The sequence below is a fragment of the Bacteroides muris (ex Fokt et al. 2023) genome, from assembly GCF_024704895.1.
GTDB classification, from domain to species: Bacteria; Bacteroidota; Bacteroidia; order Bacteroidales; family Bacteroidaceae; genus Bacteroides; species Bacteroides muris.
Map to the genome: position 1 here is coordinate 1 of NZ_JAMZEE010000030.1, position 51,351 is coordinate 51,351.

30 protein-coding genes and 3 pseudogenes are annotated in these 51,351 nt (G+C 47.4%); 26 read left to right on the plus strand and 7 right to left on the minus strand.

The features are described from left to right. From M1B78_RS12280 to M1B78_RS12330, 11 genes and pseudogenes are all read left to right on the plus strand, one after another. Positions 1-537 (plus strand): annotated as a pseudogene (locus tag M1B78_RS12280) (transglutaminase domain-containing protein); the annotation flags it as partial. A gap of 8 nt (positions 538-545) precedes the next feature. Then, the gene (lepB, locus tag M1B78_RS12285) at positions 546-1,439 is read left to right on the plus strand and encodes a signal peptidase I (protein ID WP_257940819.1); all 894 of its coding nucleotides are present in this window, start codon (positions 546-548) and stop codon (positions 1,437-1,439) included. A 299-nt stretch (positions 1,440-1,738) separates the two neighbouring features. After that, a complete protein-coding gene (locus tag M1B78_RS12290; protein WP_176468663.1) occupies positions 1,739-1,978 on the plus strand; it encodes an NVEALA domain-containing protein in 240 nt (79 codons plus the stop codon). Positions 1,979-2,184: 206 nt separating this feature from the next. Beyond that, the gene (locus tag M1B78_RS12295) at positions 2,185-3,252 is read left to right on the plus strand and encodes a TolB-like 6-bladed beta-propeller domain-containing protein (protein ID WP_257930604.1); all 1,068 of its coding nucleotides are present in this window, start codon (positions 2,185-2,187) and stop codon (positions 3,250-3,252) included. Between the two features lie 157 nt (positions 3,253-3,409). Then, the gene (locus M1B78_RS12300) at positions 3,410-5,035 is read left to right on the plus strand and encodes an O-antigen ligase family protein (protein ID WP_257930603.1); all 1,626 of its coding nucleotides are present in this window, start codon (positions 3,410-3,412) and stop codon (positions 5,033-5,035) included. 99 nt (positions 5,036-5,134) lie between these two features. Next, positions 5,135-6,214, plus strand: coding sequence for an efflux RND transporter periplasmic adaptor subunit (locus tag M1B78_RS12305; RefSeq protein WP_257930602.1), 1,080 nt, complete (start codon positions 5,135-5,137; stop codon positions 6,212-6,214). 48 nt (positions 6,215-6,262) lie between these two features. After that, on the plus strand, positions 6,263-9,391 hold the full coding sequence (locus tag M1B78_RS12310) for an efflux RND transporter permease subunit (protein WP_257940820.1): 3,129 nt from the start codon (positions 6,263-6,265) through the stop codon (positions 9,389-9,391). 2 nt (positions 9,392-9,393) lie between these two features. Next, a complete protein-coding gene (locus M1B78_RS12315) occupies positions 9,394-10,869 on the plus strand; it encodes a TolC family protein (protein ID WP_176468659.1) in 1,476 nt (491 codons plus the stop codon). Positions 10,870-10,894: 25 nt separating this feature from the next. After that, entirely contained in the window at positions 10,895-14,095 is a 3,201-nt protein-coding gene (locus M1B78_RS12320) for an efflux RND transporter permease subunit (protein ID WP_176468658.1), read from the plus strand. 752 nt (positions 14,096-14,847) lie between these two features. Then, positions 14,848-15,567 (plus strand): hypothetical protein, encoded by a 720-nt coding sequence (locus M1B78_RS12325; RefSeq protein WP_257930598.1) that lies wholly within the window; start codon positions 14,848-14,850, stop codon positions 15,565-15,567. A 206-nt stretch (positions 15,568-15,773) separates the two neighbouring features. Next, a pseudogene (locus M1B78_RS12330) lies at positions 15,774-16,172 on the plus strand (HlyD family secretion protein); the annotation flags it as partial. 5 nt (positions 16,173-16,177) lie between these two features. Here M1B78_RS12330 and M1B78_RS12335 read toward each other — a convergent pair. The 4 genes from M1B78_RS12335 to M1B78_RS12350 all read right to left on the minus strand — a co-directional run bounded on the left by M1B78_RS12335 (position 16,178) and on the right by M1B78_RS12350 (position 20,524). Then, entirely contained in the window at positions 16,178-17,200 is a 1,023-nt protein-coding gene (locus tag M1B78_RS12335; protein WP_136010079.1) for an AI-2E family transporter, read from the minus strand. A 77-nt stretch (positions 17,201-17,277) separates the two neighbouring features. Next, positions 17,278-17,892, minus strand: a complete 615-nt coding sequence (locus M1B78_RS12340; protein WP_136010080.1) for an L-threonylcarbamoyladenylate synthase — start codon at positions 17,890-17,892, stop codon at positions 17,278-17,280. Positions 17,893-17,955: 63 nt separating this feature from the next. After that, a complete protein-coding gene (locus tag M1B78_RS12345) occupies positions 17,956-19,698 on the minus strand; it encodes an ATP-dependent DNA helicase (RefSeq protein ID WP_257940821.1) in 1,743 nt (580 codons plus the stop codon). A 37-nt stretch (positions 19,699-19,735) separates the two neighbouring features. Further along, the gene (locus M1B78_RS12350) at positions 19,736-20,524 is read right to left on the minus strand and encodes a Cof-type HAD-IIB family hydrolase (RefSeq protein WP_136010082.1); all 789 of its coding nucleotides are present in this window, start codon (positions 20,522-20,524) and stop codon (positions 19,736-19,738) included. 94 nt (positions 20,525-20,618) lie between these two features. Between M1B78_RS12350 and M1B78_RS12355 the strand changes: the two genes are divergently transcribed. From M1B78_RS12355 to M1B78_RS12375, 5 genes are all read left to right on the plus strand, one after another. Then, the gene (locus tag M1B78_RS12355; RefSeq protein WP_136010083.1) at positions 20,619-21,512 is read left to right on the plus strand and encodes a prenyltransferase; all 894 of its coding nucleotides are present in this window, start codon (positions 20,619-20,621) and stop codon (positions 21,510-21,512) included. Next, positions 21,509-22,123 (plus strand): CPBP family intramembrane glutamic endopeptidase, encoded by a 615-nt coding sequence (locus M1B78_RS12360; RefSeq protein ID WP_257940822.1) that lies wholly within the window; start codon positions 21,509-21,511, stop codon positions 22,121-22,123. The genes M1B78_RS12355 and M1B78_RS12360 overlap by 4 nt, the downstream gene beginning before the upstream one ends. Before the next feature lie 208 nt (positions 22,124-22,331). After that, positions 22,332-23,501 carry a MalY/PatB family protein gene (locus tag M1B78_RS12365; protein WP_257930595.1) on the plus strand — a complete coding sequence of 390 codons (1,170 nt, stop codon included), beginning with the start codon at positions 22,332-22,334 and terminating at the stop codon, positions 23,499-23,501. A 114-nt stretch (positions 23,502-23,615) separates the two neighbouring features. After that, the gene (locus M1B78_RS12370) at positions 23,616-25,271 is read left to right on the plus strand and encodes a hypothetical protein (RefSeq protein WP_257940823.1); all 1,656 of its coding nucleotides are present in this window, start codon (positions 23,616-23,618) and stop codon (positions 25,269-25,271) included. A gap of 151 nt (positions 25,272-25,422) precedes the next feature. Further along, positions 25,423-27,828, plus strand: coding sequence for a TonB-dependent receptor domain-containing protein (locus M1B78_RS12375; RefSeq protein ID WP_257940824.1), 2,406 nt, complete (start codon positions 25,423-25,425; stop codon positions 27,826-27,828). 56 nt (positions 27,829-27,884) lie between these two features. Here the strand turns inward: M1B78_RS12375 and M1B78_RS12380 are convergent, their stop codons facing one another. Together M1B78_RS12380 and M1B78_RS12385 are read right to left on the minus strand one after the other, a co-directional pair. After that, on the minus strand, positions 27,885-29,438 hold the full coding sequence (locus tag M1B78_RS12380; RefSeq protein ID WP_257940825.1) for a cellulase family glycosylhydrolase: 1,554 nt from the start codon (positions 29,436-29,438) through the stop codon (positions 27,885-27,887). A gap of 95 nt (positions 29,439-29,533) precedes the next feature. Further along, on the minus strand, positions 29,534-33,478 hold the full coding sequence (locus M1B78_RS12385) for a hybrid sensor histidine kinase/response regulator transcription factor (RefSeq protein WP_257940826.1): 3,945 nt from the start codon (positions 33,476-33,478) through the stop codon (positions 29,534-29,536). 234 nt (positions 33,479-33,712) lie between these two features. Between M1B78_RS12385 and M1B78_RS12390 the strand changes: the two genes are divergently transcribed. From M1B78_RS12390 to ccsA, 10 genes and pseudogenes are all read left to right on the plus strand, one after another. Next, positions 33,713-36,898, plus strand: a complete 3,186-nt coding sequence (locus M1B78_RS12390) for a SusC/RagA family TonB-linked outer membrane protein (RefSeq protein ID WP_257940827.1) — start codon at positions 33,713-33,715, stop codon at positions 36,896-36,898. 49 nt (positions 36,899-36,947) lie between these two features. After that, positions 36,948-38,627 (plus strand): SusD/RagB family nutrient-binding outer membrane lipoprotein, encoded by a 1,680-nt coding sequence (locus M1B78_RS12395; protein WP_257940828.1) that lies wholly within the window; start codon positions 36,948-36,950, stop codon positions 38,625-38,627. A 30-nt stretch (positions 38,628-38,657) separates the two neighbouring features. Beyond that, the gene (locus M1B78_RS12400; protein WP_257940829.1) at positions 38,658-39,908 is read left to right on the plus strand and encodes a hypothetical protein; all 1,251 of its coding nucleotides are present in this window, start codon (positions 38,658-38,660) and stop codon (positions 39,906-39,908) included. Between the two features lie 21 nt (positions 39,909-39,929). Beyond that, positions 39,930-42,185, plus strand: coding sequence for a glycoside hydrolase family 3 C-terminal domain-containing protein (locus tag M1B78_RS12405; protein ID WP_346015117.1), 2,256 nt, complete (start codon positions 39,930-39,932; stop codon positions 42,183-42,185). Positions 42,186-42,342: 157 nt separating this feature from the next. Further along, complete coding sequence (gene xyl3A / locus M1B78_RS12410; protein ID WP_257940834.1) at positions 42,343-44,937, plus strand: xylan 1,4-beta-xylosidase; 2,595 nt, start codon at positions 42,343-42,345, stop codon at positions 44,935-44,937. A 198-nt stretch (positions 44,938-45,135) separates the two neighbouring features. Then, the gene (locus M1B78_RS12415) at positions 45,136-46,092 is read left to right on the plus strand and encodes an SPFH domain-containing protein (RefSeq protein ID WP_257940831.1); all 957 of its coding nucleotides are present in this window, start codon (positions 45,136-45,138) and stop codon (positions 46,090-46,092) included. Positions 46,093-46,104: 12 nt separating this feature from the next. Beyond that, positions 46,105-47,463 carry an alpha/beta hydrolase gene (locus M1B78_RS12420; RefSeq protein ID WP_257940832.1) on the plus strand — a complete coding sequence of 453 codons (1,359 nt, stop codon included), beginning with the start codon at positions 46,105-46,107 and terminating at the stop codon, positions 47,461-47,463. A gap of 66 nt (positions 47,464-47,529) precedes the next feature. Next, a complete protein-coding gene (locus M1B78_RS12425) occupies positions 47,530-47,739 on the plus strand; it encodes a hypothetical protein (protein WP_005835322.1) in 210 nt (69 codons plus the stop codon). 71 nt (positions 47,740-47,810) lie between these two features. Next, positions 47,811-48,074, plus strand: a pseudogene (locus M1B78_RS12430) (Rid family hydrolase); the annotation flags it as partial. Positions 48,075-48,103: 29 nt separating this feature from the next. Continuing rightward, entirely contained in the window at positions 48,104-50,152 is a 2,049-nt protein-coding gene (gene ccsA / locus M1B78_RS12435; protein WP_257940833.1) for a cytochrome c biogenesis protein CcsA, read from the plus strand. Between the two features lie 311 nt (positions 50,153-50,463). On the opposite strand, the gene M1B78_RS12440 is transcribed toward ccsA, so the two are convergent. Continuing rightward, a complete protein-coding gene (locus M1B78_RS12440; protein ID WP_257940835.1) occupies positions 50,464-51,288 on the minus strand; it encodes a DUF4373 domain-containing protein in 825 nt (274 codons plus the stop codon). Positions 51,289-51,351: the final 63 nt, after the last annotated feature.

Below are 51,351 nucleotides of genomic sequence, written 5' to 3' on the forward strand. Positions count from 1 at the left end.
AGTATGGAGTACCTTGACCGCCCCGTCGACGTCCGTGTGTCGACCGACCGCATCCGTGAGTTCGCGCATGCCTCGGGACAGGTGTATCTCTGCGCCTACAACTATTATAAATGGGAGCCTGTCGCCGTGGGGTGCCGCACCGATACGGCCTGCCTGTTCCGGCAGGTGGGAGGCGACAACATCTTCATCGTGGCGGATTCTCCTGCGGCAGGGCAGCTCCGCTTCCTCACCGCCCCGTTCCATGCGGATGCACACGGGCATGTGCGCAAGTTCATCCCCCGGCCGGAACGGACGCAGGCATTTACGTTCCCGAAACGGAAGAGGCTGCTCAAACGGCCCTATACGCTGCACTACTGGGATGTGGAGAAAGCCGCGTTCTCACTGTTGGAATACAGCAGCACTGCCGACTCTACCCAAAGCTATACAAACATACCGGAGAATGCACTGCTGTGGTTCACCGTGCCCGACCGCATCGTCAACCAGCGGGTGTTCTTTCTGGAAAACGACAGTGTGATAACCATGAACCTGATAAGATAGGAGGAGAGATGGAGGAAGGGAAGAAGCAGGGATCCATGAGGACGTGGCTGGAGAGGCTGACGAACATCGCTTTCGGGGTTTGTGTGCTTGTGGTGGTCTATTGTGTGCTGCAAGTGTTTGTGGTGACCTCCTTCAAGATTCCCAGCGACTCGATGTCTCCCACCTTGCTGCCGGGCGATTATGTGCTGGTTGACAAGTGTTCGGCAGGCGCACGCCTGTTCGACGTGCTCGACGCGGTGGAAGGGAAAGAGGTGGACATACACCGTCTGCCGGGCTGGAGGAAGTTCCGCAGGGACGATGTGCTGGTGTTCAACTTCCCCTATCAGCCGGGACGTTGGGACAGCATCGCTTTCGATGTGATGCGCTATTATGTGAAACGTTGCGTGGCCGTTCCGGGCGACACCTTGGCAATCAGGAAAGGCTATTACCGGATTGCGGGCCATGGGGGGAATATCGGCTTTCTGCCTGCCCAGAAAAGCATCGCCATGCTGCCCGACAGCGGGGCTACGGGGGTACAGATGGAAACCTTTCCCTGGGACAAGCGTTTGGGGTGGACGGTGAAGGAGTTCGGTCCTTTTCCTGTTCCGGCCCGTGGGCAGACGGTCGGGATGGATTCCACTTCGTGGCGGCTTTACAGGCAATTGGTGGGCTGGGAACAGAAAAAGAGGTTGCGTATAGATGCGGAAGGTCATGTCTTTCTGGGTGACAGCCTGATACATGAATACCGCTTTCGGGAAAACTATTACTTCGTGGCGGGCGACAAGGCGGAGAATTCGCAGGACTCCCGTTACTGGGGGCTGCTGCCCGAACCGTTTATCGTGGGGCGTGCAGTGAGGATATGGAAATCGGTCGAACCGGATGAAGATACAAGATGGGATAGGATATGGAAAAAGATAGAATGAACAAGGTGAAGTAATGAACCGGAAGGAATCGTTTATGACACAGATATAAACAAAGATGAATCGATTATACGCTATCGAATAAAATAAAAGAGGAAAATATAAATGGGACTGGAGAGGAATGGACGGATAACGTTTTGTTGGCACACTACGACCCGCTCGTTCCATAACCCACCCAAGAAAGGAGGTACAGGCAAAGATACAAAATTAGTTTAAACAAGCAATGTGTTTGCTTTTTCCGTTGAAAGGATAGATGCGGAAATTGGTAAAAATCAAAATTTTTAAATTTAAAAGAAAGAATAATGAATGCGAAAATTATGAAAGCTGCATTTGTTGCAGCGATTGCAGTAGTTGCCAGTTATGGAGTTTATGCAAATTTGAAAGCAGATAATATGTCAGATTTGATGTTGGCTAATGTGGAAGCGTTGGCAAGTGGCGAAAGTGGTCAAAATGTATATTGCTGCGGTAATTATGGTGATTGTATGCTGATTCTAGGAGGGGGAGTGGTTAAAGGCATTAAATTCTTTAGTCCATGTCCTTAACTAGCATGATTCTTTTATAATCATTTCCTTTTATAAGCAAGTAAGAAATTCCTATTCTCTTTGGGAATAATAAGAATTAGTTCTGAATAAAACTAAAAATAGAGTGTATAGCTATTGTGAATGGTTACTTGCTAATATAAAACTTGTAATAAGCATGTTCGATAAGGCATGCTTATTACTCTGTAACTTTAAAATATTAATAATGTATGATGAAAAAAAACTTTTTATTTATGCTTTTGCTAATATGTATGTTAGGAGGGTGTAAAGATGAAAAACATGATTCAGTATTAAATCTGTTTTCTGAATCTCAACAATTATTTCAAGAGAAAGAGAATCTAATCAAAGATGAGTTTTTGGCTGTAATAGAGGGGATGACTTGTAATGAAGAATATTTGATTGTTTACGATCTTCATTCTGGTGATAGCTATACTCTTTTTGATAGAAAAACAGGTGCATATATTACTCGTTTTGGAACTATAGGACAAGGGCCGGGTGAAATACCTGCAGGCTGTTATGGCTATATGTTGAACAAATGCTTTTCTGTGTTTGATAATCAAACACGGGTAGTAATGAAGTATAAACTTGATGCTTTGCGCAGTGACAAAACGGATGGGGAAAATCCGGTTCGTTTAACGAAATATGACATTCCGGATAGTCAAATATCAAGACTTATTGCAATTGATGACAGTACTTTTTTGGGCGCTGGCACATACCAATCTCGTTATCAATACTTGTTGTTTAATAAAAATAGTGACGTATTAGATTATGGAGTAGACATTTATAATGCTTCTGATGAGTCCTTTAATCAATATACTAAATATTTATCTAATCAAGGGGATTTGGTTATGCAACCGGAGAAGAAGTTTTTTGCTTATTCTCTTAATTTCTCATCCAATTTGGATATTATAGAGAATATTAATGGAAAAATTAAGTTGAAAAAGTCATTAAGATTTGGTAATCCGATATACAAACCCGGGGCGGAAGCAGATGGCTTGTACCAAAGTGTGGATATGACAGAAGATACCCAAGTGGGGTATATCAATCTCTGTGCTACAACCAAGTATTTATATGCTTTATACTCTGATAAGAAAATATATGAAAATGGTCGTAAATCCAACCTTGTGTTGGTCTTTGATTGGGAAGGTAATGCTATAAGAAAATATCTATTGGATGCTGATGCTCATTATATTGCTGTTGATGAAATAGGGCAAAAAATTTTTGCTGCAGTGAAAAATACAGAAGGAGGTTGGAGTATAGCATCTTATGTGCTATGAATTAATGATTTGTTCTCTTTATATTCCTGCACAGGAAGGTGTTGAAACAAGTCTGCTGCCCGAACGGTTTATCGTGGGCGTGCAGTGAGGATACGGAGATTGGTCGACAGCCGAGGGAAGATACGCTGGGAAAGAGTATGGAAACAAGTGGAGTGAAATGGCGATAAGAAAATATGTAATAGGGTATGCGGGAGATGGTCTGCGCGTAGCAGCTGTGATAGCCGTGCTTTCTATGGTTTGCAGCGTTAGCACCGGACTGCCTGCGGATGAAACGATAGGGCAATGGGTGTGGTTCGACCGTGCCTCGTTAGGGGTGCTGCCTTGCATCTTGCTTTCGTTTCTTTGGAGACGTGGCGAAAAAGGCATGTCGTTTGGTACGGCCGTGGTATGGGCTTTGATGCTCTTGGGCGGTGTAGAGGCGGTGTGGGGGCTGTGTCAGCTCTATGGCTCAGTGGCTTCCAGGCACTCCTTGTATGCTTTGACCGGAAGTTTCTTCAATCCGGGTCCCTATTCGGGTTATTTGGCTATGACGCTTCCGGTATGTTTGCACCAATGGCTTGCAAGAAGCGGACCTGCAAAGAATGTAGCAGGAGGAGTGGCATTGCTTATCCTTTGTGTGCTTCCGGCGGGTATGAGCCGTTCGGCATGGTTGGCTGCGGGCTTCTCCTGCTTGTGGGTGTATGGCGGCGTGAAAGGGTGGAAAGAGCAAATGGCTGTTTGGTGGCGGCAGCACCGGAAGCATATACCGGTGGCTGTAGCTATCGGTCTGTGCTTGCTGTTGGTGGCGGGCTGGTGCCTGTTTTCCTTGAAGCCCGATTCGGCACGCGGACGCCTGTTTATGTGGAAAATGGCTTGTCGTGCTATTGCAGAAAAACCTTTTGCCGGATATGGAATCGGCGGCTTCTCTTCGGCTTACGCTGATGCGCAGGAGGCCTATTTCGCCACGGGGGATTATGCCTTGTGGGAGGAATATGTGGCGGGAAGCCCCGAATATGCCTTCAACGAGTATCTGCAGGCGGCTGTGGAATTGGGAATTCCCTTGACGGCAGGATTATTGATTGTCGTTGCTTTCTGCCTCTGGATGGGTATGCGGAAAGGACGGTTGGGGCTTTGTGGCGCTTTGCTCTCGCTGATGATTTTCTCTTTCTCCTCCTATCCGTTGCAGCTTCCGGTGGGTATAGTAACGTTTCCGGTGTTGCTGTGGGCGTGTGTGGAGAGTGGAGGGCGTGGGGCATGGCTGTTGTTCGCCTTGTTGGCAGGAGGAACAGGGCTTTTCCGGTTGCAGGACGATAGGCAGATGGAACGGGCTTGTCGGGAATGGGCGAATGTGCGGGTGCTGTATCGTGCCGGTGCAAGCCGTCCGGTCACGGAAGGGTACGAAAAACTTTATCCTGTGCTGAAAGAGCGTGCTGCCTTCCTGTTTGAATACGGGCATGCGCTTCATAAGTCGAAGCAGTTTGAAGCGTCCAACCGCATCCTGCAAGAGGCGTTGCTGCATAGCAGCGACCCGATGATACTGAATATCATTGGCAAGAACCATCAGGAGATGGGGGATTACCCGTCTGCGGAAGCATGGCTTCTTCGCTCCACACACCGGCTTCCGGGACGCATCTATCCTTACTATCTGCTGGCAAAGCTCTATGCACTTCCAGCCTACCGACAGCCGGATAAGTTTGAAAAGATGAAACAGTTGGTGCTGACGAAAGAACCGAAGGTGCAATCTACGGCTATACGGCAGATGAGGGAGGAAGTGAAAAAGATACAGATGGTTACTCTTTTTTAGTAATTTAACGATGATTGTTAGTTTAAAAACTTAATATTTTAGTTTATTTGTGGAAATATCCTTTGAAACAATGAATTTGCTTTATAATCGAATGTAAATATGAAAACACGGAACTATCGATACCTGCTATGTATAGCCGTTGCCCTGCTTGCTGCCTGCTCCGATGCCGGAAAGGAGAGAGAGTCTGATGAAGGAGTAGCAACCGTATTGCCGAGTGAAAACAATGAAGTGACCGTGAAGGTGCTGAAACGGGAAATCTTTGACCATGAATTGGTGAGTAACGGGAAAGTGACAGCTGGGGCCATGGCGGATTTGCGGTTTGAGACAGCGGGCGTGGTGGCTCATATTTATGTGAAGAACGGCGACCGCGTGGTTAAAGGACAGAAGCTGGCCGAGCTGGATAAATTTCGTTTGAAGAACAAGACGGCACAGGCGGAAGATGCCCTTGAAAAGGCCAAACTGGAGTTGCAGGATGTGCTGATAGGACAGGGCTATCCGGCAGATGACCATTCGAAAGTGCCCGAGGACATCATGAAGTTGGCACGGGTGAAGAGTGGTTACGACCAAAGCCTTTCGCAATACGAACTGGCGTGTTATGAGGAGGAGCATGCCACGCTGACCGCACCGTTTGACGGGACTGTGGCGAATCTCTTCTCCAAACCTTTCAATGAACCGAGCGCCGCGGAACCATTCTGCACCATAGTAGGCTCGCAAGGCATGGAGGTGGACTTTACGGTACTGGAAAGTGAACTGCCGTTGATAAAGAGCGGTGACAAGGTAATCGTTACCCCTTATTCGGATGCCGGTTCCAAGCAGGAAGGGCGTATCACTCAAATCAATCCGCTGGTGGATGACAAGGGGATGGTGAAGGTAAAGGCATCCGTCAACGGTAAAGGACGGTTGTTCAGCGGGATGAATGTGCGGGTGAACGTACACCGCTCTCTGGGCGAGCGATTGGTAATCCCGAAGAGTGCCGTGGTGCTACGTTCGGGCAAGCAGGTGGTCTTCACTTTGAAAAAAGGAAAAGCACAGTGGAACTATGTGCAGACCGGACTGGAGAATGCAGAGAACTACAGTATGGCCGATGATGCCTTGAAAGAAGGCGATACGGTCATCGTGACGGGAAATGTGAACCTGGCTCATGAGGCACCGGTGAAGGTCGTTGGAAATGGAGAATAATAAGTGTTTCCTCACTTATAAATCATAAATCTTAAATCTGAAAATTTTGTGATAAAGTTCTTAATACATCGTCCCATTGCCGTATTGATGGCGTTTACGGCATGTTTCATTGTCGGGTTGGTGACTTATTTCACCCTGCCGGTGTCTTTGTTGCCCGATATTGCCATTCCGGAAATCACCGTGCAGGTGTCGGCGCAGAACACTTCGGCACGCGAATTGGAGAATACGGTGGTGAAGCCCCTTCGTCAGCAGCTTATCCAAGTGGCTAAACTGAAAGATATGAATAGCGAAACGCGCGACGGGGCAGGCATCATCCGCCTGAACTTTGACTATGGTACGAATACCGACCTTGCCTTCATAGAAGTGAACGAGAAGATTGACGCTGCCATGAACTATCTGCCCAAGGATACCGAACGGCCGAAGGTGATAAAAGCAAGTGCGACGGATATTCCGGTGTTCTATCTGAACCTGACTTTGAAGAATGATGCGGCGGGAATGCAACGTGAAGAAGTGGGAGGGGAGTATGAGGAGACTGGTGCGTTTCTTGATTTGTGCGAGTTTGCCGAGAGTGTGATAAAGCGCCGCATCGAGCAGCTGCCGGAGGTGGCAATGGTGGATGTTACCGGTCTGGTGGAGCGACAGTTGCAGATTGTTCCCGACCCCGATAAACTGGCTGTATTGGGGCTTTCCATAGAAGACATAGAAAGAGTGTTGGCGCAGAACAATGTGGAACCGGGCAGCATGACCGTGCGCGATGGTTACTATGAATACAATATCAAGTTTTCCACCCTTCTGCGCACCGAAGAGGACGTGAGGGATATACTTCTGCGCAAAGAAGGACGTATCATCCGTTTGGGTGACTTTTGCGAGGTGGATGTTGTGCCGGCCAAGGAGAAAGGCGTTTCTGTGGCAGGCGGCAAGCGTGCCGTTACGTTGGCCGTCATCAAGCAGGCGGATGAAAACATGGATGATATGAAATCTGCCCTTAATCATACGATGGATTATTTCAAGGAGGTATATCCCGATATTGATTTCAGCATCAGCCGTAACCAGACGGAATTGCTGGACTATACTATCTCTAATTTGCAGCAGAACCTTTCGTTGGGTTTTCTCTTCATCTGCATCGTAGCGGTGCTTTTCTTGGGGGATGTCAAGTCGCCGTTTATCATCGGACTGAGCATGGTGGTGTCTATTGTGATTTGCTTCTTGTTTTTTTATCTGTTCAAGATGTCGCTCAATATCATTTCTTTGTCGGGGTTGATTCTGGCATTGGGTATGATGATTGACAGCAGCATCATTGTGACGGAGAATATCTCGCAGTATCGTGAACGGGGCTATTCGCTGAAGCGGGCTTGTGTGGCAGGCACGAGTGAGGTGGTGACACCGATGCTCAGCTCGTCGCTAACTACGGTTGCTGTATTTGTGCCGCTGATATTCATGAGCGGCATTGCAGGGGCCCTTTTCTACGACCAGGCATTTGCCGTCACGGTGGGGTTGCTGGTATCTTATTTTACAGGCATCATGCTGCTGCCGGTTCTTTATATGCTGGTCTATCGCATGGGGTTGCGCGGTAAGTTGCGCTTTTTCCGTATTCGCATCAACAATCCGTTGAAGGAGCATACGCTCGACCGTTTCTATGATGCCGGTGTCGACTGGATATTCGCTCATAAGACGATTAGTATGGTTTTCTGTGTGGTTTCCGTTCCATTGTGTGTCTTTCTATTTTATTTCATCGGCAAGGAACGTATGCCCGAGATAGACCAGAATGAACTGATAGCCCGTGTGGAGTGGAATGAAAACATTCATGTGGATGAAAACCGTCATCGGGTAGATGCACTGTTCGGGCAGTTGGAGGATGAAACGGTGGAACAGACGGCGTCCATCGGGCAGCAGGACTATTTGTTGAATCGTGAACAGGCGCTCTCGTCTTCGGAAGCGGAATTGTATTTCAAGACTGCCTTGTCGGCGGAGATTGCTCCTTTGCAGGAGAAAATCTACCGTTGGCTGAAACAGGCATATCCGTTGGCGGTGGTCTCTTTCTCTCCGCCCGAAACGGTATTCGAGAAGCTTTTCGTGACAGGAGAAGCGGATGTGGTGGCTGAACTTTATGCACGCAACAAGGAGAAGACTCCGGTGGCCGACGAACTGCGCGGTCTGGAACAGCGGTTTGCCGACCTGACCGGTGTGGCTCCTACTGGCATTGCGTTTGAAAATCAGTTGGATATAAGTGTCTTGCAGGAGAAATTGTTGCTCTACAATGTTTCCTATGAGGAACTTTACCGCACATTGAAGGCTGCGTTCAAGGAAAACAGCGTGGCAATGCTTCATTCCTACCAGCAGTATCTGCCTATCAGTATTGTAGGAGAGGAACAGACGGTGAATGATGTCTTGCAGCAGACATTGATACAAATCCGTCCGGACGATAAAGGGAGAATAGAGTATGTTCCGTTGCGCGAGCTGATAAGGATTCGCCCCGCCGAAGACTTGAAGACCATTACGGCAGGGCGCAACGGTGAATATATCCCGTTCCGTTTCTATGATGTGGCCGATGCTCCGGAGTTGATGGAGAATGTGAAGCAGGAAGCGGACGCTACGCAAGACTGGGATACCACCTTTTCCGGAAGCTTCTTCTCCAACCGGAAGATGTTGGATGAGCTGGTGGTAATTCTTTTTGTTTCCATCCTGCTGATGTACTTTATCCTTGCAGCCCAGTTCGAGAGTTTTGTACAGCCGCTTATCGTGTTGCTGGAAATCCCGATAGATGTGGCGTTTGCCTTGTTGCTGTTGTGGGTATGCGGACATACGTTGAACCTGATGTCTGCCATCGGAATGATTGTAACGTGTGGTATCATCATCAATGATTCTATTCTGAAGCTGGATGCCATCAACGAATTGCGGAAAGGGGGAATGCCGCTGCTCGAGGCAATTCATGAGGCAGGACGAAGGAGGCTTCGTCCCATCATCATGACATCGCTTACCACTATATTTGCCATGGTTCCGTTGCTGTTCTCGTTCGACATGGGGTCGGAATTGCAGAAACCGCTTTCCATAGCCATGATTGGAGCGATGTTCATGGGGACATTGGTCAGTTTATTCATTATCCCGTTGATATATTGGTTTATATACCGACGTGCTGCCGGAGAGAAAATTTCCTGCGGCATAAAAGAAAGTAAATGATTATGAAGAAAGGAATACTTGTATTACTCGTGAGCTTGGGCATCACGACTTGCTTGGCACAACAGCAGATAACCCTTGACTTGCAACAGACCATTGCATTGGCAAACGATAGTTCGCTGGAAGCTTTTCGTACCAAGAACATGTATCTGGCCGGTTATTGGGAGTACCGCACTTATAAGGCGAACCGGCTTCCCAGTCTGACCTTGAACATGACGCCGGCCCAATACAACCGCGATATCACCAAGCGCTACGACTCCGAGCAGAATCTTGACATCTACCGCAGCCAGCAGTCTTTCTATGCTTACGGGAACCTTGCCATCAGGCAGAATTTTGATTTGACGGGAGGTACGTTCTATCTGGATACAGAACTGGGATATATGCGGAGTTTCGGCAATAACAAGTCCACTCAGTTCACCAGTGTGCCGGTGCGTGTGGGCTATTCTCAGAGTCTGGTCGGTTATAATCCTTTCCGTTGGGAGCGCAAGATTGAACCGTTGAAGTACGAGAAGGCGAAGAAAGAGTACCTTTATAATGCCGAACAGGTGTCCGAGCAGGCCACCACCTACTTCTTTGCCCTTGCCATGGCGCAGGCCGAATATGACTTGGCAAAGGAAAATGCAGTGTCTACTGATACGCTTTATCGCATCGGCATGCAGCGCCTGAAGATAGCTGCCATCAGTAGGGCAGATTTGCTGACGCTGAAACTTGATGTGGTGAATGCACGCAATACGTTGCAAAACGCTATCAGTTCCTTGAAGCGTGCCATGTTCTCGCTGGCATCTTTCCTGAATATGGAGAAAAATGCAAGTATCCGGGTGACGCTTCCGGGACGCCCGCAGACTTTGGTTATACCCGTGGATGAGGCGTTGCAGGCTGCGCAAGCCAACAATCCGCAATTTCTGGGACTCCGTCAGGGAGTGTTGGAGGCCGAACGGAATGTAGACAAGACCAGGAAGGAATCGCGTTTCAATGCCAGCATCAATGCCAGTGTAGGTTTCAACCAGGTGGCGGAGAAGTTCGGTGAGGCATACAAGCACCCCATGCAGCAGGAAATGGTGTCGGTCAGCATATCTGTTCCGTTGGTGGATTGGGGTGTGCGTAAGGGAAAATACAACATGGCGAAGAATAATCTGAACGTAGTGAAGACCTCTGCCCGACAGAACGAAATCGGCATCGAGGAAGAGGTCATTATGACGGTGAACGATTTCAATGTGCAGCAGGACCTGGTGGCAAGTGCCGAAGAAGCGCTCGACCTTGCCGTGCTGGCATACAATGAAACCCGCCAGCGCTTCATCATCGGCAAGGCAGACATCAACAGCCTGACTCTGTCGCTGAACCGCCAGCAGGAAGCTCAACGCAACTACATCTCAGCCTTGAAGGACTACTGGCTGAACTATTACAAAATCAGGAAGTTGACCTTGCACGACTTTGCATCGGGATTCTCACTTTCGGAGAAATTTGATTATAACCAATATTAACCACCTGTTCTTCACTAGTTGCTTAATGAAATCAGCCTCTTCTTTTACCCTTATTGTGGCTTTCGTCTGCCTGGCTTTGGTGGGCGTGGCGTTGATACCTCTGCTCCCCGTCAAGTTGAATCCGTCACGCAGCTTGCCCGGATTCACAGTGGGATTCAGTATGCCGGGCACTTCGTCACGGGTGGTGGAGATGGAGGTCACCAGCAAGTTGGAGTCCATGCTGGCACGTATTCGCGGAGTGAAGAATCTGAACTCTATTTCCGGTAATGGATTCGGTCGTATTACGGTGGAGCTGGACAAGCATGCCGATGTAGATGCGGTCCGCTTTGAGGCATCTACCATTATCCGGCAGACGTGGTCGCAACTGCCCGATGGGGTAAGCTATCCTACCATTCGGATGAAAGTGCCCGATGAAAACGCTTCACGTCCGTTCTTGTCCTTTACGCTGAATGCCCCTTCCACTCCGATATTGATTCAGCAGTATGCCGAGGAGCATATCAAGCCGCGGTTGGCATCTCTGCCGGGCATTTATAAGGTAGAGCTCAGTGGAGCCACTCCGATGGAATGGAGGCTGGAATACGACAGCGAGCAACTGCGCATGCTGGGTGTCACCTTGGCAGACATCAGCGAGGCTGTGCGGCGGCACTACCGGAAAGAGTTTCTGGGGACACACAATGTGGATACCGGCAAGGGTTGTGAGCAGTGGATACGTCTGGTATTGATTCCCGAAGATGATTCCGATGGATTCGACGCGGCTTCGGTCACGGTGACTGCTGCCGGAGGAAAGTTGCTCCGTCTGGACGAGCTGGTGTCGGTGGTGCGCATGGAAGAGTCTCCGCAGAGTTATTTCCGCATCAATGGGCTGAACTCTATTTACCTTTCCATTACTGCGCAAGAGTCTGCCAACCAGTTGCAGCTGAGCAGGGCGGTCATGGACGAGATGGATGAGATTCGCCGGGTGCTTCCCGTCGGCTATGAAATACATACCGGTTATGATGCTACCGAATACATCCGGGAGGAGCTGGACAAGATTTATTTCCGTACCGGGTTGACGGTGCTGATTCTGCTTGTGTTTGTATGGCTCATTACGCGCAAGTTGAAATATCTCTTTCTGATTGTCACCAGTCTGGCGGTGAACATTGCGGTGGCGCTTATTTTCTATTATCTTTTCGGATTGGAGATGCAGTTGTATTCGCTGGCTGGAATCACTGTTTCGCTGAATCTGATGATAGATAGTACGATTGTGATGACCGACCATATCCTGCACAGGCGCAACCTGAAGGCTTTTATGTCGGTATTGGCGGCTACGCTTACCACAATGGGGGCGCTGGTCATCATTTTCTTTTTGGATGAGAAGATACGGCTCAATTTGCAGGATTTCGCGGCAGTGGTGATTATCAATCTGGCAGTATCCTTGATGGTGGCGCTGTTCTTTGTTCCGGCCATGATTGAGAAGGTCAAGCTGACAAGGAAGGGGAGGGGAAGCAGGCGAGGCCGTAAGCGTTCGTTCCCTCGTCCCCTCGTTCTTTTGTTTTCTTTTCAGAAACGTTTTCCGGTCTATTTCGCGCGTTTCTATTCCGTCCTTATCCGGTTTCTTTGCCGTTGGCGTTGGGCGGTGTGCTTGTTGCTGCTTCTCGGCTTCGGTCTGCCGGTTTTCTTGTTGCCCGATAAACTGGAAGGAAAGGGCAGATGGGAAACGCTTTATAATGAGGTTTTCGGTTCTTCGACTTATAAGGAGTCTGTGAAACCTGTTGTAGACAAGGCTTTGGGAGGCAGTTTGCGCCTCTTTGTGCAGAAGGTGTACGAGGGCAGCTATTTCACCCGCAACGAAGAAGTGGTGCTTTACGCCAATGCCAATCTGCCCAATGGCAGCACGCTTGAACAGATGAATACGCTGATGAAGCGCATGGAAACCTATCTGAGCGGCTTTAAGGAAATCAAACAGTTTCATACCTCCATCTATAATTCGCGGCGGGCAAGCATCGCAGTCTATTTTAAGAAAGAAGCCCAGAACAGCGGGTTTCCCTATACGTTGAAATCCAATATGATAAGTAAGGCGCTTGAATTGGGTGGCGGTAGCTGGGGCATCTACGGATTGCAGGACCAGGGATTCAGCAATGATGTCCGCGAAAATGCGGGCTCCTATCGCATTAAGATGTACGGTTACAATTACGATGAATTGTATGAATGGGCAGAGAGGCTGAAAGCCAAGTTGCTGACGCATCGCCGCATCAAGGAAGTGCTTATCAATTCGGAATTCTCATGGTGGAAAGACGACTATCAGGAATTCTACTTCAACCTGAACAAAGAGCGCATGGCGCAGGAAGGCATTGCCGCACTGGATGTCTTTGCCGCAGTGCGTCCTATCTTTGGCAGGAATGTGGAGGTCGGTTCGGTGACGACGGAGCAGGGGACGGAAAAAATCAGGCTCTCTTCCCGCCAGTCGCAAGAGCGTGATATCTGGGCGATGCAGTTCTTCCCCTATAATGCAAGTAGCGACAAACACTACAAGCTTTCCGAACTGGCTACGGTGGAAAAGGGGCAGATGCCGCAAGAAATTTCCAAGGAAAACCAGCAGTATCGTCTCTGCATTCAGTACGAATATATCGGTTCCAATGAGATGGGGAATAAAATGCAGAAGCGGGATTTGGAGGAGTTCAACAAACTGCTGCCGATGGGCTATACTGCCGAGTCGGACAGTAACAACTGGGCATGGGGCAAGAAGGACAATAAGCAATATTTGCTTCTGCTGGTGGTGATAGCTATCATTTTCTTTACTTCCAGTATCCTGTTCAACTCGCTGAAACAGCCGCTTGCCATCATCTTTGTAATTCCCGTTTCCTACATCGGCGTGTTCCTTACATTCTACTGGTTCCGGCTGAACTTCGACCAGGGCGGCTTTGCCTCGTTCGTCCTGCTGTGCGGCATCACGGTGAATGCCAGCATCTATATCCTGAACGAGTACAACAGCATCCGCCGCCGTTTTCCCCGTCTTTCCGCCCTACGTGCCTACGTCAAGGCGTGGAATGCGAAGGTCGTTCCTATTTTCCTCACGGTAGTTTCTACCATTCTGGGATTTATCCCTTTCATGATAGGTGAGGACAAGGAGGCTTTCTGGTTTCCATTGGCGGCGGGTACCATTGGCGGATTGGTGATGTCCGTCATCGGTATCTTCTTTTTCCTGCCGGTGTTTGTGCTGAGGCGGCGTAATTTTCTTAGGAAATGATTACTTTTGCTCGATTTTGTTACCAGAATGGATTATTGCTTTTAAGGGAAAATAATCTCTGCCTAGTTTTATCATTTTTGCTTCCACAGCGGAAATACGCCGGAAGGTAAGTTAATATCTTGTTTGTTAGTGTATTAATAGAATGTACAGCATTTTGCAAATATCTTGTTTACACGATATGCGTTTCGTGTAAACACGGTATTAACTTCGTAAAAGACCGTTTACCGATAGACTGCAGCTGGGCTCATAATAGGAATAAGATAGGTGCACAGTATGGGGAAACCATGAGTATAATAGGTGTTCAACGGGCATGAAGCACCTTGTTGACGGTCGTTAGTCGAGTGGTTGACGGCCGTTGGCAGAGCGCATCACGGCTGATAGGCGCTGATAACTCCGTACAGAAAATGAAAAGGAAGCCTATGTAAGGGGAAACAAGCTCTGAGCTATTTGTTTTGTTTGTCACATTTATCTTGTTTCTGTACATTATTGAAGCGGTTTTTGTATCTTTGAAGGGGGGGCTGTAAAAAGCTTGTTCTCATCCAAAGTTTAATTATATATACATGAATTATGAAGCGATGTATAGTGCTGTTCATAACATTCTGCTGTACAGTTATTTTTAATGCACAGGCAAATGGCATTGTGACTGATGGGGAAAAAGGATTGCCATTGGCTGGTGTGAATATTTATCTCCAAAAGGATTCTGTGGGCATAGGAGTTATACGTAATGATAATCTGGTAAAGAACATGTTCATATGAAAAAACTGCTATATCTTGGACTTTTGTCCGTTTGCGTACTGTTAGGTTCTTGCGTAGAGAAGAACGTATCCAATGTTTTTGATAAGGTAGAGGGGTATATGGATGTATGTCCTGACAGTGCATTGCTGCTGTTGGAGCAAATCCCTCATTCGGAGGAGCTTCGTGGGAAGCAGCGGGCGGACTATGCACTGTTGCTGACGCAAGCGCGTGATAAGAACTATTTAGACAGCTTGCAGTCGGACTCGTTGATAAAAATTGCGGTAGATTATTATAAGAATGGGGGTGATAACGTGAAAGCGGGGAAGGCATTGTTTTATTATGGCAAAGTGATGGATTTGCAGGGGAATGATATGCTGGCTATGCAAGCCTATTTGAATGCTTTGGCTAAATTGGAGAAAACGGAAGAGTATAAGCTACAAGGCTTGGCATATGAGTATATCGGTATTTTGAATGCAGATAGAAAGCTACACAAAGATGCTCTTGATAATTATCAAAGTTCGGTATATTGTTTTCAAAAGGCAGCCGATACTTTAGGGGTTATATATGCTTATCGGGATATTGCTCGTATTTATTATGTAGAACAACAATATGACAGTGTTTATACATTTATACAGCGGAAAATAAAAATTTCTTTAGAGAGTATGTCTACTTGGATATGCAAGATATATTGGCTGCCCCTATTGATAGAAAAACGATATTTAGGCATCGGACTTTGAATGATAATTTTTTCGGTAAGTTAACAATTTATCCTTCGGGAGAAGTCTATGCTAATGTGAATTGCAGTGTATTAGGAAATATACAAGATTTATCTTTAAAGGAACTTCTCTATAAAGAAATAACAGAAGGAAATGCTTGGCTTAGAATTAGAGGCAATGAAAAACCTTGTAACCAATGTGTTAATAGGGATTTATGTCCCTCTGTCATGACGGTTTGGAGTCGTAACCAGAATGTGAAAGCCGGTGAAACGGTTTTCACGATTCAGCCATCCGACAGTTCAAGGGTATTAGGTAAGGCTCTACTTCCTTTGCAGGGTTCGGGTAAGGTACATGTGGGACAGCGGGTGCATATACGTCTGAATAATTATCCCGACCAGGAGTTTGGCTATGTAAAAGGGCAGGTCGCAAGTATCTCTCCTGCTCCAACGGAAGAGGGAATGTATATAGTGGAAATAACTTTGCCTGACGGCATGCAGACCAACTACGGCAAACAGCTGCCTGTTTCGCGTGAGTTGAAAGGTACGGCAGACATTATCCTTGCTGACAAGAATGTACTGGAAAGGTTGTTGGCTCCGTTGAGGAAAGTGGTGGAATATGAAAAATGAAGTACTTATTCCGTTGTCTTCCCCCTTGCATCCAAATACCCTCTTTTAAACATATCCACGAACAGAAAGAATAGTGACAAGAGCAGTGGCCCGAAGATGATACCCATGAATCCGAAGAGGGACAAGCCGATTACAACTCCGAAGACAGTGATAAGCGGATGAATGTCTGCCATTTTCTTCTGGATGATGAAGCGTATCAGGTTGTCGAGCTGTGAAATGACCGCACCCCCATATATAGCCAGGCCGATAGCTTGAACCCAGTTGCCTATCAATGCCATGTAGACAGCTATCGGAAACCATACCAGCGCTGTTCCTACCATTGGGATGATGCTGGCGAAGCAGGTCAGGAAACCGGCGAACAAGATGTTGGGAGCACCGAAAATCCAGTATCCTGTCATGGCCACACTGCCTTGTATGACGGCAAGTAATGGGATGCCGATGGCATTGGAACGGACAATCATGTTGATTTCGTGGATGACGTTTTGTGTATTGTCATCGTTGAACGGCAGTAGGTCGTTGACGTACTGTTCCATCTTTTTGCCCCCTATCAGCATGAAGTAGAGTACAAAGACCAGTACGAATATGTTGACGGCAAAACTACTGATACCTTCCATGATGGCTTGCCCGATACGGGGAAGAATTGAAATGACGTATGCCACCGTGTCTTTCCCCAAGATATAGTAGCCGGTTTTGGCTTTAATGATGTTGGCCGCTTCTTCGAAAGGGGTTATAATGGCTTGCGGGTCCAGATTGATGTTTTGCAGATTGATTACGGCCAGCCATACCACCAGTCCAAGCGGAACCAGAAAGCAGAGAACAGCCTCTGCTGTGATAAGGGTGGCGGCTATGCTGCGTTTCATTTTCCGTCTGTCCGACAGGTATATCATCTGTTTCCTTACCAGGATGTAGATGGTCAGTGCTCCCAGCAGGCCTCCCAGGAATGGAGCGATTTGCCGGAAAAGGATGATTCCCAGTCCGAGGATGATAGTTATTAGCGAATATTTCCAGTATAGTTCTTTTGTACTCATAATATTTATGCTTTGTCTGAGTAAGAAACAAAAGAAGCATCGGAAAGGTTGGAAAGCAGTAGTCGGAAAGCAGAACTTTATCCTTCGTCCAGCCAGCCTGTCCCCTGACGTATAATTTCAGCTTTTCCGTTGGTGCAGTCCACTACAGTGGAACCTTCCGTCCCGCCAATACCGCCGTCGATTACCAAATCGACGATATTGTTGAACTTTTCTTCAATCAGTTCCGGATCTGTGCAGTATTCAATGTCTTCATTGTCATCATGTGGCAATGTCGTTGTCATGATGGGGGCATCCAGCAGGCGGGCTATTTCTTGAATGATGGAATTGTCGGGCATGCGGATGCCGACTTCTTTACGGTTGCGGAATATTTTGGGTAGCCGGGTGGTGCCGTTCAGGATAAAGGTGAAGGCCCCGGGCAGATTACGTTTCATTAGTTTGAAGGTGCTGTTGTCTACTTTGGCATATTCGCTTATTTTGCTTAGGTCGTAGCAGATGATGGAAAGATTGTTCTTCTTGGGGTCGATATCCTTGAGACGGCAGATGCGCTCGATGGCTCGCTCTTTCAGTCCGTGGCAGCCGATAGCATACATGGTGTCGGTAGGGTAGATAATGATACCCCCGTCGTTCAGTAGATTGATTACTTGTTGCAAATCGGCGGGATTGTTGTTTTTCTCATAAAGTTTCAGAAGCATGGCGACAATGGATTTGAGTAATACATGCAAAAATACTAAATAATCGGCTTATAAACAAGAGAATCACCTTTTTAGCATCTCTTTTTCCAGTTTCTTTATTTTTTTCCAGGCCTCCTTGAATTTGGGACAGAGGGTGACGGCTTTTTCATAGTTTTTCATGGCCGCCTCCTTCATGTCATGTTTCAGGCATTCGTCACCCATAAGGATGTATTCGCGGGCATACTTCACGAGTGCTTTCTCTTTCTCCAATGCTGCTTGTTTCAGTGCACGGTTTTCCTCTCTCAGCCGGTTGATGATGTTCAGCTTCCGGCGGATGAGGCGCTGCACGTTGGGCTTCTCGATGTCGTAGCGGGAATGGATGGCTTTGAAAAATTCATCCAGGAAAGTGCCGAAGTCCCCTTTGTCGAAGGCTTTGGCGGCAGCAACGTATTGAACGTCTGCCTGTGCTTGCTTCAAGGCGCGGTCGATGGCGGTGCGGTTGTTGAAGCGTTCGGAGAAACTGACAATCTCCGGACGCACGAATACATCGGCACGGCTGATGGGCTTTTTCAGCTGGATGCCTTCCAGCGAGGTACAGCGGCTGAGGGCTACGTATGCCTGCCCACCGGCAAACACGCCACCGGTAAAGTCGATGACTACCCGGCTGAAGGTCAGCCCCTGGCTTTTGTGGACGGTGATGGCCCATGCCAGGCGCACGGGATATTGTGTAAAGGTACCCAGCTCTTCCTCTTCAATCTGTTTCTTCTCTTCGTTGTATTTGTAGCGGATGTTTCGCCACGACTCTCGTTTGACGTCACATTCCTTGCCGTCGTCGGTGATGACGTAGAGGGTCTCTTCAATAGGGTCGAAGCCGCTGATGACGCCGATGGTGCCGTTCACCCAGCGGCGGTCGAAGTCATTCTTGATGAAGATGATCTGTGCGCCCGGTTTCAGTACCAGCTCTTGCGAGGTGGGGAGGCTGCTTTCGGGAAAGTCTCCCATGATTTCGCCGTAGAAGGTGACCGGGTCACCGGGAAGTTCCGCCAGTTTCTTGTCGTTGATGTAGTCCACATTGTCGCGGCGGGTGGCGAGGGTGATGTACATGTCGGCTTCCGATTGTTCTATTGAGGTACCATAGCGGGTGTTGAGCAGTTGAAGTTCGGTAGAGCCGACGGTATTGTTGCGGATGTGGTCCAGCACATGGATGAATTTGCTGTCCGTTTGCCGGTATACTTTTTGCAATTCGATGGAGACAAGGTCTATCTGACCGAATACCCTGGCAGAGAAGAAATAAGGAGTAGGATAGAAGCGGTTCAGTATTTCCCGCTCATCTCCTTTCACAACGGGTTCCAGCTGGAACACATCGCCTACCAATAGTATCTGTTTGCCGCCGAAGGGTTCGCGCAGGTTGCGGGAATAGACTCGCAGGATGCGGTCTACGGCATCGATGATGTCGGCACGTACCATGGAAATCTCGTCGATGATGACCAATTCCAGCTCTTCCAGCAGTTTGCGGTGGGGCTTGGTGTATTTGAAGAATTCGTGGATGCGTCCCCGTTGCAGACTGAAGTTCGGGTCGTCGGGCAGCAGGGGGTAGAAGGGCAGTTTGAAGAAACTGTGCAACGTGCTGCCTCCGGCATTGATGGCAGCTATTCCGGTAGGGGCAAGCACTACATGCTTTTTCTTCGTATTCGCGCAGATGTACTTCAGGAAGGTCGATTTGCCCGTACCTGCCTTGCCTGTCAGGAAAACAGATTGACGGGTGTACTGGATAAGTTTCAAGGCATCTTGAAACTCTTTGTTCTGTGTGTCTGGGACGAAGTTCAAAATTCAATAGCTTAAAGAACCGACAACTCGGGAATTCTCAAATTATGTGGAAATGTTTCAGCGCGTTGGCTATTCCATTCTCGTCCACACTGGTAGTGACGTAGTCGGCAACGGCTTTCACGTCATCGTTGGCATTACCCATGGCTACGCCGATACCGGCATGGCGCAACATGCTGATGTCATTTCCTCCGTCGCCGAAGGCCATGGCTTCTTCCAGCTTGATGCCGAAGTGGCGGATAATCTGGTCGATACCGTTCTGTTTGGTGTTTCCTTTGGCTGTCACGTCTGCGAAGGCGGGATGCCAGCGGCCCATCTCGCAGTGGGGGACGGCGGGCAGGATGATTGCTTCTTCTTCGGCATTGATAAAGGGAGTCAGCTGGAAGAAGGCTTTGTCCGCATGGCTGTCGGTATAGGGTTTTGTCTCGATAGGGTCTACTTTCAGTTGGCGGTGGAAAATCTCCTCCACTGCTTCGTCGGGCTGGTTCACGCAGATGTCGTGCTCTCCCACCAGAATGCAGGGGATGCTGCGTTCGTGGCAGAAAGCTGTCAAGGCATCCACTTCCGCTGTCGGTATGGGGCTTTTGTAGATAACGGTATCTTCTACAAAGCAATAGGCGCCGTTCATCGTAATGTAGCCGTCTATCAGATTCCGTTCCTGCAAGGCGGACAAGTTGTTGATGATGACGCGCGGACGTCCGGTAGAAATGAAGATATGTATGCCTTTGGCCTTGGCGGCGGTCAGTGCTTCAATGGTGGAAACGGGAATTTCGTGGGTCTTGAAGCTGACCAAGGTTCCGTCGATGTCAAAAAACAGAGCTTTTATCATAAGAGTTTCTTTTATCTTGTATCTTGTGCGCGAAATTACTTAAAAAAGCGAAGATATTTCGTACTTTTGCGCGCAAATAAATGATAAATAACAAATGAAGAAACATTCTTTTAAAGATTGGATGATAGCGGTGCGTCCGTGGTCATTCCCCGCCTCCTCGATGCCGGTGGTGGTGACGTTGGCATATCTGTATTGGATGCGGCAGGACATAAACTGGGTGAACGGTCTCTGGGCATTGCTGAACATTATTGTGTTTCATGCTGCCGGGAATACCTGGAGTGATTACTTTGACTATAAACACAAGGTCGATGCAAAGGACACCTTCGGTGCCAAGACCCTGACCGACGAGATGTTTACGCCGCGCGAGATATACCGCTTGTCGATGGCATTGCTGGCAGTTGCCTTTGTTGCGGGTATCGGCCTGCTGTGGCGTACAGGGTTGCCGTTGCTGTACATCGGTATAGGCGGCGCGGCTTGCTCGTTGCTTTATCCGCCGCTCAAGTATCGTGCGTTGGGCGATGTCGTCATCTTTTTGGCGTATGCCTTGCTGCCGACGTTAGGCACCTGCTATGTGGCTACGGGAGCAGTTGACTGGAATGTCTTGTGGATAGCTCTGCCGGTGGGACTGATTACGGTGGCCATTCTGCATGCCAACAATACACGGGATATGCGTACCGATGCCCGTGCCAAGATTCAGACATTGGCGATGAAGCTGGGAGGAAAGGTGTCGATGTACGTTTATTGTGCCGAAGTCCTTTTCCCTTTCGGCTGGATAGCCGGATTGATAGCTGCGGGAATTCTTCCTCTATGGACACTGCTGGTGATGCTGGCACTGGTTCCTGCCATTGGCAATGTCAGGGTGGTATCCCGTTTTCCCGGAAAGGGGGAAGGTGCCATAGCCGGTCTGGATGAGATGACGGCAAAACTCCAGTTGCTGTTCGGTCTGCTCTTCACGTTGTCGTTCGTTGTGGCCGGTCTGCTGTCATGAAGAAACTGATTTTTGCCATTCTGCTGGCTGCCGTGCTGTGGACGGTCATGTTCTCGCCTTGGACGGCTCCTTTCGTGAATTTCTGGTGGATGATGACCGGTTCTGCGCTCACGCTGTCCGTGTTTGCTACTTTGTTCAATCCCGGCTGGTGGCGGGAGGTGAAATGGAGTTTGCCGAATGCCTTGTTGGGAGTTGGCATTGCTGTTGCTTTGTGGGGTGTTTTCTGGTTGGGCGACAAGGTGTCATCTTGGATGTTCGATTTTGCCCGTCAGCAGGTGGACTCTATTTATGGGATGAAGGAGGGAGAATCTCCCTGGCTGCTGGCGGCATTACTGCTGTTGCTGATAGGGCCGGCGGAAGAGATTTTCTGGCGAGGCTATGTGCAGCGTACACTTTCCGAACGCTGGAATCCGAATGTGGGTTTTGTGGTAGCTACTTTAATTTATGCACTGGTGCATGCCGGTTCCTGCAACTTCATGCTGGTCATGGCGGCTTTGGTGGTGGGAGCGGCATGGGGAGCGCTATACCGTTTTTTTCCGAATCGCTTTGCCGCTATCATCTTGTCTCATGCAGTGTGGGATGTGGCGGTATTTATATTTTTCCCGATATGATTATTGTTTACAAAAGATAAGGCAGCGGTAATGGGGTGCATACTGAGCCCTATTCAGTCGTATACTGAATAGGGTTCAGTATACGACTGAAATAGGCTTTATTTATATATACTGATAATCAGGTAGTTGTAAATCTGCTTTCGGGTGGTATAAAAACAAAACAAATTGATTCGTTGAATTAGTGAAACTACAATAAAAAAACAAGCATATGACTTACAATTTTGATGAAGTAATAGAGCGCCGTGGTACCGACTCCGTGAAATGGGATGGCGTGAAGAATGTATGGGGGCGCGATGACCTCCTCCCCATGTGGGTGGCGGATATGGATTTCCGCACGCCTCCGTTTGTGATGGAAGCCTTGCGGAAGCGCCTTGAGCATGAGGTGCTGGGCTATACGTCTGCGTGCGAGGAGTGGTACACTTCCATTTGCGGTTGGCTCAGTCGTCGCCACGGTTGGAACGTCACTCGCGAGATGCTGACGTTTGTACCCGGCATTGTCCGCGGTCAAGCCTTCGCATTGCAATGTTTCACCAATCCCGGTGACCGGGTGATGGTGATGCCTCCCGTCTATCATCCCTTCTTCCTGGTGACGCAGCGCATGGGGCGTGAAGTGGTCTATTCTCCGCTTGACCTGAAAGACGGACATTATCAAATTGATTTCGACCGCTTCCGTAAGGATATACAAGGATGCAAAGTATTGATTCTCTGCAATCCCCATAACCCGGGCGGGCGTGTATGGACGGTGGAAGAACTGAAGCGGATAGCCGACATCTGTAAGGAAAGCAATACATTCGTCATTTCCGACGAGATACATGCCGACTTGACTTTGCCGCCTTATAAGCATCATCCGTTTGCCACGGTTTCAGAAGCTGCGGCACAGAACTCCCTCACCTTCATGGCCCCCAGCAAAGCATTCAATATGCCGGGATTGGGAAGTTCGTACGCCATTATCCTCAATGAAGACATCCGCCACCGTTTTCAAGGGTTCATGGAAGCAGGCGAGTTCTGCGAGGGACACATGTTGGCCTATATCGGTGCGGCGGCTGCCTATATGCATGGTGAGGAGTGGTTGGAACAGCTGCTGGACTATATAAAGGGTAATATCGACTTCACGGAGAACTACCTGCGCGAGCATATTCCGGGCATCGGCATGATACGTCCGCAGGCTTCCTATCTGATTTATCTGGACTGCCGGGGATTAGGGCTGACTCAGGAGGAACTGGTGCGGCTGTTTGTGGACAAGGCGCATCTGGCACTGAATGACGGAACCATGTTCGGTGAACCGGGCAGGGGCTTTATGCGGTTGAATATCGGTTGCCCGCGTTCGGTACTGGAGCAGGCATTGAAGCAACTGGAAGCTGCGGTTGCAGGCAGATGATAACTGAGTTTGACGGATTGAATAAAGAATGATTTAGACAGAAGAACATAGGAACAAAAACATAAGAACAGAAGGAAAAAAATGTTCTTTTGTCTGAAAACACATCTCCTATATATGAATCGATTACCTTTCCTGGGACTGTTGCTTGCATTGCTGTGCCTCGTTTCCTGCCGGCAGATGAACGATGTGCGTCTGCTGTATCTGGCAGAAGAACAAGTAGGAATAAATGTGGACAGTATTTATGTTTTGCTGTCGCAGATAGAGAAACCCTCGCAGCTCTCGGGTGAAGAGCGGTTGTTGTATGGATGGCTGAATGCCTATGTGCACTGTAAGCGGAAAAACTCGATGACGGAAGATTCCCTGATATTGCCTGCTTCCGATTATTATGCTTTTTGCAACGACACAGCGAAGAACCTGCTCTCCTACCAACTGAAGGCCTGGTATTGGCATTGGCTGAAAAAGCACGGACAGTGTATGGCTGCCATTGACAGTGGCATAGCTCTTGCCAAAGCCTTGCAAGATACCGGAAGAATGGCTGATATGCTGAGTGATAAGGCATATTGGTATGTGTACGTCTGGAAAGATTATGAGAAAGCCATAGAAACTTTCCGTGCTGCCATAGCCCTGAATGCAAAGGCCGAGAACTTCTTCTCCATGGGTATTGCCCTGGGGCTGAATAAGAATGATTCTGCACCTTACTACATGGAGCGTAGCATAGGATTGGCAATGCAGTCGGGAGATACTAACCGGATAGTGCATTATTTGCGCAATTATGCCCAGTTGCAGGCCTATTCCTTTGATGAACCTTCCGGTGCGATAGCTACTATTCGCCGTATGGAACAGTATGTCGTCGATCCGGTGCAGTTGCGTATGGGAGATCTGGTGAAAGTGGAAGTGTTCTTGAAAGAAGGACTGATTGATTCGGCAGAATACTATTTGAATAAGGAGAGAGAACACAGTGAAGGCAGGAACAGGTTTCTGACGGAAGAGAATATGGTGGCAGTATACAGGGCATTGATAGATTATACACGTTACCGTACGTTTGATGTGCTGGATGTGGCTCGTTATAACGATTCTGTGGCCAATGCCCTTACCGCAGTGCAAAGCACAGTCCGGCGTAAGGATGAGTCGAAGGAGACGCTTTCGCAAGCCAACCTGATTCTGACGGTGGAACGGAAGCAGGCACAGTTGAATTTGTTGCTGGCACTGTTGGTACTGGTACTTGCGGGTGGCGGTGCATTTCTTTATGTCCGTAACCGGCGCGATAGGCTGATTGAAGCGGAGGAACGGGCAGAAACACTGACCCGGTTGCTGGAGGATGCGACAAAGAGCCGGTCGGAAGAGGAGGACGGACAGTTTTTCCGTAAAATACTGTTGCAGCAATTGGGCATGATTCGGCTGGTGGCTAAACAGCCCACCTCACAGAATCAGGAGCTGCTTCGCCGCATTTCGGGTATTACCAGCCATGAACTGCCGGTAGAGAGCTTGCTGGTTTGGGAGGATTTGTACCCCATCATAGACCGGATTTATGATAACTTCTACACAAAAATGAACAGCCGTTTCGGTGATGTGCTCATCGACAAGGAGAAACAGCTTTGCTGTCTGCTTTGTGCGGACTTCTCGACGAAGGAGATTAGTGTGGTGACACAACAAAGCATTCCCACCATCTACCAACGGAAAACGACTATCCGCAAGAAGCTGGGGATGGGAGAGAAAGAGGGCATTGTAGAGTTTATGAAGAGCATATATACCGGAAAAGGCCTGATATAGACTATTACAAATTTAAAGTGTTTATATACAGTGATTTGTAGTCTGAAAATATAGACTTTTTATTCCTCGATATAGACCGTTTGAGGCATGTTTTACCCCTACCTTTGCATCAGTGAAATACAAAAGGTGAAACATTAAAATCAAACGCATAATGAAAAAGAATCTACTGAACAACGTTAGAAAAAGAGTGATGGTATGGATGGCCTTGGCAAGTATGGCCACTTTCCTTTCCGCCCAGACTTATCGGCTTTCCGGTTGTGTGCAGGACGAGAACCGCCAACCGGTAGAAGTGGCGAATGTGCTGCTGAAGCAGGCAAAGGACAGCACCTATATTACCGGCATGCTGACCGACACACAAGGCTGTTTCTCTTTTGACCGGCCACAGGGAGAATACTTGCTGCATATCACCCTTATCGGGAGTGAAGACCTCTACCTGCCCGTTGTGTTGCGAGGAAACAAAAACGTTGGCGAATTGACATTGAAATCTTCTTCCGCCTCGCTGGACGAAGTGACCGTTACGGCCGCGCGTCCCGTTATCAAGCGTCTGGTGGATAGGGTAGTGTTCGATGCACATAATACCATAGCCTCTGCCGGAGGCAGTGCACTCGACCTTCTGCGTGAAGTGCCCGGTCTGCAGGTTGGACAAAACAGCATTGGTATTATAGGTAAAGGGGGGATCAGGGTTTATATCAACGACCGTGAGACGAAGCTGTCGGGGGATGAACTGATAGATTACCTCCGTTCCTATGACGCCTCCCAGATACTGAAGGTGGAGGTGATTACCACGCCTCCGTCCAAGTACGATGCCGCCGGAAATGCAGGCATCATCAATATTCGCTTGAAGTCACGTCCCAAAGATTACGTGGGTGGTACGGCTTCCGCTTCCTACAGCGCTGGTGAAAAGGACAATTACGGATATGGCGGGGTAAGCCTGAACCTCAGCAAGGGGCGCGTGTCATCCTTCCTCAACGGGGGTACTACGCAGGGCAACTATGAGACGCGTGAGAAGAATTACCGCTATTTTCCGCAGAACATCTGGAACAGCCGTGCCGACTACACCAATTACATGAATAGCTTCTACCTTCAGGGAGGTGTGGATGTATCGTTGGAACGGGACTGGAGTGCAGGTATGCAGGCCATCTATAATCACAGTGCCCCCAAACCGGGCAACGCCCTTTCATGGACGGAAGTTTACGATGCCTCTACCGCCGTACTGGATTCTCTGCTGTACTCCAACAGTGACAAGGATACCGGTTCCGACCGCCTCAATCTGAACTTCCATACCGATAAGGTCTGGGATGACAAAGGCAAGAAAATGACTTGGGATGTGGATTACCTGCGTGACAACCGGGACGAAAATATGGGCTTTCTCTCGAAAACCCTCCTGCCTGACGGTACGGAGATTCCGGGTACAAACTTCGATTACAACTATCTGCAACATCGCAAGGTGGATGTAGTCTCTTCCGCTCTTGATTTCATCCTTCCTTTTGAAAAGTACAAGATAACGGCAGGTGCCAAGGTCTCCTTTACCAACACTCGCAACGGTATCAATTACGATACGTCGGACCCTACGCTGGTGCAGGATGATTATTTCCGTTACAAGGAGCAAATCTATGCCTTATATGCTGATTATAGCCGTGAATATTCCGAACGTTTTTCCATGCAGTTGGGCTTGCGTATGGAGCACACCCGCACTACCGGTATTTCCGAAGCGAAGGATACGGAGGACAAGCACGACTATACGCGCTTATTCCCTACTGTCTATCTGCTTTATTCGCCTACAGACGGGAATGCGCTGAACTTCAGTTTCTCCAACCGCATCTCCCGTCCGTCGCAGAATATGGTCAATCCTTTTCCTTTCTATCAGAACAAATATACGTATGCCTGCGGGCGTGAGGACTTGAAACCCAGCTACACTTACAATGCAGAACTGGGATATACGTTGAAGAACAACTTCAATGTTTCCGCTTATTATTCTTATTCGGACGATGTATTCTTCCAGGTTGTGGACTTGGATGCCGAAACGAATGTGACCTCTTTCCTTTGGGAGAATTTCATGAAGACGCATGCTTTCGGGCTTAACAATTCGTACACTTTCCGTACCAAATGGCTGCAAGCTTACGCCCAGCATGGAGTGAGCTATCGCCGGACTACCTCCAGCGCTGTCACCACCTCTCCCGAGGAGAAAGGATGGGCTTATGATGCCAGTCTGCGCAACACTTTCTTCTTCAATGAAAAGAAGACTCTTCTGGCTACGTTGTCCGGTTCCTATTCTTCCCGGCAGTATCGGGGCATCTATCTGATGAGCCCCACTTACAGCGTCAGTGCAGGTATGCTTTACCGGTTGTTGGACAATAAGCTCAACCTCAGCCTGAATGTCAACAATCTGTTTGTCAGCCATTCCAAATTGGAAACCATGTCCAACGGGCTGAAGATAATTGCCGACAATCAGTTTGCCTTTACCAGTTTCCGTATCGGTGTATCCTATACTTTCGGTGGTGATATACGTAGCAAGGGCCAGCGGAACAGTAACGAGGATATTCAGAGGAGGCTATAATGCGGAAAGGATGCTACCCGGTTTCTCCCTTTTGCTGCTAAGTAAGAGATTGTCGTTCATTGTGGAGCGTTATTGTATAGGCTTTCTAATGTATATGAAGGGTCATTGGAGAAATACCCTTTGTTCATGACATCTATCACATCCTTTCCATTGTTGACATAAGTTCCTGTGGCGTGATTCATCAGCCCGGAACATTCCCGTCCGGCACCGGCATTGCCGTTATCCCAATAGAATACGGCCATGCCATTGGTGCGTGCAGCTTTGCATACATATTCCAGGTAGTATTTGCGGAATGCTTCAGAACGGTTGTTGTTGCGGTGTACGCACCCCATTTCTCCAATGTATACGGGAATCCCTTTTTCTACGTAAGCGGTTCTTAATGCTGCAAAGATTTTCTCAAGATGCTCTTCGTCTCCCCATTTCTCTTTTTTGCTGAGGGCGCCGGTGTGTCCCCACTCTGCAAATTTATTTTCCAATGCGAAGGTGGCAGGGTCGTAGTAGTGTACCGATATTAACAGACGGTCTTTTGTCGGGTCTGTTGGGAGCTGCAGGTGTTTTATGGTAAGATCAGGGTTTGTGCAATAGCCGCTGATACCTAAGTAGCGGGTTGCATTGTTGCCGCCGGTGGCACGGACGGCATCTACAAAAACTTGTTGCCATTCATTGAGTATGGCATATTGTTTGCCTCCATCGGTGGTGTTGGTGCCGATACCCCATCTTCCGTCATGAATCTCATTGAGGCCTTCGAAAATTAGGAATTCGCCTTTGTTCTCGAAACGTTGGGCTATTTGTGTCCACATGGATTTGAGTTGCTCTTTGATGGCGTTATTTACGTCTTTGTTTCGTGCTGCTTCTACGATATCAAGCCAGCGGTGCTCATCAAAACCGTCTTCGTGGATGTGGCGGTGTCCGTCGTGATGGATGTTGATAATGGCTTTCAGCCCGGCTCTTTCAGCATATTCCACCACTTCTGCCACGCGGTTCAGCCGGTCTGCGTCAATATGATAGTGCGGGGCTTCGCCTACTTTTCCCAACCAGGTAACGGGGATGCGGACTGATGTAAATCCGGCTTGTTTTACTTTCAAGAGTGTCTCTTGTGTAACTTTGCCGTTACCCCATGAAGTCTCGTCGGCTATTTCGTTTACATGAGCGTCAAGCTGGTTACCCAGATTCCATCCGAGCCCCAGCTCCCTTGCCACTTTTACGGCAGGCAGATTTTCGTCTATGGCAGGTTTGTTCTCTTGTTCATTATTTGCAGCTTGGGTGATGATGATGACGGTTTCCTTTTCACCGGCCGTGATAGTTATGCCGGCTTTACGCGCATTCCCTTTATTGGCTTCTGCTGTAAATGTAAATGACATAAGGTTATCGGAAGAAGTATTTGATTTCGGTGTCATCCACTCGGCATTGGATTGGGCTGTTGCGACGGGATAGGATGAAACACGGATGGTTATTTCTCCACCGGCAGCTGCGAGGTTCTGAGGGTATACACTTTTCACTGTGAGATAGGGCAACTCCTCTATGGAGGAATTGGAGCTGGAACAGGACAAAATGTTTATGGACAATAGTATTGCCATTACATTCTTCAAGAAGATGAACTTTGTGCTCATAAAATCAGTTTTATAGGTTTATGGCGACAAAGTTAGCGGTAATGGGGTTATGTATAGTTTGAAATTCTGCATATAGAGGTTTGAAATCCTACAAATCAGCCTATATTCATTCTTTGCCCGGTGTATCGGCTGGGTTGGACACCGAAATATTTCTTGAATAGGGTGCTGAAATATTTGGAGTTCACAAAGCCCGTTTGTATGGAAACATCGGTCACCGGTATTCCTTGTTGCAGTAGGGCGGCAGCCTGCTCAAGGCGGATAATACGGATGAAATCTTGCGGGGTATGCCCGGTAAGAGCTTTCAGTCGTTCGTGGAAAAGAGTCCGGCACATGGCCATATCCCGGCAGAGTTGGTCAATGTCGAATTCAAAGTTACTTATGTTTTCTTTCACGATTTGAGTCGCTTTCTCTACAAAGGCACTGTCTGCACTATTGGGCATGCTGGATTGTATAGTAGGCATTTCCTCAATAGTCTTGCTTGTTGGAAGGTCATGCCGCAGTGCAATCTGTGTGTAATATTGCCGCAGGCGTTTGCGGTTTTCTATTTGTGTCTGAATTTTGGCTTTCAGTATATCTATGTCAAAAGGCTTGGCTATGTAGTCATCGGCTCCTTTGTGCAGCCCTTCTATGATGGAAGTTCTGAAGGTCCTGGCAGTGAGCAGTATGACAGGTATGCCCGAAGTGGCAGGATTGCTTTTTATCCGGTTGCACATTTCGTCACCCTGCATGCCGGGCATCATTATATCGGACAATACTAAACTGGGGTATTGCGTTTCCATATATTCCAATGCTTCTTGTGCATTGGATTTGTCTATGACGTAGTAAATAGGTTCAAATATGCGGCGCATATAGAGGCGGAGTTCGTCATTGTCTTCTACTATAAGCAATGTGTCTTTGTCCGAGTCGCAGAGCATGGGGGCTTCAATAGTGACAGGCCTTTCCATAGCAGGAGTGGCAACGGATGCCGCAGAATTTGTGATTGTAGCTTTATTGAGTATGAGCGTAAATTCCGAACCTTGATTCACGACGGAGCTAACCTTGATGTCGCCTTTCAACAAAGTGGCAAGCCGCTTGGCTTGCAATAGCCCCAGACCGATGCCCGGAGTACCGGAACTGATGGCATTGCTGGCACGGAAAAAGCTTGTGAACAGTTTCTTTTGTTCTTTTGGGGAGATGCCGATTCCGGTGTCACTCACGATAATCTTTACTTTGTCTGCTTCGGCTTTCGCTCTGATGCTGATTTTTCCTCCTGCAGGGGTATATTTTAGGGCATTGGATAAAAGGTTGGTGAGTATCCGGTTCAATAATTTCGTGTCGGCCCATACTCCCAACCGACAGTCGATGTTACTCGTCTGCAATGTTTTTTGTTGTTGCTGGCAGAGGGGTTGAAAGATGGTAAGGAGATTGTCTGTAATCTGTTTTAGCGGCACAGCTTCTATCTGGGGTTTCATGCTGGAATGATCTATCCGTTCAAAGTCAAGTAACTGTGATAATATATCCAATAGCTTGTTGAGATTGGAATGTGCCAGTCCGATGGACCGGACGGCATCTTCATGAAGTGTGGAGTCATGGCGTAGTTCGTCCAGAGGAGCCTTGACAAGTGTAAGTGGTGTACGGATATCATGGGCTATGCTTACGAAAAAGGCGATTTTTTCGTTCATATAGTGGCGTACCAACTGTTGTTGTTTACTTTTTATAACTGCTCCTATTATACCCCATAGTGTCATGATGTATAATATCCATGCCCACCAAGTGTTCCACCATGGCTGGCAGATTGTGATACACGTAGTCCGACTGCTCAGTATGAGTCCGCTATTGAGGCTGTATGAACGTATGCAAAGCCGGTATCTGCCTGGCGACACATTTGTGTAGCGCAGTTGTTCATTGTTTCCCAGTTTGTTCCAGTTACGGTCGAATCCCTGAAGCATGTATTCGTATGCAATGTCTTCCTGATAGCGGAAGCTTACAGACTCGAATCCCATTGTGAATGAATTATGGCGATATGATAAAATAATGGTGCTATCTGCCAGCATTTGCATGAGTTCTGGGCGCATGCCCGCAGACTCCCTGGCATCTATATTGTCTATTCGGAAGTCGGTGAGTTGTAAGGATGGAGACTGATAGGAAGTCAGTGAAATGTGAGGCTTGAATATCAGTACACCAGTGGTACTTCCCAGTGCTATGCGTCCGTCGGCTAAAAGAGTGGCTGCGGAACGGTTGTAGAACCTCGACATTACTTGCTCGAAATTCTGGTTGTATATCTGCATGGATGGCTGCGGAGGAAGGCATGCCAAACCGTGGTCAGTAGTAATCCATAACATATTGCTATGGTCGATGAGCAAGGCACTCACACGGTTGGACGGCAGACGCTGTTCGGTAGAGAATGCCTTTTTTTCAGCAGTTTGTAAGTTATATAAATAAAGGCCTCCACCGTCAGTTCCCAGCCAGACCTGCTCATCGTCTACGAATACTATGGATTGGATGAAAGCATTGAAGTCTTCTCCTTTATTGTCAGTACTCTTAAACAAATGTGTGGATGTTCCGGTCTGTTTGTTTATCAGTACCAGTCCGTCTACTGTACCTACAGCAATGGTATGTGCATCCTTTTGTGCTATGCAGCGTACTTTGATTACGTTGTGTAACTTCCATTGCCGGGTGGAGCATTCCAGTTGCAGCAACTGATTTTCCATTGTCCCTATCCATAAATCTCCGTCTGTATCAAACAGTACTGTAGAGAGGTAGTCGGATGGTAAGCTGCTATTGTCGCTAAGGTAATGGTGTAAAATTTCTCCCTGGCTGTTGAGAAGAAATACCCCATTACCATAAGTACCTGCAGCAATATTATCCTGAGAATCAATGGAGATGCTTAATACCACATTACCTGCAAGTATCTGTCTGCATCGGTTATTTTGGGGATTGTATATGTTGATACCGTCATCGGTGGCAATCCACAGTTCACCGTTGCGCTGCTCACAGAATGCATTTACATTGTCATCGGCTAAGGAGGGCTCTTCTCCTTTGTGATGTCTTAGTAAAGTGGTGGTGGTTTCTTCGGGCATCATGAGAAATGCGCCGCCAGTGTAGGTTCCTATCCATATGTTGTCTTCATAATCCAGGCATAAGGAATATACTCCCATGGCAGTAAGCATTCGGTTGGCACGCGTGAAGAGTGGTTCTGTCTCGCCGGTCAGGTAGTTGTAGGTGTAGACTCCATCTCCGTCAAATCCCAATAGGATGGTAGAAGGTGTCATTTCTATCATGGAACGGATAGGAGTATGAGGAAGAGTTACGGCACCGGTTGCCTGTTCTTGCCATGAGTTGAGGTTGACGCTTTTTATTCCACTATTGAAAGTGCCTATCAATAATGTATCACTGCCTGATGGCACTAAAAGGCTTTGTACATAGGTGCCTGGACAGAGCTTATGCAGTAAAACTCTATCCTTGGAATAGATACGCAGGCCACATGTGCTACCGGTGGCAATACCTTGAGGCAATTCGGTGATATAGGTCACATGGTTTTCTGAATCGATAAGTTGAGGCATTTCACCAAATCGGCAACAATAGAGCCCGGTGCTCAGTCCTATCCACAATTGTTCTTGCGAGTCGATAAGAAGGTGCTGGAGAATCAGGCCCATGTAGATATGTTCTGCTAAATCAAGCCAGAGTTCGAATTGGTCAGTAAGCAAGTTGTATTTGTAAATCTGTCCTACATTGTTATAAGCATAAAGTGAATTGTTAGGACTTATAGCTAACATTGTGGTGCTTCCTGAAGCATCGGATAATTTCTGATTGGTTCCTAGTTGATAGCTTTTCATCGAACGCCCATTGAAACGGTTGATTCCATCAAGTGTGCCCATCCATATAGCTCCCGACTTGTCTGTTGCGATGGAAAAGACCCGTAGGCTGTTCAAACCCTCTTCTGTACCAAATTTCAGGCTGGAAAAGCGCTGGACATACTTGTCTGCATAGGCTGTGGTTGAGAACAGCATGAAGAAAAGTAAGACCAGAGTCTGGAGAGTTTGTTTAGTGCAGATATACATTTGCTATGCAATGTTGGTTAACGAGTACAAAAGTACATTAACTCTGTGAATGTTCAAAACAATAATCCAAATAAGTTCGAATTATTGAAAGTTTTTGTGTTGAAAATCAGTTATTTGTAATAAAATGTAAGAATTCAAACCTGATATGTAGGGATTCAAACCTGATGAATGGATACTTTGGTGAACTTTGTGACCTGACCAAGAATCTGGCTTACAAATTTTATTATTAATATTATGAAAGTAAAGAAATGTAAAAACACGTTACTCTGTGGTACACTTACTCTCTGTTTATGGGGAGGTTTTTCGCAAGTGAGAGCTGCTTCATTTGAAAATTTTGCAATAGAACAGCAAAGCAACAAAGTAATAGGTACTGTGAAAGATGAGTTTGGTCCGGTGATAGGGGCCTCTGTCGTTGAAAAAGGAACCAGCAACGGTGTTGTTACCGACTTAAACGGCAAATTCAGTTTAAACGTCAAACCCGGCGCAACGTTAATCATCAGTTTTGTGGGATACAAGCAGCAGGAGGTGAAAGCAGGCAATGCTCCACTGAATATTGTACTTGAAGAAGACAGTAAGATGCTGGGTGAAGTGGTAGTAACCGCTTTGGGCATCAAGCGCGAGCGCAAGGCTTTGGGATACGGTGTGGCCGAGGTACAAGGTGAGGCATTGACCAAGGCCAAAGAAACGAATGTTATCAATTCAATGGCAGGTCGTGTGCCGGGTTTGGTGGTGAGCCAGACCGCGGGTGGAGCCTCAGGCTCTTCGCGTGTAATATTACGCGGTAGCACAGAAATGACCGGTAATAACCAGCCTTTGTATGTGATAGACGGCGTGCCTTTGGATAATACAAATTTTGGTAGCGCCGGTACTTATGGTGGTTTTGACCTTGGAGACGGTATTTCCAGTGTAAATCCCGATGACATTGAGAGCATGTCGGTATTGAAGGGACCCGCGGCATCGGCTCTTTATGGTAGTCGTGCCAGCCATGGGGTAATCCTTATCACTACCAAGAAAGCCAATAAGGATAAAATCAGCGTGGAATACAATGGAACTATGACTTTTGATACCCAGTTGGCCAAATGGGATGATGTCCAGCAGATTTATGGTATGGGCAGTAATGGTACTTATCCCATCAATGCTGTGTCTAATACCAACATGAGTTGGGGGGCCAAAGCTGACGGTACCAATATGCTTAAGTACTTCGATGGTGTGGAACGTCCTTATCTGATAGTTCCAGACAATACTTCCCAGTTTTTCCGCACAGGCTTTACTGCAACTAACAGTGCTATCATTGGGGTGAATAATGGCAAGACCGGTATTCGTTTCACCTATACTGATATGCGCAACAAAGATATCGTACCAAAGACTCATATGAGCCGGGACATCTTCAATTTGCGTGCCAATACTACTGCCGGGAAATTTGACTTGGACTTCAGTGGCAACTATACCCGTGAAGATGTGAAAAACCGTCCGGCATTGGGAGACAGTAAATCAAATATAGGCAAGAATCTGATGACTTTGGCCACCACTTATGACCAGAAATGGCTTAAGACTTATCAGGATGCCAACGGTGAATACTCTAACTGGAATGGCATGGACCCTTATAATGTGAATCCTTATTGGGATGTTTACAAGAACTCGAACAACTCCAAGAAAGATCAATTCCGTTTCAATGGTAAGGTTGTCTGGAACATCACCCAACACCTGAAGGTACAGGGGACAGCAGGAGCCGAGCTTAATTGGTTTACTTTTGAGGACTACAAGGCTCCTACCACGCCAGGATATGAATCCGGTTACTTGCAGAATAATAATTTCCGTAATCGAATGTATAATTTCGAGCTTCTGGCACTCTATAATAACTCTTGGGGAGATTTCGACTTTAATGCGACATTGGGCGGTAACTTGTACAAGGTGAATAACCAGACTATAGTCACTACTGCCAAGGACATGAAGATTCGCGATGTGGTGGCTTTGATGAGCTTCAATGAGGTAAGTGTAGAGCCTTACAGTTATCGTAAGCAGATTAACTCTATTTATGGTGCCGTTAACCTGGGTTGGAAGCACATGCTTTACTTTGATGCAACCCTTCGTGGCGACCAGTCTTCCACATTGCCCGTCAGTAATAACATGTATATCTATCCTTCTTTCTCCGGTAGCTTTGTATTCTCCGAGTTGCTGAAATTGGGTGACAAGCTTCCTTATGGTAAAGTGCGTATGTCGTGGGCGCAAGTTGGTAGTGATACCGATCCGTATCAGTTGGGATTGGTGTATACCAAGTCTAAGTTTGCTTATCCGGGTTATACTATTGGTTATATCAGTAACGGCACTATTCCCAATAAAGATTTGAAACCTACCAAGACCAATTCGTTTGAAATGGGGCTGGAACTGAAATTCCTGAAGAACCGTATCGGCTTGGATTTCACTTATTACAGTCAGCTTAGTAAGAATCAGATTATGGGTATGGCCAGTTCCTCGACTTCCGGTTATGGCTATCGTTTGATTAATGCAGGTGAAATCGAGAATAAAGGTGTGGAAATAGCTTTGAACACTCGTCCGATCCAAACGAAAGATTTCTCTTGGGATTTGAATTTCAACTTCTCGAAGAATAGTAACAAGGTGAAGAAACTGGTGGACGACATGGATATGTTTGAACTGGAAAAGGCTACATGGCTTGACGTACAAGTGGCTGCCAAGGTAGGTGAGAATTTCGGTTCTATCGTAGGTCCCGACTTCCAGCGTAACGAAAACGGTGATATTCTTATCGATCCGTCAACCGGATTGCCTATGTACGACAAGAGCAACCATGTACTGGGAAATGCCTCCTGGGACTGGACCGGCGGTGTCCATACCAACTTCTCCTATAAGAATATTTCACTTTCTGCTGTCTTTGATGTGAAGGTAGGGGCTGATCTTTATTCTATGTCAGCTCGGGCCGCGCATGAGACGGGCAAGAGCATGGTCACTTTGGAAGGCCGCGAAGCATGGTATAAGTCCGAAGAGGCCCGTCAGGCAGCAGGCTATGCCAAAGATTCTCCTGATTGGATGCCCACCGGCGGTTTCATTGCTCCGGGTGTGATAGACAATGGTGACGGTACTTATCGTGAAAATGACATTGTGATTAATCCCGAGAAGTATTGGATGAGTGTCTGTCGCAATGCGCCTTCCATGTTTATCTATGATAACTCTTATGTGAAGTGTCGCGAAATCACATTGAGCTACACCTTGCCCAAGGCTTGGCTGAAGAATGTGGTAGATGGACTGACAATATCGTTTGTTGCTCGTAATCCGTTCATTGTCTGGAAGAATATTCCTAACATTGACCCGGACTCCAACTACAACAATACCACCGGTATGGGTATGGAGTATGGCTCGTTGCCTTCACGCAAGAGCTACGGTTTCAATGTCAATGTGAAATTTTAAGAGACCCCATGAAATTTATCAGATACATTTACTAAAAAAGATATATACAATGAGACACTATAAATCATATATCACAATGGCGTTGGCTGCATTTGCTTTGTTTTTCGTTTCTTGCAGCGATGAGTATATGGAGAACATGAATACCGATCCCTCAAAGGCTGACACCATCGATCCTAACGCACAACTTACCACCGCCCAGCTCCATACCTATGGAGACCTGGAGGTGAGTGAAACTTACCGTAGTTATATTTACGCCTTCAACCAGCAGTTGATGGGCTGCTGGAATACTACAAACTATGGTGGCCGCCATACACTTGACCTTAACGAGATGGGGCATATCTGGCAGAACTACTATTTGAAAAATATCAAGGACCTTACCGATGCACAGGCACGTACTACGGATGATGAAGAGAAGGTGAACATCAATGCGGCTGTCCGCATTTATCGTGTCTATCTCATGTCTCATCTTACTGATATTTATGGCGATGTGCCTTACTTTGAAGCGGGAAGAGGTTTTATTGATGGTAAGTTTACGCCTAGATATGACACACAAGAAGAGATTTATAATGACTTTTTTGTGGAGCTCGACGCTGCCGTAACAGCTTTTGATGGCACCAAAGACCGTATCACCGGGGATGTCATTTATAGCGGCGACATAAACAAATGGAAAAAGTTTGCCAATTCACTCCGCCTGCGTTATGCTATGCGTATCTCGGATGTCAACCCACAGAAAGCTCAGGAAGAATTTGAAAAAGCTTTGGCGGCAGATGGAGGTATCATTGCCTCCGGTGCTGATGACGCACTGATTCCTTATTTGGATGTTGCTTTTGACTTTGGTGGCGAAAGCTATTCCGACTATCGTCGTAATGCTTTGTCACAGCGTTTGTATGGTAACGATCCTCGCAATAACCCCAGTTTTATCTGCTCTACTTTTTATAATCAGCTGTTCAATACTGGTGACCCTCGTTTCTATGCTATCATACGGTTCTACTTTGACCAGATAATGAGCACAACCAGTACCGAGGGCCGCATTGACATCACTGAAGAGGTATTGGCGAAAAATATGGCGCATCCACGCGATCCGGGTGCATTTTTCTATGAACCTTGGCCCGAAGCTTATGAGAGCGACCTTATAAAAGAACTGCAGGAAAGCAATCCTGCCATTGAAAAGATTTCCATGGATACGGAAACGGAACCCAAGTTGGCAAGTAACTTTCTTGAGGGTGAAAATCCGGGTGTGGTTATAACTTCGGCCGAAGTGGAGTTTCTGCTGGCAGAGGCTGCTCTGAAAGGATGGAATGTGGCAGGTTCCGTAGAAGAGCATTATAGAAAAGGTGTACGTGCGGCTATGGACTTCTTGACGGACAATTACGGATGTGATAAAATTACTGACGAAGAGTTCGATAACTATATGGCCAATAACATTATTGGTTATACGGCAGAGCAGAAAAAGGCATCTATCAATACGCAGGCATGGATTCTGCATTTCACCAATCCGTTGGAGTGTTGGGCTAATTTGCGCCGTTCCAACTACCCACAGCTAAAGTCTCCTGCAGAGTATGGTTTCAGCCAAGTTCTTACGGGGGGGGCAGCTATTCCGGTTCGTCTGTGCTATCCTGTGCTGGAATCTTCATACAATAAGAAAAACTATGAGGAAGCGCTAGAGCGTATGGGAGGTAATAATAGCTGGAACACTCCTGTGTGGTGGGATAAAAATAATGTTCAATAATTTCTGTTCAACATCAAATAAACTATCAATATGAAAAAGATATATGTTATGCTATTTGCCATATTGGCATTCAACGCCTTCGTGGCAAGCTGCAGCGACGAAGAACCGTTCTCTACGGCTACGCTCGATGATGAGCCTCGTATACTCGATCCTACCTTTCCGGACCGGGTTAATGGAAATCTGGCTACATTTGCCAATTTCAGTCGTGATGGCAAATTTTCGATGAAACTCACAGTGACTCCCGCAGACTATACTACCGTAACTTGGTTTGTGGATGGAGAAGAAGTGGCTACCGGTACTGAAATAGAAAAGGAATTTATGGCAGGAACTTATCATCTTAAAATAACAGCTACCACCACTGTCGGAAAATCTACTTACCGTGAGGGGCTTATCCAGGTAAATCCTTTAGCGGATGACCCCAGTGCCACTGAAGTAGCATTCGAACGTATTGTGGCTCCCGGCAATAAAGCTTGTCTTTACGGTGATAATCTGGATAAAGTGGAAAGCATTCTCATTGGTGGAATGGCTGCCATGGATATTACTTATGTGGAGTCGGAAGATGGCAATTATGTGGAATATACTGTACCTGCCGGCTTGTCGGAGGGAGACTATCGGGCTGTTTTTATCGATGCCGAAGGTAATGAATACGGTGCCAATAAAGTGAAAGTGACTAAAGGGGCTATGATTACAATGGGTGCCAACCGTGCTACCGCCGGTGCGGCATGGATAATGACCGGTATAAATCTTGATGCTGTTGCCTCGATTACAATAAATGGTGTGGATGTAGTGGAATTTGCAAAGCAAACAGCCACTTCTCTCACGCTGATTTGCCCGGAACTGGAAGAAGGAGAATATGCAGTGACTGGTAAGACTAAGACAGGTGAAAGTATACAATTCTATGCCAACGGCGAGGTTACTACAGAACAGAAAGTTACTATCTCTTCTGAGAAAGCCTTGTGGGAAGGTCATCACTATGTGTCCTGGGACAAAGAGGACGGTGATCCTAATAAGACATTTAATCTGATTCCTCAAGAAGTGATGACTGCCCTTAAGCCAGGGACTGTTTTGCGGGTTTATTACTCGATAGAACCTATGGCGGAATATCATCAGATGCAACTTGCTACCGGTTGGTGGTCAGGGCTGATGGATACGATAGAATTTGGCAAAGGTGGTGTTTACGAACTGATTATTACCCAAGAGATTATTGACAAGATAAAGGCTGAGGCCGGATTCCTTTGTGTGGGACATGGTTACTATGTCGACTTGGTAACGGTTCAATAATTTCTAATAAAGAGCATAAAAATGCATACTTATATTTTACGATTTTTTCTTTTGTTCGCTGCATCTGCCACAAATCTTTGTGCGCAGATGCCCATATATCAAAATCCTGATATGCCTATCGAAGTGCGCGTTGAGGATGCGTTAAGCCGTATGACACTTGAAGAAAAGGTGGCACTTTGCCATGCACAGAGCAAGTTTTCATCGGCAGGTGTGCCCCGTTTGGGTATTCCTGAGTTGTGGATGAGTGATGGCCCTCATGGAGTTCGCCATGAGTTTGAATGGAATACTTGGAATTATGCGGGTTGGACTAACGATTCTATTACGGCTTTTCCTGCTCTTACGGCTCTTGCTGCCACTTGGAACCCGGAGATGGCTGCACGTTATGGCAAGGCTGTTGGCGAGGAGGCACGTTATCGTAAGAAAGACGTATTGTTAGGTCCCGGTGTCAATATCTACCGTACTCCCCTTAATGGGCGTAACTTTGAGTATATGGGTGAAGACCCTTATCTTGCCGGTGTGATGGCGGTTCCTTATGTCAAGGAATTGCAAAAGAACGGTGTTGCGGCTTGTGTGAAGCATTTTGCATTGAACAATCAGGAGCAGTGGCGTGGTACCGTTGACGTTGAAGTGAGTGACCGTGCTCTTTACGAAATCTATTTGCCTGCTTTCAAGCAGGCAATAGTGGAAGGGGGAGCATGGAGCGTCATGGGAGCTTATAACAAGTATCGTGGTCAGCATTGTTGCCATAATGCCCGTCTGCTCAATGATATTCTACGTGATGAATGGGGATTTGACGGTTGTGTCATTACAGATTGGGGAGGAGCTCACGACACCAAAGAGGCTGCTCTTAATGGTCTTGACATCGAAATGGGGTCTTATACCAACGGTTTGACTTCGGATAATAGCTTGGGGTATAATCTCTACTATTTGGCAGACCCCTATCTGGAGATGTTGAAGAAGGGGGAGTTGCCGATGGCGTCAGTGGATGCGAAAGCGAGGAATATACTGCGCCTGATTTTCCGGACTTCATTGAATCCGAATAAGCCGTATGGCTCACTCTGTACCAAAGAACATTATGATGTGGCTAAAGTAATAGGTGACGAGTCCATCGTGCTGTTGCGGAACAAGGGCATTCTTCCATTACAAGCTGATAAGTATAACCGGATATTGGTGGTTGGTGACAATGCTGTCCGTAGACTTACGGATGGTGGCGGTTCGTCGGAATTGAAACCAAAAGATATGATTTCTCCACTTGATGCACTGCGTGCCCTATATGGCGATAAGATAGAATACGCTCAGGGTTATGCATGTGGCCGTCCCTTTTTTGGGTATGAGGAGGAAATACAACAGACGGTGATAGACTCTTTGCGTGCTGAGGCTGTAGCAAAGGCACGGCGGGCAGATGTTGTTATCTATGTGGGAGGTTTGAATAAAAACGCTTTTCAGGATTGTGAATCTACTGACCGTAAGTCGTATAACTTACCTTTTTCTCAAGATGAATTGATAGAAGAGCTTGTTGCTGTGAATCCAAATCTTGTGATAGCTAATATCAGTGGTAATGCTTATGCTATGCCGTGGTTGGAGAAAGTACCTGCAATTCTGCATATTTCTTATTTGGGAACCATGGGAGGATCTTCGATTGCAGATGTTATCAGTGGTAAAGTGAATCCGTCGGGTAAACTGCCTTATTCTTTTCCGGTAAAGTTAAGCGATTGTTCGGCGCACTCTTTTGGTGAAGGGGCTTATCCGGGTATCGATACTGGCAAGGAAGATGTGTCTTTGACGGATTATCAGCGCAATGTCGGTGTCAACCCTAAAGAAGAGTATAAAGATGATATTTTAGTAGGTTATCGTTGGCACGATACAAAGAAGATTCCCGCTCTTTTTAGTTTTGGCCATGGATTGAGTTATACTTCTTTCAAATACGGCAAGTCTCGGCTGTCATCTAAGACGATGGATGAAAAAGGAAGTATTAAGGTAACAGTGCCTTTGACTAATACGGGTACGAGGATTGGTAAAGAAGTGGTACAACTTTATCTTGGAGATCCGGTGTGTAGCGTTATCCGTCCATTGAAAGAGTTGAAGCATTTTACAAAAGTAGAGGTCGAACCTGATGAAACTGTTCAAGTGGAATTTGTTATCACTCCTGATGATTTGAAGTTTTTTGATGAGGCAAGCCATCGATGGGTAGCTGAACCGGGAGTGTTCAATGTGTATGTCGGGACTTCATCTGCAGATATTCGTTGCATGCACTCCTTTAAATATATATGTGATTGACGCAATAATTCAACGGCAATTAAACATATATGTGAAGAAAACGTACTGCCTTTTAGGCAGTACGTTGCATAATGAATCATTCTTTTGAAGCTTGAAATTTAATCAATATCCATTATCTTTGTATATTTGGATAGATAATTGCTAATATAAAACCATGATGAAACAGAAACTTCTTTACCTTTTGCCACTCTTCCTATTGTCGGGATGCGGGCAGGCTATTTACAAGAATGCATCTCTGCCGGCAGAAGAACGTGCCGGACTTTTGCTGAAGGAACTGACGCTCGAAGAGAAGGTGTCCTTGATGATGGACAGCTCCAAACCGGTGGAACGTCTGGGCATCAAGCCCTATAACTGGTGGAATGAAGCGTTGCATGGAGTGGCGCGTGCCGGGCTGGCCACAGTGTTTCCCCAACCGATTGGTATGGCGGCATCTTTCTCGCCGGAGACTGTATACGAGGTATTTACTGCTGTTTCTGATGAGGCCCGTGCCAAGAATGCCTACTATACATCTCAGGAAAGCCATGAGCGCTATCAAGGGTTGACGATGTGGACGCCTACGGTGAACATCTACCGCGACCCTCGCTGGGGAAGGGGTATAGAGACCTATGGGGAAGACCCTTATCTGACCAGCCGTATGGGTGTGATGGTTGTAAAGGGTTTGCAGGGCACGAACGATGGAAAATATGACAAGCTGCATGCTTGTGCCAAGCACTTTGCCGTACACTCCGGTCCGGAGTGGAACCGCCATGAGTTTAATGCGGAAAATATCAAGCCCCGTGATTTGTATGAAACTTATCTTCCTCCTTTCGAAGCTTTGGTGAAAGAAGGAAAAGTGAAGGAGGTGATGTGTGCCTACAACCGTTTTGAGGGCAATCCTTGCTGTGGTAGCGACCGCCTGCTGATGCAGATTTTGCGCGATGAGTGGGGATTTGACGGTATTGTCCTTTCGGACTGTGGAGCTATTGCCGATTTTTACAGAGACTATGGTCATAAGACGCATTCCGATGCAGAGTCTGCTTCGGCGGCTGCCGTACTGAGTGGAACGGACTTGGAATGCGGTTCGAGTTACGAGGCTCTGGTAGAAGCGGTGAAGCAGGGAAAGATTGATGAAGAAGCAGTGGATGTAGCAGTCAAGCGTCTTTTGACGGCCCGTTTTGCACTGGGTGAAATGGACGAGCCGGAGAAGGTGTCCTGGACCGACATTCCTTTTTCTGTGGTGGCTTCTGCCGGACACGACTCTCTGGCACTCGACATGGCTCGCAAGTCCATGACACTGCTTATGAACAAGGATAATACCTTGCCGTTGAAGCGCGGAGGATTGACTGTGGCCGTGATGGGGCCGAACGCCAATGATTCTGTGATGCAGTGGGGAAATTATAACGGTATGCCTCCGCACACAGTCACCATTCTGGATGGAATTAGAAAAGCCTTGGGCTCTGACGACCGGCTTATTTATGAACAAGGCTGCGGATGGGTGGAGAGAGCTCAGATACAGAGCGTCTTCAACCGTTGCCAGACTGCCGACGGAAAACCCGGATTTACTGCACGCTACTGGAATAACGTGACTCGTGACGGTGAGCCAGTCACTACTGCCCAAGTGACCACTCCTTTCCATTTCTGTACATCCGGTGCCACGGTTTTTGCTCCGGGTGTGAACCTTACCGACTTCTCGGCAACCTATAACAGCGTATTCACTCCCGACCAGTCGGGAGAGGTTGTCTTTGACATCTATGCCTATGGTTCAGGTAGATTGCGGATAAATGGGGAGGAAGTGAGAGGATTCTCCAATCAGCACGGTGGGCAGAAGAGTACTTGTACTTTGCAGGTACAAGCAGGAAAAACGTATGACATTGAACTGGATTTTGAATATTTCCGTAGCGATGCACAGCTGAACTTCGACCTTGGATTTAAGAATGAAGTGGATGTGAGGAAATCTGTGGAGCGTGTAAAGGATGCTGATGTCGTGGTCTTTGTGGGAGGAGTTTCTCCGAACCTCGAAGGCGAGGAGATGGGCGTTGAGCTTCCCGGATTCAGAGGGGGCGACCGTACGGATATCGAGTTGCCTGCTGTTCAGCGGGAACTGATTGCCGCTTTGCACCGTGCCGGTAAAAAGGTGGTGTTGGTGAACTGTTCGGGTTCCCCCATCGGTCTGGAGCCGGAAACCGGGAGCTGTGGAGCTATTCTGCAGGCATGGTATCCCGGTCAGGCGGGCGGTACGGCTGTAGCTGAAGTATTGTTCGGTGATTACAATCCGGCAGGACGCTTGCCGGTAACCTTCTACCGTAATGTGTCACAGCTTCCTGATTTTGAGGATTATAATATGACGGGCCGGACTTACCGTTACATGACCCAGGAACCGCTTTTCCCCTTCGGTCATGGATTGAGCTATACTTCCTTCAGCTATGGTGCTGTGGTGCTTGGTTCGGATAATATAAAGTCCGGCGAGAAATTGAGATTGAGTGTCCCCGTAACCAATACCGGCAAATGTGACGGTGAAGAGGTCGTGCAGGTCTATTTGAAGAAGCATGATGATGCAGAAGGACCGGGCAAGGCGTTGCGTGCTTTCAAACGGGTGCATATTCCGGCAGGAAAAACGGTTGATGTGAAGTTTGATTTGGGTGACAAGGAATTAATGTGGTGGAATCCGCAAAGCAATACCATGTGCGTTTCCGAAGGCGGTTATGAACTGATGGTGGGCGGTAGCTCGCAGACTGCTGGTTTGCTGCGCCGGTCTTTTGTCATTCAGCCTTGATACATCACTGACAGAGTCAAAAAAAAGTTTTCCGCTTGAGGGTGAGTTATGACCCTCAAGCGGAATTTTTATATACTGGGAATACATGTTCTTAATAATCCTTAATACTATATGTTAACTCCCTTGTTTCTTTGTACTTCTCTAATTTTAATTGATATATTTGTGATATCATAATAATATCAATTAAATTTATAGAATATGGAAACAAAAGAGTATGGTTTCAGTGGTTTTAAGATGAATGGCTTTCTGGCCTTGTTCCTTCATTTGGTAGTGCTTACGGCGGTGATAATCTTTGGTTTTCTCATTTCTGTGCCTACCTTGATTCTTTCGGCGTGTCTGTGTCTGGTATGGTTCATTATGTTTGCCGGCTATATAGAGCTGGAACCGAACGAGGCGCGTGCCATGGTGTTCTTTGGCAAATACAAGGGAACATTCAAAGAGACTGGTTTTTTCTGGGTAAACCCATTCCTTGATAAGAAGAAGCTTTCGCTTCGTGCACGTAATCTGGATGTGGAGCCGATAAAGGTGAACGATAAGATTGGTAATCCTATTCTCATAGGACTGGTATTGGTGTGGAAGCTGAAGGACACTTATAAAGCCATGTTTGAGATTGATTCACAAACAATGGCTGCATCCGCTCCGACAGCGGGTAATGCCAACCAGGTGAGCCTTGGCAATGCGGTGGCCAACCGTATGAATGCATTCGAGAACTTCGTCATGATACAGAGTGATGCCGCTCTTCGCCAGGTTGCCGGTCAGTATGCCTATGATGATAATGAGATTGATACGGAGGAACTTACTCTTCGTTCGGGTGGTGAGGAGATTAACGAGCAGCTGGAACAGAAGTTGAACGAGCGTCTGGCTATGGCGGGTATGGAAGTGGTGGAAGCCCGTATCAACTATCTGGCTTATGCGCCTGAAATTGCCGCTGTGATGCTGCGTCGCCAGCAAGCATCTGCCATTATTACGGCACGCGAGAAGATTGTGGAAGGGGCAGTATCTATGGTAAAAATGGCGCTCCATAAACTTTCTGAAGAAGAAATTGTTGAACTGGACGAAGACAAGAAAGCGGCAATGGTCAGCAATCTGTTGGTAGTGCTTTGTGCGGATGAGGCTGCCCAACCGGTAGTCAATACGGGAACGTTGAACCATTGATAAAGGATACGGATGAAAGAGATGGGGGTTATAGGACGGTGGGCTCTTATACTGCTCTTGCTGGGCAATGTATACGGGGGCTTTGCACAAGATGCGAATACTGCGCGCGCGCAGCACATTTATGAATTGTTTGTGGCAGGGCAAGGTGACAGTATCCATGCGGCGTTGAACCGGGAGTTGCAGAAGAAACTGGCTCCGGCACTCTTCAATGATTCTTTCCGGCAAGCAGAGAAAATGTTTGGTAAATCCATATCAAAAGGAGAATGGAAGACCGATTCTGCCCAGGGAATTACTATCTATTATTCCGATGTGGAATTTGAACGTTATAATCTCCGTTTTCTGGTGGCTTTTGATGCTGACGGGGCACTGAATACAATCCGGCTAGTCCCTGCACCTGCTGTTAGCACTGCCCAACCGGTAGCCTATGATAAGAAAAAAATGGATGAAAGGGATATTACGCTGGGAGCCGACGGCTACAAGCTTCCCGGAACGTTGACTTTGCCCAAGCGGGCAGTCGGTCCGGATGCATGCAGGGTTCCTTGTGTTATTCTGGTACATGGTTCGGGGCCTCACGACCGTGACGAGACGATAGGTCCCAACAAGCCTTTCCGCGACCTGGCCTGGGGATTGGCGGAACGCGGCATTGCTGTCGTCCGCTATGAAAAACGGACAAAGGCATATGGTGCGGCTTGCGTTCCTGCCGGTCGCGAACTCGATTATGATACTGAGGCCGTGGACGATGCCGTTGCCATAGTGGAGCAGGTAAGGGCTTTGCCCGGGCTGGCTCCTGACAGTGTGTATGTGTTGGGGCACAGCCTGGGAGGTACATTGGCTCCCCGTATTGCCGGGCGTTCGAGAGGTTTGGCAGGTATCATTATCCTTGCCGGACTGGCAAGACCGCTTGAAGATGCTCTTGAGGAACAGGTTTATTATACCTCTTCTTTGACGGATTCTTCAGTCAATATGAAGGCTCAACTTGATGAACTGAAACAACAATTGGCTAATGTCAAAAAGCTTGGTACGGAAGAGTTTGATGAAACGATTTCCTTGCCATTGGGGCAGCCCCGCTCATATTGGCTGTTTGCCAATGCTTACAAACCGGTGGAAGTTGCCGCTAAACTAAAGCTGCCTATATTTGTTCTTCAAGGGGAGAGAGATTATCAGGTGACTATGGAAGACTTCGGTTTATGGCGTTCCGGTTTGTTGCGCTGCAAGAATGCATATTTCAAATCTTATCCGAAATTGAATCACTTGTTGCAGGAAGGCAGCGGCAAGGCGACTCCGTTTGAGTATAGCCATGCTTCGCCCGTCCCGGCATATGTTATGGATGACATTGCCTCCTTCGTGCGGGGCAAGCAGAATACTCTTTGATTGGTACTTGGTTATATCAAAGTAACTTCAATCGTAAATCGTAAATTGTTAAATAGTAAATAAATAGTGGCTAAAAAAGAAACTTCAACCAAAAGCTTTGTCCTCCGTGTGGATGCTGCAACGATGGATGCCATTGAAAAATGGGCAGCCGACGAGTTCCGTAGTACCAATGGACAGCTTCAGTGGATTATCGCTGAAGCATTGCGGAAGAGTGGGCGGATGAAGAAGTCCAAGAATCCTCCTCCGTCTGAAGAGAAAGCAGAGGAGGATTCGTAATAACAGATTCTAAATCGCAGATAGTATGATTAATCTTGGTCCTTATTCCGGCAAGAATTGCCCTATTCGGGTTACGCAAGCAGACGGAACGTATGTGGGAGAATGTGGAGGTTTTGTTGAAAGAAGCTGGCTGTACGTTTGATGATTTAGGACAGATGATTGTTTATCTGCGGGATGTTGCAGACTATACCGTGGTCAAAGGCATGTATGACAAGCGTTTCCCGGATATTCCGAGAGTGTTTGTATATGCTCCGGTATGTCGTCCGGGTTGGCTGATAGAGATGGAATGTATGGGAGTCAGGTCTTTAGAAAACAAGGAGTTTGCTCCATATTGATTTTTTCACTTTTAATTGATAGCTCTTAATTGAAAAAGTTTCTCATAGCTGTTTATGGTTGTTTGCTGCTCCTGCTTGCTGCAACTACGTTTGTAGAGCAGACGTACAGTACGGATTTTGTAGAAAAGCATGTTTATCATACGATTTGGTTTTGTTGCTTGTGGGGAGCCCTTGCTGCGATAACTGTTGTTGTGCTTGTAAGACAGCGGTTGTGGCGGCGTCTCCCGACGTTGTTGTTGCATGGCTCCTTCCTCGTGATTTTGGCGGGAGCTATGATTACGTTTCTTTGTGGTCGGAAAGGATATGTGCATCTTACTGTCGGCAGTGAGGTGAACTGCTTTTTGGAACAAGACGGCAGGCAGGTTGTAGAGTTACCGTTCACCTTACGTCTGGACAGTTTCCGGATTAAGTACTATCCGGGTACGGATGCTCCTGCAGATTATATCAGCTATATTCACGGCGAGAAGCCCGTCTCCATGAACCGTATTCTTTCACGGCAGGGGTTCCGCTTTTATCAGTCTTCCTTTGATGAGGATATGCAGGGAAGCTGGCTGACAGTGAATTATGACCCGTGGGGGATAGGGATTACCTATAGTGGATACCTCTTGTTAGGTGTCTCCATGCTTTGGATGCTGGTCAGCCGGGGCGGAGAGTTCCGCAGGCTGCTGAGGCATCCGTTGTTGAAGAAGGGAGGAATGTTTGTCCTATTATTGCTGTGCCTGGGAAGTGGGGTACATGCGCAGAAAAGAGGCCTTCCGGCACTGGCACGCAAGCAGGCGGATAGTCTCGCCCGTAAGCAGGTGATTTATAATGATCGTGTGGTTCCTTTCAATACCCTTGCGCGCGATTTTGTACTGAAACTGACGGGAAAACCGTCTTATGGAGGCATGACACCGGAGCAGGTGATTGGCGGATGGCTTCTGCGTCCGGAGGTTTGGCAGAATGAGCCGATGATTTATATCAAAAACGAGGCACTCCGTCGCCTGCTTCATTTGAAGACGCCCTATGCACGTCTGGCTGATTTGTTCGACGGTGAGAAGTATCGCTTGCAGAAGTACTGGAAGGAGGAGCAAGGCCATCGTCAGAAAATGACTTCTCTGGAAAAGGCCATTGTAGAGGCGGATGAAAAGGTGGGACTGATTTTGATGCTCCAAAATGGTACATTGATTCGTCCTTTGCCGGAAGACGGAAGTGTGGAGCCTATTTCCGATACTAAAATACAAGCCGAATTGCTGTATAACCGTGTTCCTTTCAGCAAGCTGCTGTTCATGTTCAACCTTACGGTGGGATTGTTGGCTTTCTTCCGTTTGTTGTACCGTGGCTTGCGCCGTTCGTCTGCATCAGGTTCTTCCGGTCGGATTACGGTGTTTGCTTCTTTTTCACATCTGACAGATGTTTTCTTTCCGGTTGCACTTTATGCAGCGTTTCTCTTTCAGCTCTTCGGGTATAGTCTGAGATGGTACATCGGCGGGCGAATTCCGTTGGGTAACGGATACGAAACAATGCAGTTCATGGCATTGTGTGCACTGTTCCTGGCTTGTCTGTTCCGGCGGCGTTTCCCGTTTATGGTGCCCTTCGGCTTTTTGTTGTCCGGTTTTGCCTTGCTGGTTTCATACTTGGGACAGATGAATCCCCAAATCACTCCCTTGATGCCTGTACTCGTTTCTCCATGGCTCAGTATGCATGTGTCATTGATAATGATGTCTTATGCTTTATTCGCTTTCATGATGCTGAACGGTATACTGGCACTGTGTCTCCGTCGTTCGGTCCGGATGTTGATGCTGCTCAGCCGACTGCTGCTTTATCCTGCCGCTTTCTTTTTGGGAGCCGGCATTTTTCTGGGTGCAGTTTGGGCCAATGTTTCATGGGGTCGTTATTGGGCTTGGGATCCAAAGGAGGTATGGGCGCTGATTACTTTCATGGTCTACGGGGTGGCGTTCCATGCACGTAGCCTACGTATTTTTCGCAGACCGTTGTTTTTCCATATCTATATGATTGTTGCCTTTCTGACAGTCTTGATGACCTATTTCGGGGTGAACTACATCCTTGGAGGAATACACAGCTATGCCAATGCCTGATTTTCGGGTGGTTCTACCTATTTATAATGACCGGCTTGTTTTATTATACCTAATTTAAGTGATTGCGTACTATCTGCCGATGCCTTATCTTTGCAGCGTCAGATTTGAATGAATTAGTTAGTCATAATTACGTAACCACTTTTATGAAGATAAAAGGATTCCCGCTTCCCGATGTGATATTGTGAAGCGGGGATTTTGTTACTATCGTGTAAACACGAAACGAATACCTTGCCGGCACGATATTTGTTTCTTGCATCACACGTTGTTAATTTCCTGCATGACATGTTATTGATATCTTGTGCCCTGCTTAATCAGCTTCCCGTACTCCGCTTCTCCCTCGCCAGTACCGAGATGATGTACCCTCCCTTGCTGTTCACCTTGTTCCAGTTCGTCCCATTGAATATTTTCCAGACGTAGTTTCCCAGCCTGCCGTAGTCCGACAGCTTCAGAATCTTCCTGATTTCCTCCCGGTCGGTGATGTATAGCTTTTTCAGGTTCAGCATGAGGCATTCCAGGTTGTGCGTATTCCTGTTGTAGGCATATCCGGGAATGTCCGGATCAGGATTTCCCTGCGCTCCTCCGCTTTCCCCCGGGGGAGTAAGAGGGGGAAGTGCTTTGCTTTCTTTTGCTTTGCTTTCTTTGCTTTGTTTTGAATTGCATGCATTTTCGGGGAAAATGTCTGCATCCTGCGTGCAATTTTCCCGTTTTTGCGTGCAAGTCCTGTCCTTATCCGTTTTGTCCTCTTCCGTCTCTACCAGCAGATAGGGCAGGGTGGTGAGGTCCCTTTTCCTTCGTTTGGTGGCTTCCAGCCACACTTTCTGTATCTCGGTAGAGGTCAGTACCCCTTGTTCCTTATAGGTTTTGGGGTCGAAAAAGGTTTTCTCCACCAGGATGTCCACTATTCCCTGCATCTCCTGCTCGTTGATGTCCCTTCCCGCCTTGTTTGTGAACAGAGTGCATTGCTCCGCGTTCCATTTCAGGTAATATCCGTTTTCCTTGTGTATCTTGCACAGCAGTTTCATTACCGCCGCCGTTCCTTTCAGTCCGAACCTGGCTTCCACCAGTTCCACTGCTATCTCTTCGAATAGATTTACTTTGAGGGGGAAATATAGCATTCCCCCATACATCATGGCCATTGTTTCTAGTGTTTTAATGATTGGTGATTCATGGTTAGCATACGGGTCTCCATTCCAGGAAGT

Excerpts from the sequence above, each read along its gene's own strand:
- M1B78_RS12320 (WP_176468658.1), top strand. The coding sequence starts at position 10,895 with ATGAAATCAGCCTCTTCTTTTACCCTTATTGTGGCTTTCGTCTGCCTG.
- M1B78_RS12355 (WP_136010083.1), top strand. The coding sequence starts at position 20,619 with ATGAAGAAACATTCTTTTAAAGATTGGATGATAGCGGTGCGTCCGTGG.
- lepB (WP_257940819.1), top strand. The coding sequence starts at position 546 with ATGGAGGAAGGGAAGAAGCAGGGATCCATGAGGACGTGGCTGGAGAGG.
- M1B78_RS12385 (WP_257940826.1), bottom strand. The coding sequence starts at position 33,478 with ATGTATATCTGCACTAAACAAACTCTCCAGACTCTGGTCTTACTTTTC.
- M1B78_RS12395 (WP_257940828.1), top strand. The coding sequence starts at position 36,948 with ATGAGACACTATAAATCATATATCACAATGGCGTTGGCTGCATTTGCT.
- M1B78_RS12390 (WP_257940827.1), top strand. The coding sequence starts at position 33,713 with ATGAAAGTAAAGAAATGTAAAAACACGTTACTCTGTGGTACACTTACT.
- M1B78_RS12440 (WP_257940835.1), bottom strand. The coding sequence starts at position 51,288 with ATGGCCATGATGTATGGGGGAATGCTATATTTCCCCCTCAAAGTAAAT.
- M1B78_RS12400 (WP_257940829.1), top strand. The coding sequence starts at position 38,658 with ATGAAAAAGATATATGTTATGCTATTTGCCATATTGGCATTCAACGCC.
- M1B78_RS12305 (WP_257930602.1), top strand. The coding sequence starts at position 5,135 with ATGAAAACACGGAACTATCGATACCTGCTATGTATAGCCGTTGCCCTG.
- M1B78_RS12290 (WP_176468663.1), top strand. The coding sequence starts at position 1,739 with ATGAATGCGAAAATTATGAAAGCTGCATTTGTTGCAGCGATTGCAGTA.
- M1B78_RS12350 (WP_136010082.1), bottom strand. The coding sequence starts at position 20,524 with ATGATAAAAGCTCTGTTTTTTGACATCGACGGAACCTTGGTCAGCTTC.
- xyl3A (WP_257940834.1), top strand. The coding sequence starts at position 42,343 with ATGAAACAGAAACTTCTTTACCTTTTGCCACTCTTCCTATTGTCGGGA.
- M1B78_RS12325 (WP_257930598.1), top strand. The coding sequence starts at position 14,848 with ATGAAAAAACTGCTATATCTTGGACTTTTGTCCGTTTGCGTACTGTTA.
- M1B78_RS12315 (WP_176468659.1), top strand. The coding sequence starts at position 9,394 with ATGAAGAAAGGAATACTTGTATTACTCGTGAGCTTGGGCATCACGACT.
- M1B78_RS12420 (WP_257940832.1), top strand. The coding sequence starts at position 46,105 with ATGAAAGAGATGGGGGTTATAGGACGGTGGGCTCTTATACTGCTCTTG.
- M1B78_RS12295 (WP_257930604.1), top strand. The coding sequence starts at position 2,185 with ATGATGAAAAAAAACTTTTTATTTATGCTTTTGCTAATATGTATGTTA.
- M1B78_RS12335 (WP_136010079.1), bottom strand. The coding sequence starts at position 17,200 with ATGAGTACAAAAGAACTATACTGGAAATATTCGCTAATAACTATCATC.
- M1B78_RS12365 (WP_257930595.1), top strand. The coding sequence starts at position 22,332 with ATGACTTACAATTTTGATGAAGTAATAGAGCGCCGTGGTACCGACTCC.
- M1B78_RS12405 (WP_346015117.1), top strand. The coding sequence starts at position 39,930 with ATGCATACTTATATTTTACGATTTTTTCTTTTGTTCGCTGCATCTGCC.
- M1B78_RS12300 (WP_257930603.1), top strand. The coding sequence starts at position 3,410 with ATGGCGATAAGAAAATATGTAATAGGGTATGCGGGAGATGGTCTGCGC.
- M1B78_RS12380 (WP_257940825.1), bottom strand. The coding sequence starts at position 29,438 with ATGAGCACAAAGTTCATCTTCTTGAAGAATGTAATGGCAATACTATTG.
- M1B78_RS12370 (WP_257940823.1), top strand. The coding sequence starts at position 23,616 with ATGAATCGATTACCTTTCCTGGGACTGTTGCTTGCATTGCTGTGCCTC.
- M1B78_RS12415 (WP_257940831.1), top strand. The coding sequence starts at position 45,136 with ATGGAAACAAAAGAGTATGGTTTCAGTGGTTTTAAGATGAATGGCTTT.
- M1B78_RS12360 (WP_257940822.1), top strand. The coding sequence starts at position 21,509 with ATGAAGAAACTGATTTTTGCCATTCTGCTGGCTGCCGTGCTGTGGACG.
- M1B78_RS12375 (WP_257940824.1), top strand. The coding sequence starts at position 25,423 with ATGAAAAAGAATCTACTGAACAACGTTAGAAAAAGAGTGATGGTATGG.
- M1B78_RS12340 (WP_136010080.1), bottom strand. The coding sequence starts at position 17,892 with ATGCTTCTGAAACTTTATGAGAAAAACAACAATCCCGCCGATTTGCAA.